The organism is Halopseudomonas maritima, assembly GCF_021545785.1.
In the GTDB taxonomy this organism is placed as follows: Bacteria; Pseudomonadota; Gammaproteobacteria; order Pseudomonadales; family Pseudomonadaceae; genus Halopseudomonas; species Halopseudomonas maritima.
Window position 1 is genome coordinate 2,512,744 of sequence record NZ_CP079801.1, and the last position, 56,302, is coordinate 2,569,045.

General features: G+C 61.6%; 53 protein-coding genes and 2 tRNA genes (2 of these 55 running past the window's edge). 33 read left to right on the plus strand and 22 right to left on the minus strand.

The features are described from left to right. On the minus strand, positions 1-233 hold the beginning of the coding sequence (locus tag HV822_RS11545; protein ID WP_238870154.1) for a hypothetical protein. It extends 544 nt beyond the left edge of the window; the window shows 233 of its 777 coding nt (coding positions 1-233); its start codon is at positions 231-233; its stop codon lies beyond the left edge, outside the window. A gap of 351 nt (positions 234-584) precedes the next feature. Between HV822_RS11545 and carA the strand changes: the two genes are divergently transcribed. Genes carA through HV822_RS11565 form a run of 4 tightly spaced genes read left to right on the plus strand, consistent with a single transcriptional unit; the run spans position 585 to position 5,868 of the window. Further along, positions 585-1,721 (plus strand): glutamine-hydrolyzing carbamoyl-phosphate synthase small subunit, encoded by a 1,137-nt coding sequence (gene carA / locus HV822_RS11550; protein WP_238870156.1) that lies wholly within the window; start codon positions 585-587, stop codon positions 1,719-1,721. Between the two features lie 32 nt (positions 1,722-1,753). After that, on the plus strand, positions 1,754-4,969 hold the full coding sequence (carB, locus tag HV822_RS11555; RefSeq protein WP_238870158.1) for a carbamoyl-phosphate synthase large subunit: 3,216 nt from the start codon (positions 1,754-1,756) through the stop codon (positions 4,967-4,969). Between the two features lie 3 nt (positions 4,970-4,972). After that, positions 4,973-5,446 (plus strand): transcription elongation factor GreA, encoded by a 474-nt coding sequence (greA, locus tag HV822_RS11560; protein ID WP_238870159.1) that lies wholly within the window; start codon positions 4,973-4,975, stop codon positions 5,444-5,446. Next, positions 5,443-5,868: a DUF4149 domain-containing protein gene (locus HV822_RS11565; protein ID WP_238870161.1), complete on the plus strand. Its 426-nt coding sequence runs from the start codon at positions 5,443-5,445 to the stop codon at positions 5,866-5,868. The genes greA and HV822_RS11565 overlap by 4 nt, the downstream gene beginning before the upstream one ends. Before the next feature lie 8 nt (positions 5,869-5,876). On the opposite strand, the gene yhbY is transcribed toward HV822_RS11565, so the two are convergent. Beyond that, positions 5,877-6,191 carry a ribosome assembly RNA-binding protein YhbY gene (gene yhbY, locus HV822_RS11570; protein WP_238870163.1) on the minus strand — a complete coding sequence of 105 codons (315 nt, stop codon included), beginning with the start codon at positions 6,189-6,191 and terminating at the stop codon, positions 5,877-5,879. Between the two features lie 78 nt (positions 6,192-6,269). Between yhbY and rlmE the strand changes: the two genes are divergently transcribed. The 16 genes from rlmE (at position 6,270) to HV822_RS11650 (ending at position 23,154) form a co-directional block, all read left to right on the plus strand. Beyond that, a complete protein-coding gene (rlmE, locus tag HV822_RS11575) occupies positions 6,270-6,899 on the plus strand; it encodes a 23S rRNA (uridine(2552)-2'-O)-methyltransferase RlmE (protein ID WP_238870165.1) in 630 nt (209 codons plus the stop codon). Between the two features lie 183 nt (positions 6,900-7,082). Further along, complete coding sequence (gene ftsH / locus HV822_RS11580; protein ID WP_238870167.1) at positions 7,083-9,023, plus strand: ATP-dependent zinc metalloprotease FtsH; 1,941 nt, start codon at positions 7,083-7,085, stop codon at positions 9,021-9,023. Positions 9,024-9,030: 7 nt separating this feature from the next. Continuing rightward, positions 9,031-9,897 (plus strand): dihydropteroate synthase, encoded by an 867-nt coding sequence (gene folP, locus HV822_RS11585; protein ID WP_238870168.1) that lies wholly within the window; start codon positions 9,031-9,033, stop codon positions 9,895-9,897. 15 nt (positions 9,898-9,912) lie between these two features. Next, entirely contained in the window at positions 9,913-11,253 is a 1,341-nt protein-coding gene (glmM, locus tag HV822_RS11590; RefSeq protein WP_238870170.1) for a phosphoglucosamine mutase, read from the plus strand. A gap of 225 nt (positions 11,254-11,478) precedes the next feature. Continuing rightward, a complete protein-coding gene (gene tpiA / locus HV822_RS11595; RefSeq protein WP_238870172.1) occupies positions 11,479-12,237 on the plus strand; it encodes a triose-phosphate isomerase in 759 nt (252 codons plus the stop codon). Beyond that, positions 12,237-12,635, plus strand: a complete 399-nt coding sequence (gene secG / locus HV822_RS11600; protein ID WP_238870173.1) for a preprotein translocase subunit SecG — start codon at positions 12,237-12,239, stop codon at positions 12,633-12,635. Before tpiA ends, secG begins: the two co-directional genes overlap by 1 nt. 27 nt (positions 12,636-12,662) lie before the next feature. Further along, positions 12,663-12,747, plus strand: a tRNA-Leu gene (locus HV822_RS11605). Between the two features lie 104 nt (positions 12,748-12,851). Continuing rightward, positions 12,852-12,928: transfer RNA gene (locus HV822_RS11610), tRNA-Met, on the plus strand. A gap of 145 nt (positions 12,929-13,073) precedes the next feature. Further along, positions 13,074-13,529, plus strand: a complete 456-nt coding sequence (rimP, locus tag HV822_RS11615) for a ribosome maturation factor RimP (protein ID WP_083726858.1) — start codon at positions 13,074-13,076, stop codon at positions 13,527-13,529. A 50-nt stretch (positions 13,530-13,579) separates the two neighbouring features. Then, positions 13,580-15,061, plus strand: a complete 1,482-nt coding sequence (gene nusA, locus HV822_RS11620; protein ID WP_238870175.1) for a transcription termination factor NusA — start codon at positions 13,580-13,582, stop codon at positions 15,059-15,061. Between the two features lie 63 nt (positions 15,062-15,124). Next, positions 15,125-17,638, plus strand: a complete 2,514-nt coding sequence (infB, locus tag HV822_RS11625) for a translation initiation factor IF-2 (RefSeq protein ID WP_238870176.1) — start codon at positions 15,125-15,127, stop codon at positions 17,636-17,638. 94 nt (positions 17,639-17,732) lie between these two features. Next, on the plus strand, positions 17,733-18,119 hold the full coding sequence (gene rbfA / locus HV822_RS11630; RefSeq protein WP_238870178.1) for a 30S ribosome-binding factor RbfA: 387 nt from the start codon (positions 17,733-17,735) through the stop codon (positions 18,117-18,119). 3 nt (positions 18,120-18,122) lie between these two features. Then, the gene (gene truB / locus HV822_RS11635) at positions 18,123-19,043 is read left to right on the plus strand and encodes a tRNA pseudouridine(55) synthase TruB (protein WP_238870179.1); all 921 of its coding nucleotides are present in this window, start codon (positions 18,123-18,125) and stop codon (positions 19,041-19,043) included. A gap of 192 nt (positions 19,044-19,235) precedes the next feature. Then, on the plus strand, positions 19,236-19,505 hold the full coding sequence (rpsO, locus tag HV822_RS11640) for a 30S ribosomal protein S15 (protein ID WP_083726848.1): 270 nt from the start codon (positions 19,236-19,238) through the stop codon (positions 19,503-19,505). 87 nt (positions 19,506-19,592) lie between these two features. Next, entirely contained in the window at positions 19,593-21,701 is a 2,109-nt protein-coding gene (pnp, locus tag HV822_RS11645; RefSeq protein WP_238870181.1) for a polyribonucleotide nucleotidyltransferase, read from the plus strand. Positions 21,702-21,822: 121 nt separating this feature from the next. Continuing rightward, positions 21,823-23,154: an IS4 family transposase gene (locus HV822_RS11650; RefSeq protein WP_396264818.1), complete on the plus strand. Its 1,332-nt coding sequence runs from the start codon at positions 21,823-21,825 to the stop codon at positions 23,152-23,154. Positions 23,155-23,198: 44 nt separating this feature from the next. Here the strand turns inward: HV822_RS11650 and HV822_RS11655 are convergent, their stop codons facing one another. Further along, complete coding sequence (locus HV822_RS11655; RefSeq protein WP_238870183.1) at positions 23,199-24,173, minus strand: HAD family hydrolase; 975 nt, start codon at positions 24,171-24,173, stop codon at positions 23,199-23,201. Between the two features lie 143 nt (positions 24,174-24,316). Here HV822_RS11655 and HV822_RS11660 point away from each other — a divergent pair, with 143 nt between their 5' ends. After that, a complete protein-coding gene (locus tag HV822_RS11660) occupies positions 24,317-26,014 on the plus strand; it encodes a hypothetical protein (RefSeq protein ID WP_238870185.1) in 1,698 nt (565 codons plus the stop codon). 187 nt (positions 26,015-26,201) lie between these two features. Beyond that, positions 26,202-26,690 carry a DsbA family protein gene (locus HV822_RS11665; protein ID WP_238870187.1) on the plus strand — a complete coding sequence of 163 codons (489 nt, stop codon included), beginning with the start codon at positions 26,202-26,204 and terminating at the stop codon, positions 26,688-26,690. Positions 26,691-26,731: 41 nt separating this feature from the next. Here the strand turns inward: HV822_RS11665 and HV822_RS11670 are convergent, their stop codons facing one another. Next, positions 26,732-26,926 carry a hypothetical protein gene (locus HV822_RS11670; protein ID WP_238870189.1) on the minus strand — a complete coding sequence of 65 codons (195 nt, stop codon included), beginning with the start codon at positions 26,924-26,926 and terminating at the stop codon, positions 26,732-26,734. A gap of 524 nt (positions 26,927-27,450) precedes the next feature. On the opposite strand from HV822_RS11670, the gene HV822_RS11675 reads away from it, so the two are divergent. After that, positions 27,451-28,362: a LysR family transcriptional regulator gene (locus tag HV822_RS11675; protein ID WP_238870190.1), complete on the plus strand. Its 912-nt coding sequence runs from the start codon at positions 27,451-27,453 to the stop codon at positions 28,360-28,362. Continuing rightward, positions 28,359-28,961 carry a GNAT family N-acetyltransferase gene (locus HV822_RS11680; protein WP_238870191.1) on the plus strand — a complete coding sequence of 201 codons (603 nt, stop codon included), beginning with the start codon at positions 28,359-28,361 and terminating at the stop codon, positions 28,959-28,961. Before HV822_RS11675 ends, HV822_RS11680 begins: the two co-directional genes overlap by 4 nt. Here the strand turns inward: HV822_RS11680 and HV822_RS11685 are convergent. From HV822_RS11685 to HV822_RS11695, 3 genes are all read right to left on the minus strand, one after another. Continuing rightward, entirely contained in the window at positions 28,946-29,701 is a 756-nt protein-coding gene (locus HV822_RS11685) for a siderophore-interacting protein (RefSeq protein WP_238870192.1), read from the minus strand. The genes HV822_RS11680 and HV822_RS11685 overlap by 16 nt on opposite strands. Before the next feature lie 14 nt (positions 29,702-29,715). Next, positions 29,716-30,159, minus strand: a complete 444-nt coding sequence (locus tag HV822_RS11690; protein ID WP_238870193.1) for a MarR family winged helix-turn-helix transcriptional regulator — start codon at positions 30,157-30,159, stop codon at positions 29,716-29,718. A gap of 82 nt (positions 30,160-30,241) precedes the next feature. Further along, positions 30,242-30,703: a carboxymuconolactone decarboxylase family protein gene (locus tag HV822_RS11695; RefSeq protein WP_238870195.1), complete on the minus strand. Its 462-nt coding sequence runs from the start codon at positions 30,701-30,703 to the stop codon at positions 30,242-30,244. Positions 30,704-30,808: 105 nt separating this feature from the next. Between HV822_RS11695 and HV822_RS11700 the strand changes: the two genes are divergently transcribed. Beyond that, positions 30,809-31,702 carry an AraC family transcriptional regulator gene (locus HV822_RS11700; RefSeq protein WP_238870197.1) on the plus strand — a complete coding sequence of 298 codons (894 nt, stop codon included), beginning with the start codon at positions 30,809-30,811 and terminating at the stop codon, positions 31,700-31,702. Between the two features lie 17 nt (positions 31,703-31,719). After that, a complete protein-coding gene (locus HV822_RS11705) occupies positions 31,720-31,926 on the plus strand; it encodes a cupin domain-containing protein (RefSeq protein ID WP_238870199.1) in 207 nt (68 codons plus the stop codon). Here the strand turns inward: HV822_RS11705 and HV822_RS11710 are convergent. Next, positions 31,905-32,615, minus strand: coding sequence for a pseudouridine synthase (locus tag HV822_RS11710; protein ID WP_238870201.1), 711 nt, complete (start codon positions 32,613-32,615; stop codon positions 31,905-31,907). The two genes, HV822_RS11705 and HV822_RS11710, sit on opposite strands and share 22 nt — an antisense overlap. A 26-nt stretch (positions 32,616-32,641) precedes the next feature. After that, positions 32,642-33,574, minus strand: a complete 933-nt coding sequence (locus HV822_RS11715; protein WP_238870203.1) for a sterol desaturase family protein — start codon at positions 33,572-33,574, stop codon at positions 32,642-32,644. Between the two features lie 107 nt (positions 33,575-33,681). Here HV822_RS11715 and HV822_RS11720 point away from each other — a divergent pair, with 107 nt between their 5' ends. The 7 genes from HV822_RS11720 (at position 33,682) to HV822_RS11750 (ending at position 39,105) form a co-directional block, all read left to right on the plus strand. Beyond that, positions 33,682-34,677: a helix-turn-helix transcriptional regulator gene (locus tag HV822_RS11720; protein ID WP_238870205.1), complete on the plus strand. Its 996-nt coding sequence runs from the start codon at positions 33,682-33,684 to the stop codon at positions 34,675-34,677. A gap of 95 nt (positions 34,678-34,772) precedes the next feature. After that, positions 34,773-36,338, plus strand: a complete 1,566-nt coding sequence (locus tag HV822_RS11725; protein ID WP_238870207.1) for a sensor histidine kinase — start codon at positions 34,773-34,775, stop codon at positions 36,336-36,338. Position 36,339: 1 nt separating this feature from the next. Further along, on the plus strand, positions 36,340-36,720 hold the full coding sequence (locus HV822_RS11730; protein ID WP_238870209.1) for an MmcQ/YjbR family DNA-binding protein: 381 nt from the start codon (positions 36,340-36,342) through the stop codon (positions 36,718-36,720). Further along, positions 36,717-37,187 carry a GNAT family N-acetyltransferase gene (locus HV822_RS11735; protein WP_238870211.1) on the plus strand — a complete coding sequence of 157 codons (471 nt, stop codon included), beginning with the start codon at positions 36,717-36,719 and terminating at the stop codon, positions 37,185-37,187. Before HV822_RS11730 ends, HV822_RS11735 begins: the two co-directional genes overlap by 4 nt. A gap of 182 nt (positions 37,188-37,369) precedes the next feature. Beyond that, entirely contained in the window at positions 37,370-37,861 is a 492-nt protein-coding gene (locus tag HV822_RS11740) for a CPCC family cysteine-rich protein (protein ID WP_238870213.1), read from the plus strand. 78 nt (positions 37,862-37,939) lie between these two features. Next, the gene (locus HV822_RS11745; protein ID WP_238870214.1) at positions 37,940-38,368 is read left to right on the plus strand and encodes a hypothetical protein; all 429 of its coding nucleotides are present in this window, start codon (positions 37,940-37,942) and stop codon (positions 38,366-38,368) included. A gap of 56 nt (positions 38,369-38,424) precedes the next feature. Continuing rightward, positions 38,425-39,105, plus strand: coding sequence for an MOSC domain-containing protein (locus tag HV822_RS11750; RefSeq protein WP_238870216.1), 681 nt, complete (start codon positions 38,425-38,427; stop codon positions 39,103-39,105). Here the strand turns inward: HV822_RS11750 and HV822_RS11755 are convergent. From HV822_RS11755 to dksA, 13 genes are all read right to left on the minus strand, one after another. Continuing rightward, entirely contained in the window at positions 39,085-41,163 is a 2,079-nt protein-coding gene (locus HV822_RS11755) for an enoyl-CoA hydratase-related protein (protein ID WP_238870218.1), read from the minus strand. The two genes, HV822_RS11750 and HV822_RS11755, sit on opposite strands and share 21 nt — an antisense overlap. After that, positions 41,160-42,224 carry an acetyl-CoA C-acetyltransferase gene (locus HV822_RS11760; protein ID WP_238870220.1) on the minus strand — a complete coding sequence of 355 codons (1,065 nt, stop codon included), beginning with the start codon at positions 42,222-42,224 and terminating at the stop codon, positions 41,160-41,162. Before HV822_RS11760 ends, HV822_RS11755 begins: the two co-directional genes overlap by 4 nt. A 175-nt stretch (positions 42,225-42,399) precedes the next feature. Then, positions 42,400-43,581, minus strand: a complete 1,182-nt coding sequence (locus HV822_RS11765; RefSeq protein WP_238870222.1) for an acetyl-CoA C-acetyltransferase — start codon at positions 43,579-43,581, stop codon at positions 42,400-42,402. Positions 43,582-43,698: 117 nt separating this feature from the next. Beyond that, the gene (acs, locus tag HV822_RS11770; RefSeq protein ID WP_238870224.1) at positions 43,699-45,639 is read right to left on the minus strand and encodes an acetate--CoA ligase; all 1,941 of its coding nucleotides are present in this window, start codon (positions 45,637-45,639) and stop codon (positions 43,699-43,701) included. 216 nt (positions 45,640-45,855) lie between these two features. After that, a complete protein-coding gene (gene panC, locus HV822_RS11775) occupies positions 45,856-46,707 on the minus strand; it encodes a pantoate--beta-alanine ligase (protein ID WP_238870226.1) in 852 nt (283 codons plus the stop codon). A gap of 4 nt (positions 46,708-46,711) precedes the next feature. After that, a complete protein-coding gene (panB, locus tag HV822_RS11780; protein ID WP_238870229.1) occupies positions 46,712-47,506 on the minus strand; it encodes a 3-methyl-2-oxobutanoate hydroxymethyltransferase in 795 nt (264 codons plus the stop codon). A gap of 163 nt (positions 47,507-47,669) precedes the next feature. After that, positions 47,670-48,200, minus strand: coding sequence for a 2-amino-4-hydroxy-6-hydroxymethyldihydropteridine diphosphokinase (gene folK, locus HV822_RS11785; protein WP_238870230.1), 531 nt, complete (start codon positions 48,198-48,200; stop codon positions 47,670-47,672). Beyond that, on the minus strand, positions 48,200-49,570 hold the full coding sequence (locus tag HV822_RS11790) for a polynucleotide adenylyltransferase PcnB (RefSeq protein ID WP_238870232.1): 1,371 nt from the start codon (positions 49,568-49,570) through the stop codon (positions 48,200-48,202). The genes folK and HV822_RS11790 overlap by 1 nt, the downstream gene beginning before the upstream one ends. Positions 49,571-50,383: 813 nt before the next feature. Continuing rightward, positions 50,384-51,811, minus strand: coding sequence for a sigma-54-dependent transcriptional regulator (locus HV822_RS11795; RefSeq protein WP_238870234.1), 1,428 nt, complete (start codon positions 51,809-51,811; stop codon positions 50,384-50,386). Between the two features lie 34 nt (positions 51,812-51,845). Then, on the minus strand, positions 51,846-54,797 hold the full coding sequence (locus HV822_RS11800; protein WP_238870236.1) for a sensor histidine kinase: 2,952 nt from the start codon (positions 54,795-54,797) through the stop codon (positions 51,846-51,848). Further along, positions 54,781-54,957: a hypothetical protein gene (locus tag HV822_RS11805; RefSeq protein WP_090475058.1), complete on the minus strand. Its 177-nt coding sequence runs from the start codon at positions 54,955-54,957 to the stop codon at positions 54,781-54,783. Before HV822_RS11805 ends, HV822_RS11800 begins: the two co-directional genes overlap by 17 nt. Before the next feature lie 86 nt (positions 54,958-55,043). Then, complete coding sequence (gluQRS, locus tag HV822_RS11810; RefSeq protein ID WP_238870238.1) at positions 55,044-55,934, minus strand: tRNA glutamyl-Q(34) synthetase GluQRS; 891 nt, start codon at positions 55,932-55,934, stop codon at positions 55,044-55,046. Positions 55,935-55,988: 54 nt separating this feature from the next. Then, positions 55,989-56,302, minus strand: partial view of an RNA polymerase-binding protein DksA gene (gene dksA, locus HV822_RS11815; protein WP_238870240.1) — the 3' portion only. It continues 130 nt past the right edge of the window; 314 of the gene's 444 nt are visible here — the last part of the coding sequence; the start codon falls outside the window, past its right edge; it ends in the stop codon at positions 55,989-55,991.

The following is a 56,302-nucleotide window of genomic DNA, read 5'->3' on the forward strand; positions in this document are numbered from 1 at the left end:
TCCATCTGCCGCAGCAGAGCGTCCATGCGGCGCAGGGCGCTGTTGTAGCTTTCCCGGTTGCCCGGCTCGCGCACGCGCTCGAAGAGGTTGTTGTCGATCAGCAGGTAGGTGCCTGCTTCAAAGCTCTCGCTGCGAAATTCGTGCAGTGCCTGCAGGCGCAGCGGGTCGGCGTGAGTGAGCGAGGCGATGAGCAGCAACGGCAGCACAAGGATGTGTTTCAAGTGCATTTGCATGTTAGGTGTCCCCAGGTCCTGTGTTGTTCTTGTTGTGTTTTCCAGGCGTCTGAAGCGCTCTGGTAACGGTCTTTGCCGTTTGTTCTGGGCTCCTGCCCGGTGGTCAACAACCCGTGTTTTAACACAGACGGCGGGGATAATGAAGATGCGCGGCGGGTGCGGCGACGGCCTGCAGGGCTCGTCTGCGGTGTGGATATTTCGGCCTCAAGCCGTTAAACTATTGCGCTAATCTGTCTATTCAGCGCGTATCTGACAATGCCTATTGCGAGCGGGATGTTGTGTTTACCACTTCATTCCCGCTTTTGTGCAGCCCGCGTTTGGTGAAACGTGTCAGTTCTTTCGGAGGTTTTCTTGTCCAAGCCAGCCATTCTCGCACTCGCCGACGGCAGTATTTTCCGTGGTGAGTCCATCGGCGCCGACGGTTCCAGCGTTGGCGAGGTCGTCTTCAATACGGCCATGACCGGTTACCAGGAGATCCTCACCGATCCTTCCTATGCGCGTCAAATCGTCACTCTTACCTACCCGCACATCGGCAACACCGGCGTTACGCCTGAGGACGTTGAGTCCGATAAGGTGCAGGCTGCCGGTCTGGTGATTCGCGACCTGCCTTTGCTGGCCAGCAACTGGCGCTGCAAGCAGACCCTTGATGATTACCTGCGTGAAAACGGCATTGTTGCCATCGCGGGTATCGATACGCGCCGCCTGACGCGCATTCTTCGCGAGAAAGGCTCCCAGAACGGCTGTCTGCTGGCAGGTGATGACATTTCCGAAGACAAGGCGCTGGAGCTGGCGCGCGGCTTCCCGGGCCTGAAAGGCATGGACCTGGCCAAGGAAGTGTCGGTCAAGCAGAGCTATGAGTGGCGCTCCAGTGTCTGGAACCTGGAAACCGACAGCCACCCTGAGCTGGCCGATGCCGAGCTGCCGCACCACGTTGTCGCTTTCGACTACGGCGTTAAGCACAACATTCTGCGCATGCTGGTCGCACGTGGCTGCCGCCTGACGGTGGTGCCGGCGCAGACGCCTGCTTCCGAGGTGCTGGCCCTGAACCCGGACGGCGTATTCCTGTCCAACGGCCCGGGCGACCCGGAGCCCTGCGACTACGCGATTGCCGCGATCAAGGAGATTCTGGAAACCGATATTCCGGTCTTCGGGATCTGTCTGGGCCACCAACTGCTGGCGCTGGCCTCCGGTGCCAAGACCGTGAAAATGGGTCACGGCCATCATGGTGCCAACCACCCGGTTCAGGATCTGGATACCGGTGTTGTGATGATCACCAGTCAGAACCACGGTTTTGCGGTTGACGAAACCAGTCTGCCGGCCACTCTGCGTCCGACTCACAAGTCGCTGTTCGACGGCACCCTGCAAGGTATCGAACGCACCGACAAGGCGGCCTTCAGCTTCCAGGGTCACCCTGAGGCGAGCCCTGGTCCGCACGACGTGGCACCGCTGTTCGACCGTTTCATCGACGCCATGAAAAAACGCGCCTGAACCCCGGTACACCCTAGGATTTGTAAACGACTATGCCAAAACGTACAGACATTAAAAGCATTCTGATCCTCGGCGCCGGCCCTATCGTCATCGGTCAGGCCTGTGAGTTCGACTACTCCGGCGCTCAGGCCTGTAAGGCCCTGAAAGAAGAAGGCTTCCGCGTCATCTTGGTCAACTCCAACCCGGCGACCATCATGACCGATCCGGCCATGGCCGACGCCACCTACATCGAACCGATCAAGTGGCAGACTGTTGCCAAGATTATCGAGAAGGAGCGTCCGGACGCGCTGCTGCCAACCATGGGCGGTCAAACTGCGCTGAACTGCGCGCTGGATCTGGAGAAGCACGGCGTACTGGAGCAGTACGGCGTGGAAATGATCGGCGCGAACGCCGATACCATCGACAAGGCCGAAGATCGCTCGCGCTTCGACAAGGCGATGAAGGCTATCGGTCTGGAGTGCCCGCGCTCCGGTATCGCGCACAGTATGGCCGAGGCGTATGGCGTCCTTGATCAGGTTGGCTTCCCGTGCATCATCCGTCCGTCCTTCACCATGGGTGGCACCGGTGGTGGTATTGCCTACAACCGTGAAGAGTTTGAAGAGATCTGCACCCGTGGTCTGGACCTGTCGCCGACCAACGAGCTGCTGATCGACGAGTCGCTGATCGGCTGGAAAGAGTATGAGATGGAAGTGGTCCGCGATAAAAAGGACAACTGCATCATCGTCTGCTCGATCGAAAACTTCGACCCGATGGGCGTGCACACGGGTGACTCCATCACCGTGGCGCCGGCCCAGACGCTGACCGACAAGGAATACCAGATCATGCGTAACGCCTCGCTGGCGGTGCTGCGTGAGATCGGCGTCGAGACAGGTGGCTCCAACGTGCAGTTCGGTATTTGCCCGAACACCGGCCGCATGGTGGTGATCGAGATGAACCCGCGGGTGTCCCGTTCCTCGGCGCTGGCCTCCAAGGCGACTGGTTTCCCGATCGCCAAGATCGCCGCCAAGCTGGCTGTTGGTTACACCCTGGACGAGCTGCAGAACGACATTACCGGTGGTCGCACCCCGGCGTCCTTCGAGCCGTCCATCGATTACGTGGTTACCAAGATTCCGCGTTTCGCCTTTGAAAAATTCCCCAACGCCGATGCGCGCCTGACGACTCAGATGAAGTCGGTGGGCGAGGTCATGGCGATCGGTCGCACCTTCCAGGAGTCCATGCAGAAGGCGCTGCGTGGTCTGGAAGTGGGTGTTTGCGGCTTTGACCCCAAGGTCGATCCGGCGGCAAGCGACGTTATGACCGAGCTGACGCGTGAACTGACGGTGCCCGGTGCGGACCGCATCTGGTACGTGGCCGATGCCTTCCGCGCCGGTATGACCCTGCAGCAAGTGTTTGACCTGACCAAGATCGACACCTGGTTCCTGGTGCAGATCGAAGATCTGATCAAGGAAGAAGAGAAGGTCAAAACCCTGGGTCTGGCCGATATCGACTACAGCCTGATGTTCCGTCTCAAGCGCAAGGGCTTCTCCGACCTGCGCCTGTCCCAGTTGCTGGCCGTGAGCGAGAAAAACCTGCGTCGTCATCGTCACAAGCTGAACGTGCTGCCGGTCTACAAGCGCGTTGATACCTGTGCTGCCGAATTTGCGACCGATACGGCCTATATGTACTCGACCTACGAGGAGGAGTGCGAGGCCAGCCCGTCGGGCCGCGACAAGATTATGGTGTTGGGCGGTGGCCCGAACCGCATTGGCCAGGGTATCGAGTTCGATTACTGCTGCGTACACGCCGCGCTGGCGATGCGTGAAGATGGTTATGAAACCATCATGGTCAACTGCAACCCGGAAACCGTATCGACCGACTACGACACCTCCGATCGCCTGTACTTCGAGCCGGTCACCCTGGAAGACGTGCTGGAAATCGTGCGCGTTGAGCAGCCCAAGGGTGTGATCGTGCAATACGGCGGTCAGACCCCGCTGAAACTGGCGCGCGCGCTGGAAGAGGCCGGTGTGCCGATCATTGGTACCAGCCCGGAAGCCATTGACCGCGCCGAAGACCGTGAGCGCTTCCAGCAGATGGTCGAGCGCCTGAACCTGCGTCAGCCGCCGAACGCGACCGCGCGCAGTGAAGACGAAGCGCTGGCGCTGTCCAAGCGCATCGGGTACCCGCTGGTTGTGCGTCCGTCCTACGTACTGGGCGGTCGCGCGATGGAAATTGTCTATCAGGAAGAAGAACTCAAGCGCTACATGCGCGAAGCGGTGAAGGTGTCGAATGACAGCCCGGTACTGCTGGATCACTTCCTGAACTGCGCCATCGAGGTCGATATCGACGCGGTTTCCGATGGCAAGGACGTGGTGATCGGCGCGATCATGCAGCACATTGAGCAGGCCGGTGTTCACTCCGGTGACTCCGCCTGTTCGCTGCCGCCGTACTCGCTGCCTGCACAGATTCAGGATGACATTCGCGAGCAGGTGCGCAAGATGGCGCTGGAGCTGGGTGTGGTCGGCCTGATGAACGTCCAGATGGCGGTGCAAGGCGAGACCATCTACGTGATTGAGGTCAACCCGCGCGCCTCGCGTACCGTGCCTTTCGTGTCCAAGTGCATCGGTCAGTCGCTGGCCAAGATCGCTGCTCGCGTGATGGCTGGTAAGACACTGCAGGAGCTGGGCTTCACTGAAGAAGTGGTGCCGCCTTACTTCAGCGTCAAGGAGGCGGTATTCCCGTTTGCCAAGTTCCCGGGTGTTGACCCGATCCTTGGCCCCGAGATGAAGTCCACCGGTGAGGTGATGGGCGTTGGCGACAGCTTCGGTGAGGCCTTTGCCAAGTCGCAGCTGGGCTCGGGCGAAGTGCTGCCGACCAGCGGTACTGCGTTTATCAGCGTGCGTGAAGACGACAAGCCGTTTGCGGTAGATGTTGTTCGCGATCTGATCGAGCTGGGCTTTGAAGTGGTTGCCACCGCCGGTACCGCCAAAGTGCTGGAGACGGCTGGCCTGGCGGTGCGCCGCGTCAACAAGGTGACCGAGGGGCGTCCGCACATCGTGGATATGATCAAGAACGATGAGATCGATCTGGTGATCAATACCACTGAAGGTCGTCAGTCGATTGCCGATTCCTACTCAATTCGCCGCAACGCGTTGCAGCACAAGGTCTACTCCACCACCACACTGGCCGGTGGCGAAGCTGTCTGCACTGCACTGAAATTCGGTCCGGAGCGCGCCGTACGTCGCCTCCAGGATCTGCACAAAGGTATCTGATCCATGAAGTACCCGATGACCAAACAGGGCGCTGAAGCCCTCGAAGTCGAACTTAAGCACCTCAAGACCGAGCTGCGCCCGCAGATCACCCAGGCGATTGCCGAGGCGCGCGAGCTGGGGGATCTGAAAGAAAATGCTGAGTACCACGCCGCCCGCGAGCAGCAGGGTATGGTCGAGGCGCGCATTCGTGACATCGAAGGCCGCCTGTCCAATGCCCAGGTGATTGATGTCACCGCAATCGCGCATACCGGCAAGGTCATCTTCGGCACCACTGTGACTATCGCCAACGTCGATACTGACGAGGAGGTGGTCTATCAGATCGTCGGTGACGATGAAGCTGACATCAAGCAGCGCAAGCTGTCGGTCAGCTCGCCTATCGCCCGTGCTCTGATCGGCAAGGAAGAAGGCGAGATCGTCGCAGTGAAAACCCCGGGCGGCGTCGTCGAATACGAAATCGTCGAGGTTCAGCACCTGTGACGGAGCGGGCTGCCAGTTCGGGTGGTTCGGCGCGTCAGGGTGCTGGACGTATTGCCTGGCAGCTGCTGCTGACCTTGTGGGTGGGGGCGGTGTGGAGTTTGCACTTCATTCTGCTGCCCGGGCTTGAGCAAATGGGGTTGGCTCCGCTACTGATTGAAGAGGCGGCTTCGGTGCTGCGCCCCTCGGTCATGCTGATTACCGTGGCTGCGGCCAGCGTGCAGCTTTTTCAGCTGGCTGTGCGGCGTGTCGGCTGGAGTGATCTGCGCGTGCAGATGCTGATATTGGTGTTGATGGCGGGGGGCGCGTTTTTCGCCCTGCGTCTGCAGGATAATCCCTTGTACGGGATTTTCTGCTATCTGGTCGTTGCTTTCGCTGGCCTGGTATTGGCGGTGCAGCCCCGCCCCGATGAGGAGCGGGACTGACGCCCGGCTCAGAAGCCCTGAAAGCGCTTGAGGTTGGACAGGTTGGCGTTGGGCTTTTTGGCCCGACGCAGCAGGATGGCCATTTTGCCGATGACCTGCACCAGCTCGGCGCCACTTTGCTGGCAGGCCTCGTTGATCAGGGCCTGCTTGGCGTCGCGGTCACTGACGGTGACGCGAATCTTGATCAGTTCGTGATCGTTCAGCGCACGGTCCAGTTCGGTCAGTACGCCTTCGCTGATACCCTGTTCACTGATAATGACGATCGGCTTGAGATGATGGCCGATGCGCTTGAGATCTTTTTTCTGTGCGGAGCTGAGCGCCATAATGTTCCGTATGAAAATTCATTAAGTGTGTGATGCACTAGTTTAACCGGCGGCGTGGCCCGCTGCACGAGGTATTCCGTGGCACAGTCCAAGACAAGCAAGCGTTGGCTCAAAGAGCATTTTGACGACCCCTTCGTGAAGCAGGCGCAAAAGGATGGGTATCGCTCGCGTGCCAGTTACAAGTTGCTGGCCATTCAGGAGCGCGATCGCATTCTCAAGCCCGGCATGACTGTGCTTGATCTGGGCGCTGCACCCGGTGGCTGGTCCCAGGTCGCTGCGCGACTGATTGGCGAGAAGGGGCGCATCATCGCCTCGGATATTCTGGCCATGGACAGCATTCCGGATGTCACCTTCATTCAGGGTGACTTCACCGAGGAGAGTGTGTTCGAGGCGATCCTTGCCGCCATCGGCGATACGCAGGTAGACCTTGTTATTTCCGATATGGCCCCCAATATGAGTGGAACCCCGGCGGTTGATCAGCCGCGGGCCATGTATTTGTGCGAACTGGCGCTGGACATGGCGGCGCGGGTGTTGCGCCCGGGTGGTGATTTTTTGATCAAGGTGTTCCACGGTGAAGGTTTTGATGAGTATTTCCGCGAAATGCGCGGGCAATACGACAAGCTGGTAACGCGCAAGCCCGACGCCTCGCGCGGTCGCTCGCGTGAAACTTACCTGCTGGCCCGCGGCTTCAAAGGGGCGGATCAGTAGTTTGGCTGCAATGCCGGAACCATGGTGCCGTCGATACAGTCTGTGATGTCTGGCGACACAGGGCGTTACACAGCGTCGACTGCCGAGTTGGCCTAAACTGGTGTAATGTGGGCAGCGTGGACAACAGACTCAGCAAGGCTCCCGCAATGGTGTTGGGGGCAAGAGGGTAGTGAATTGAACGATATGGCGAAGAACCTCATCCTGTGGCTGATCATTGCCGCCGTACTGGTCACGGTGATGAACAACTTCAGTGGTACCAAGGAACCGGATGCGCTGACTTACTCCCAGTTCCTTGAGCTGGTAGAGAATCGCCAGGTCGAGCGCGTGACGGTGGATGGCTACATCATCACCGGGCGTGAACGTAGTGGTGAGTCCTTCAAGACCGTGCGTCCGGCGATTCAGGACAATGGCCTGATTGGCGACCTGCTCGACAACGACGTTATCATCGAAGGCAAGCAGCCTGAGCAGCAGAGTATCTGGACTCAGTTGCTGATTGCCAGCTTCCCGATTCTGATCATTATCGCCATTTTCATGTTCTTCATGCGCCAGATGCAGGGCGGCGGCGGTGGCCGTGGTGGCCCGATGAGCTTCGGTAAGAGCAAGGCGCGCATGCTGACCGAAGATCAGGTCAAAACCACCTTTGCTGATGTTGCCGGCTGTGATGAGGCGAAGGAAGACGTGCAGGAACTGGTCGAGTTTCTGCGTGACCCGGGCAAGTTTCAGCGTCTGGGTGGCCATATTCCCCGTGGCGTGCTGATGGTGGGCCAGCCGGGTACCGGTAAGACCCTGCTCGCCAAGGCGGTGGCCGGCGAAGCCAAGGTGCCGTTCTTCACCATCTCCGGTTCCGACTTTGTTGAAATGTTCGTGGGTGTCGGTGCCTCCCGTGTGCGCGATATGTTCGAGCAGGCCAAGAAACACGCGCCGTGCATCATCTTTATCGACGAGATCGATGCGGTCGGTCGTCATCGTGGTTCGGGAATGGGCGGCGGTCACGACGAGCGTGAGCAGACCCTGAACCAGCTGCTGGTTGAGATGGATGGCTTTGAACCGAACGACGGCATCATTGTAATTGCTGCGACTAACCGCCCCGACGTGCTGGACCCGGCGCTGCTGCGCCCTGGTCGCTTCGACCGTCAGGTAGTGGTTGGCTTGCCGGACATTCGTGGTCGTGAACAGATTCTCAAGGTGCACATGCGTAAGGTGCCGCTGGGTGATGACGTCAAACCATCGCTGATTGCACGCGGTACGCCGGGCTTCTCCGGCGCTGATCTGGCTAACCTGGTGAACGAAGCTTCTCTGTTTGCTGCGCGTGCCAACAAGCGTCTGGTGGAGATGGGCGAGTTCGAGATGGCCAAGGACAAGATCATGATGGGCGCCGAGCGCAAGTCCATGGTCATGTCCGAGAAGGAAAAGCTCAACACCGCTTACCATGAGTCCGGCCATGCGATTGTTGGTCGCTTGGTGCCCGAGCATGACCCGGTCTACAAGGTCACTATTATTCCGCGCGGCCGTGCGCTGGGCGTGACCATGTTCCTGCCGGAGGAGGATCGTTACAGCCTCTCCAAGCGCGCGCTGACCAGTCAGATCTGCTCGCTGTTCGGCGGCCGTATCGCCGAGGAGATGACCCTCGGCTTTGATGGCGTGACCACGGGTGCGTCTAACGACATCATGCGCGCCACCCAGCTTGCCAAGAATATGGTGACCAAATGGGGGCTGTCCGAGAAGCTTGGTCCGCTGCAGTACGCCGAAGAGGATGATCAGGGCTACCTTGGGCGTCCTGGTGGAGGCGGGATGTCCGGTGTCTCTGGTGAGACCGCCAAGCAGATCGATGAGGAAGTGCGCCGCATTATTGATGATTGCTACGCCACGGCGCGTCGTCTGCTAGATGAGAATCGCGACAAGCTGGACATGATGGCGGAAGCGCTGATGAAGTACGAAACCATCGACACCCAGCAGATCGACGACATTATGGCTGGTCGAGTGCCCCGCGAGCCGAAAGACTGGCAGGGTGATGGCAAGTCCGGCCCGGGCGCCATTGTCACGCCTGACGAGGGCGGTGACAGCACGTCAGATGAGGCTTCCAAGGGTGCCGGCCCGATCGGTGGGCCGGCCGGGGAGCACTGATTTAGCAATGAGCTCCTGCTCCAATAGCTCCCGGTTGCTGTGTGGCAGCCGGGAGCTTGATCTTTCCCGCGCCCATGTCATGGGCATTCTCAATGTAACGCCTGACTCCTTCTCCGATGGCGGTCGCTTCAATCAGCGCGATGCAGCGTTGCGTCACGTCGAGCAGATGCTGGCAGAGGGTGCGACCCTGATTGATGTGGGTGGCGAGTCCACGCGCCCAGGCGCCTCGCCCGTGCCGGTCGCCCAGGAGCTAGAGCGCGTCGTGCCGATGGTTGAGGCCATAGCGTCGCGTTTTGATGTGGTTATTTCGGTCGATACCAGTGCGCCTGAGGTCATGTCCGCTGCGGCAGCAGCGGGAGCCGGACTGATCAACGATGTGCGTGCGTTGGAGCGTGAGGGCGCGCTGGAGGCAGCCCGTGCGAGCGGGCTGCCCGTCTGTCTGATGCATCGCCAGGGCGAGCCCGATTCCATGCAGCTGGCGCCGCGCTATGCCAGTGTGCTGGATGAAGTGAACGCTTACCTGCAGTCGCGGGTCGAAGCCTGTGAGGCTGCGGGTCTAGCGCGTGATCGCCTGCTGCTTGACCCTGGCTTCGGCTTTGGCAAGTCGCTGGAGCACAATCTGCAGCTATTTGCGCGTCTCGCAGATTTACGCCCCGCCGGATTACCGGTGCTGGTGGGTGTGTCGCGTAAAAGCATGATCGGTCAGGCGCTGGATCGTCCGGTGGATCAGCGTCTGTTTGGCGGGCTGGCGTTGGCGGCGCTTGCTGTTGATGCCGGCGCTTGCATTATTCGGGTGCACGACGTGGCTGCCACTTGTGACGCTGTTCGCATGGCTGAGGCGGTGCGGTTGGCGCGTTCTCCTTCAATTATCTAGTAAGAGTCTCCGTTTATGGAAAAACGTTATTTTGGAACCGATGGCATTCGCGGTCGGGTTGGTAGTGCTCCCATTACTCCTGAATTCATGCTCAAGCTTGGTTGGGCAGTGGGTACCGCTTTTCGCAATCATGGGGCCTGCCGGGTCGTAATTGGCAAGGACACTCGGATTTCCGGCTACATGTTCGAGTCGTCACTGGAGGCGGGGCTGTCCGCGGCCGGTGCGCAGGTTCAGTTGCTTGGCCCCATGCCGACACCTGCCATTGCCTATCTCACGCGCACCTTTATGGCTGATGTGGGTATTGTGATCAGCGCATCGCATAACCCGTTTTATGACAACGGCATCAAGTTCTTTTCTGCCGCTGGCAGCAAGCTACCCGACAGTCTTGAGCTGGAGATCGAGCGGTTGGTCGATGGCCCTATGGGGGTTGTGGATTCTGCCGAGCTGGGCAAGGTGTCGCGGGTAGAGGATGCGCCCGGCCGGTATATCGAGTTTTGTAAAAGCAGCGTGCCGACCAGCACCAGCTTCAAGGGGCTCAAGCTGGTGCTTGATTGCGCGCACGGTGCTACTTACAAGGTGGCGCCCAGCGTGTTTCGTGAGCTGGGGGCTGAGGTGTCGGTAATTGGTGCCAGTCCGGATGGTCTGAACATCAATGCCGGGCATGGCTCAACCGATATGGCTGCGCTGAGCGCTGCCGTGGTTCGCGAGGGTGCTGACCTGGGAATCGCCTTTGACGGTGATGGTGATCGCGTGTTGATGGTCGATCACCAAGGGGGTGAGGTTGATGGTGACGAGCTGCTGTGCATCATCGCGCTCGACCTCCAGGCGCGCGGGTTGTTGAATGGCGGTGTTGCCGGCACGCTGATGAGCAATCTCGGGCTTGAGTTGGCGCTCAAGGAGCGAGATGTTCCCTTTGTGCGCGCCAAGGTCGGTGATCGCTACGTCATGGCTGAGTTGAGTGAACGCGGCTGGCTGGTCGGTGGTGAGTCATCCGGTCATATCCTGTGTTTGCAGCACACGTCAACCGGTGACGGCATCATTGCCGCACTGCAAGTGCTTAAGGCGCTGCAGCGTAATGATCAGAGCCTGGCTGAAGCGCGACGGTGCATGCAGAAGTGTCCGCAGAAGCTCATCAATGTTCGTTATGCAGCGGGGCAGTCGGCGCCGCTGGAAAATCCCGCAGTGAAGCAGGCTGTGCTCGATGCCGAGGCGCGGCTGGCTGATGCCGGGCGTGTGTTGTTGCGGTTGTCCGGTACCGAGCCGCTGGTTCGAGTCATGGTGGAAGGGCAGGATGCAACGCAGGTGCAGCGCGAGGCCGAAGCCTTGGCTGCCGTTGTGACCGAGGCGTGCGGCTAAAGCAAGGGCTGGCGGGCTTTGCAGGCGCCTGAGGTGTAGCTTGGGCCTGATGGCTTTCGGTGCCGTCAGTTGCAGGTACGTCGGGCCTAGCTGTGGCGTGCCTTGGGTGCGGGCCGGTCCGAACGCAGGCGGTGTGAGGAATTGATCGGCGCGGCCTAAAAAGTCGGTTGTGTCGCTGATGCAACTTGGTTAAGATTGGCGCCCGCTTGGGTAGAGAGGTTTGGCATGCGACGTCCGCTAGTTGCCGGCAACTGGAAAATGCACGGTTCACGGCAGTCTGTAGACGCGCTGTTGCAGGGCCTTGCTGCTCAGGAATGGCCTGAAGGGGTTGAGCTGATGATCGCTCCCCCTGCGTTGTACGTCGAGCGCTGTCGTGAGCTGCTTCAGGGTACTCCGATTCAGTTGGGTGGCCAGGTTTGTGCGACACAGGCCGAGCCTGGCGCGTTGACCGGTGAGGTGTCACCTGCTCAATTGCGTGACGCTGGTTGTGGTTATGTACTGGTTGGTCATTCTGAGCGCCGCGCGCTGTTTGGCGAGACGGACGAGGTGGTGTGCAAGAAGTTTGCTGCTGCCCTGGCGTGTGGTTTGCGTCCGGTGCTCTGTGTTGGTGAAACACAGGCCGAACGGGATGCCGGGCAGACTGCCGACGTAGTCGGGCGTCAGTTGCAGGCAGTGCTGGATGTGTTTGGTGTGGGTGGCTTGGCAGAGGGCGTGGTGGCGTACGAGCCTGTTTGGGCTATCGGCACTGGCTTGACGGCAACACCTGATCAGGCCCAGGATGTGCACGCCATGATCCGGGCGCGGCTGGCGATGCTCGATGACGAGCAGGCGCGCAAGGTACAGATTGTTTATGGCGGTAGCGTTAAGGCGGACAACGCGGAGGCGCTGTTTGCTATGCCGGATATCGATGGGGGGCTGATTGGTGGAGCCTCTCTCAATGCAGACGAGTTTGGTGCGATCGCTCGCGCCGCTGGACGAGTGTAATGATTGAGACCGTGATTGTAGTACTGCATCTGCTGGTGGCAATTGCCCTGGTAGGTCTGGTTCTGATGCAGCAGGGCAAGGGTGCTGAGGCTGGCGCATCCTTTGGAGCTGGCGCGTCGGGCACCGTCTTTGGCAGTCAGGGTTCTGGCAACTTTCTGAGTCGCATTACCGCGATTCTTGCCACTGTGTTTTTTGTCACCTCGCTGGGCCTGGCGTACTACGCCAGCCACAAGGCGGACGCGGCTATCGAGGCGGGTCTTCCGTCCCCGGCGCTCCAGGTGGAGCAGGCTGCGCCGGCACCTGTACTGGACGAGGATGTGCCGGTGCTGGAGCAGGATGTGGTGCCGAGCGATGTGCCTGAGACGCTGGGTGAAGAAGTGCCGCCGGCAGTCGAGTAAGTAGCGGCTGCGGCAGTAAACAGTTTTGCGGAAGTGGTGGAATTGGTAGACACGCTATCTTGAGGGGGTAGTGCCTTAGGGTGTATGGGTTCGAGTCCCATCTTCCGCACCAATCAAAATAAGGGCCTGGTTCGACAGGCCCTGTTCTTTTCAGGGGTGGTTTACGCCGGTTGTCTTGCGAGGCTACTGCGCGTATAATTCACGCCCTAGATTCGACGCGGGGTGGAGCAGTCTGGTAGCTCGTCGGGCTCATAACCCGAAGGTCGTAGGTTCAAATCCTGCCCCCGCAACCAGTCTCAAAAGGCCCCTTTTCAGGGGCTTTTTGTTAGCTATATGTCGGTTCGGCATTGGTATCTGGGCTTCGCGTGAGCGAGGTGGCCAGACTCAACGATGGGCTTTAGGCCCATTTTTTATTCATGCAACAAATAGGCGGTGAGTGTGTCCGGCAAAGTGACTGAGTTGGAGGCCCTGCTGGTCCCGGTCGTCGAGGCATTGGGATACAGCTGCTGGGGTATCGAGTATCTCTCCCAGGGTAAGCACACCCTGTTGCGTGTCTATATAGACCACCCGGAAGGGGTGAGCGTTGAGGCTTGTGCTGCTGTCAGCCGGCAGGCCAGTGCCGTACTGGACGTGGAAGACCCGATTTCAGGTGATTACACCCTGGAAGTCTCGTCTCCGGGTATGGATCGGCCGCTGTTCCGTCTGGAACAGTACGCAGCCTATGTAGGAGAACAGGCAAAAATCAGGCTGCGCTCGCCCTATGAAGGGCGGCGCAACTTTCAGGGTGTGATTCGCGGCGTGGAAGGTGATGAAGTCGTCCTGCAGGTAGACGATCACGAGTACCTGCTGCCTGTCGACTGGATCGACAAGGGCAATATCATTCCGCGTTTTTGAGCAAATTTCGGGCTGCACGGCCCAATGGATGGCGTTAGGCGAGGCATACGATGAGCAAAGAAGTGTTGCTGGTTGTGGAATCCGTTTCCAACGAGAAGGGTGTTCCACCCGGAGTTATCTTCGAGGCACTGGAGCTGGCGTTGGCGACAGCGACCAAGAAGCGCTACGAAGACGAAGTAGACGTGCGTGTGTCGATCAACCGACACACCGGCGATTACGACACCTTCCGTCGCTGGACCGTTGTGGCTGACGAGGACTTTGATGATCCGGACATGCAGCTGACGCTGGACCAGGCCCAGGAGCGCGATGACGCCCTTGCCATCGGCGACGTCACCGAAGAGAAGATCGAGTCGGTCGAGTTTGGTCGTATCGCTGCCCAGATCGCCAAGCAGGTCATCGTACAGAAGGTACGCGAGGCCGAGCGGGCGCAGGTGGTCGATGCCTACCGTGATCGGCTGGGCGACATTATCAGCGGCACCGTGAAGAAGGTGACCCGTGACAGCGTGATCGTTGACTTGGGTAATAACGCCGAAGCTGTGCTGCCGCGTGAAGAAATGATTCCGCGTGAAACCTTCCGCTCCGGCACCCGTATCCGTGCTCTGCTCAAGGATATCCGCACCGAGAATCGTGGCCCGCAGCTGGTGCTGTCGCGTGCCTGTCCGGAAATGATTATTGAGCTGTTCCGCATCGAAGTGCCGGAAATCGCCGAAGAGCTGATCGAAGTCATGGGCGCGGCCCGCGACCCGGGGTCGCGCGCCAAGATCGCGGTGCGCTCCAAGGACAAGCGCATCGACCCGCAGGGTGCCTGTATCGGTATGCGTGGTTCGCGCGTCCAGGCGGTGTCCGGTGAGCTGTGCGGTGAGCGCGTTGATATTGTGCTGTGGGACGACAACCTGGCGCAGTTCGTGATCAACGCGATGGCACCGGCGGAAATTGCCTCGATCATTCTGGATGAAGACACCCAGACTATCGACCTGGCGGTGGCTGAAGACAACCTGGCCCAGGCCATTGGTCGTAGCGGTCAGAACGTTCGTCTGGCCAGCCAGCTGACCGGCTGGACCCTGAACGTGATGACCGAGGACGATATCCGTGCCAAGCAGGAAGCCGAGACCGGCGATATCCTGCGCAACTTCGTCGACGAGCTGGATGTAGATGAAGAAGTGGCCCAGATGCTGGTTGAAGAGGGTTTCACCACGCTGGAAGAAATTGCCTACGTGCCGATGGAAGAGCTGCTGGAGATCGACGGTTTTGACGAAGATATCGTCAATGAGCTGCGTGCTCGCGCCAAAGATCGCCTGCTGACCAAGGCCATCGCCAACGAAGAAAAGCTGGAAGATGCGCAACCGGCCGATGACCTGCTGAACATGGACGGTATGGACCGAGCGCTGGCCTTCCAGCTGGCTGCTGGCGGCATCCTGACAATGGAAGATCTGGCCGAGCAGTCTGTTGACGATCTGCTCGACATCGACGGTATCGATGAAGAGCGTGCTGCGGCTCTGATCATGGCAGCCCGCGCCCCCTGGTTTGAATAACCGGTCGGACTCGATGAGATTCCCCCTGCGGTGACGCACGGACCCGACTGAGGAGAGAAGTGAATGGCGGAAGTGACGGTCAAACAATTGGCTGATGAGGTAGGTACTCCGGTAGAGCGCCTGCTGCAACAGATGCAGGAAGCGGGCTTGTCGCAGACTGGCCCTACACAGGCAGTCAGTGATGATGAAAAGCAGGCGCTGCTGGCGTATCTGAAGAACGCCCATGGTGATTCCGGCTCCGAGCCGCGCAAGATCACCCTCAAGCGCAAGACGGTCAGCACCCTGAAGGTTGCTGGCAGCAAAACCGTCAATGTCGAGGTGCGCAAGAAGCGCACTTACGTCAAGCGCGAGCCGGCGGACCTGGAAGCCGAGCGTCAGCGCGAGCTGGAGCAGCTGCGTGCCGCAGAAGAAGCGCGTCAGCAGGCTGCCGAAGCAGAAGCCAAGCGCAAGGCTGAGGAAGCTGCGCAGCGTGAGGCCGAAGCCGCTGAAGCGGAAGCCAAGCGCCAGGCTGACGCTGCGGCTGTTGCCGCGGCCAAGCAGGCTGAAGCAGCCGTTGCCGCAGCTGCTCCGGCGACTGCCGAGGCTGCTCCGGCACCTGCAGCCGTTGAGCACCACAAGAAGAAGGACGAAGCGCGTCGCAAGTCCCGTGACGAAGAAGACGAGCGCAGCCGCAAGCGTGCCGGTGGCCACACTGGCAACAAGGCTCGTCACGCGCCGCGCATCTCCGTTGACGACGAGGGCGATAATCGCCGTCGCGGCGGTGGCGGTAAGCTGAAGGCCAAGAAACGCAATCAACATGGCTTCGAGAAGCCCTCTGGCCCGATCGTGCGTGAAGTGGTGATTGGTGAAACCATCACGGTTGCCGAGCTGGCGCAGAAGATGTCGGTCAAGGCGGCCGAGGTCATCAAGTACATGTTCAAGAACGGCACCATGGTTACCATCAACCAGGTGCTGGATCAGGATACGGCTGCGATTGTTGCCGAAGACATGGGCCACAAGGTCAAGCAGGTTCGCGAGAGCGACCTGGAAGACAAGCTGGTCGAGTCCATGCACCACGAAGGTGAAGAGCTGAGCCGCGCACCGGTTGTTACCGTTATGGGTCACGTTGACCACGGTAAGACCTCGCTGCTCGACTACATTCGCCGTGCCAAGGTGGCTTCCGGTGAGGCAGGTGGTATTACCCAGCACATTGGTGCCTACCACGTCGAAACCGATCGCGGCATGGTCACCTTCCTGGATACCCCCGGCCACGCGGCCTTTACCGCCATGCGTGCCCGTGGTGCCAAGGCAACCGATATCGTGATTCTGGTGGTTGCTGCCGACGATGGTGTGATGCCGCAAACCGAAGAGGCTATCCAGCACGCCAAGGCGGCCGGTGTGCCGGTCGTGGTTGCGATCAACAAGATCGATAAGGAAGAAGCTGATCCGGACCGTATCAAGAACGATCTGGCAGCCCGTGACGTGATTCCGGAAGAGTGGGGCGGCGACACCATGTTCGTGCCCGTCTCGGCCAAGGCCGGTACCGGTATCGAAGAACTGCTCGAAGCGGTTCTGCTGCAGGCTGAAGTCCTTGAACTCAAGGCGCAGCCGTCTGCTCCGGGTCGCGGTGTGGTGGTTGAGTCTCGTCTGGACAAGGGCCGCGGCCCCGTCGCTACTGTGCTGGTACAGAACGGTACCCTGCGTCAGGGTGACGTTGTGCTGGCTGGTGTCAACTACGGCCGTGTGCGCGCCATGCTGGATGAGAACGGTCAGCCGATCAAAGAAGCAGGCCCGTCCATTCCGGTCGAGATCCTTGGCCTGGACGGCACGCCTGACGCCGGTGACGAGCTGAATGTCGTTGCTGACGAGAAGAAGGCCCGTGAAGTGGCGCTGTTCCGTCAGGGCAAGTTCCGCGAGATCAAGCTGGCCCGTCAGCAGTCCGCCAAGCTGGAAAACATGTTCGAGAACATGGGCCAGGACGAGAAGAAGACCCTCAACATCGTTATCAAGGCCGACGTGCGCGGCTCTCTGGAAGCGCTGCAGGGCTCGCTGTCCGAGCTGGGCAACGACGAAGTGCAGGTCAAGATCGTCTCCGGCGGCGTGGGTGGTATCACCGAGACTGACGCCAACCTGGCGCTGGCTTCCAACGCTGTGGTCTTCGGCTTCAACGTCCGTGCTGACGCGGCTGCTCGCAAGATTATCGAGACTGAAGGTCTGGACCTGCGCTACTACAGCGTCATCTACGAAATCATTGATGATGTGAAGAAGGCCCTGTCCGGCATGCTCGGCAGCGACGTTCGCGAGCAGATCTTGGGTGTTGCCGAAGTGCGTGACGTGTTCCGTTCGCCGAAGTTCGGCGCGGTGGCCGGCTGTATGGTCATCGAAGGTACTGTGCACCGCAACCGCCCGATTCGCGTACTGCGCGAAGACGTTGTTATCTACGAAGGCGAGCTGGAGTCCCTGCGCCGCTTCAAGGACGACGTTGGCGAAGTCCGTAACGGTATGGAGTGTGGTATCGGCGTCAAGAACTACAACGACGTACGTGCCGGCGACCGTATCGAGGTCTTCGAGCGTGTTCAGGTACAGCGCAGTCTGTAATGTGACAGCGGAAGCCCACCCGGGCTCCGCCTGATATATGCGACAAACTCCGGTCTGCCTGGCAGCCCGGAGTTTGTTGCTTGAGATGGTTACTATGGCAAAAGAATACAGTCGTACCCAGCGGGTGGCAGATCAGATGCAGCGCGAACTGGCGCAGCTGATCCAGCGTGAGGTGCGTGACCCGCGTTTGGGCATGGTTACCGTGACGGCGGTTGAAGTCAGTCGCGACATGTCCCATGCCAAGGTGTTTATCACCTTGATGAACCGCGATAGCGCGGAAGACATCGCGCTCAATCTGGATATCCTCAAGGACGCGTCGGGCTACCTGCGCATGCTGCTGGGCCGTACCATGAAGTTGCGGACCATTCCGAGCCTGCACTTTCAGTACGACGAGAGCATTCGCCGCGGTGCGCACCTGTCCTCGTTGATCGAGCGCGCGGTAGCGGAAGATCGCCAGCACGGCGACGGCGACAAGGAGTAACGGGTGGCCGGAGCGAAGAGCAAGCGCCGTGCGATTGACGGCATCCTGATTTTCGACAAGCCCCTGGGCATGAGCTCCAACGCGGCCCTGCAAAAGGTGCGCTGGTTGTTCAATGCCGCCAAAGGTGGGCACACCGGTAGTCTTGACCCCCTGGCCACCGGCGTGCTGCCGCTGTGCCTGGGCGAGGCAACCAAGTTCTCCCAATACCTGCTCGATGCCGACAAGGCCTACATCACCGAAGCGCGCCTGGGTATGACCACGGCGACCGGTGATGCCGAGGGCGACGTGCTGGAGATGAAGCCGGTCAGCGTGACGCTAGCCGACGTCGAGGCGCTGTTGCCGCGCTTTACCGGCGAGATCGAGCAGGTGCCGCCGATGTACTCGGCGCTCAAGCACGAAGGTCAGCCGCTGTACAAGCTGGCCCGTGCCGGTGAAACCATCGAGCGCAAGGCACGTACCATCACCATCAGCGATCTGAAGGTGCTTGGGCTTGAAGGCGATCGCCTGCAGCTGGAAGTGCATTGCAGCAAAGGCACCTATATTCGCAGCCTGGTTGAGGATATCGGCGCAGCGCTGGGCTGCGGCGCCCACGTTGCGGCGCTGCGCCGCATCAAGGCCGGGCCCTTTGATCTGACCCAATCGGTTACCCTTGAAGCCCTGGAGACGTTGCACGCCGAGGGCGGCGCCGAAGCGCTGGATCACCTGCTGCTGCCGATGGACAGCGGGCTGGAAGACTGGCCGGTGCTGGATCTTACCGAGCAGACTGCCTACTACCTGAATCACGGCCAGGCCGTACGGGTGCCGGGCAGTCCGGCCTTTGGCAAGGTGCGTTTGCGCGATGCCAGCGGCCGTTTTCTGGGTATTGGCGAGATGACGGATGATGCACGCGTGGCACCGAAGCGCCTGCTGCGTTTCGAGCCCTGACGAGTGGTCGCCTGCAGCGCAGGCGACAATGCAGAATTGGGCTGAATCCCCGGTCATTCGGGAGTATGATTCGGCGTTGGAGTTGACCCGATAACGGGTCACCACGAGGGTGGCTGTCAACAGGCACGGTCATGCCTCGATTTAAAACACGGGAGAACTGCTCCCGGCCTGTTACCTCAGAGGAAATACGAGATGTCACTGAGTGTTGAAGAAAAAGCTGCAATCGTTGCCGAGTACAAGCGCGGTGAGGGTGATACCGGTTCTCCGGAAGTCCAGGTAGCTCTGTTGACTGCAAACATCAACAAGCTGCAAGGCCACTTCAAGGACAACAAGAAGGATCACCACTCCCGTCGTGGTCTGATTCGCATGGTTAACCAGCGCCGCAAGCTGCTGGACTACCTGAAGTCGAAAGACCTGTCTCGTTACAGCGCTTTGATCAGCAGTCTGGGTCTGCGTCGCTAAGACCAGCTCCGTTTGGACATGGCCGGGTCCGATTCCCGGCCATGCCCAGAGTTTCCCCCAAAGGCAAAAGAAGAGAGAGAAGACACCGTGAAACCGGTAATCAAGCAATTCAAGTTAGGCAACAGCACCGTTACCATGGAAACAGGCCGCATTGCTCGCCAGGCTTCCGGTGCCGTTCTGGTCAGCATCGACAACGCTGTCAGCGTTCTGGTCACCGTCGTGGCCGCCAAGCAGCCCGAAGCTGGTCGTGATTTCTTCCCTCTGTCTGTGCACTACATCGAGAAGACCTACGCCGCTGGCCGTATCCCCGGTGGTTTCTTCAAGCGTGAAGGCCGTCCCTCCGAGAAAGAGACCCTGACCTCGCGCCTGATCGACCGTCCGATCCGCCCGCTGTTCGCTGAAGGCTTCATGAACGAAGTGCAGGTTGTCTGCACCGTAGTGTCCACCGACAAGACCACCGACCCGGACATCGCTGCGATGATCGGTACCTCCGCTGCTCTGGCTATCTCCGGCGTGCCGTTTGGCGGCCCGATTGGCGCAGCCCGTGTTGCCTTCGACGATCAGCGCGGTTACGTGCTGAATCCGAACTACGAAGAGCTGGCCACCTCCCGTCTGGACATGGTTGTTGCTGGTACCGAAGAAGCGGTACTGATGGTTGAGTCCGAGGCACAGGAACTGACCGAAGACCAGATGCTGGGCGCCGTACTGTTTGCTCACATGGAGTTCCAGGGCGCGATCGCTGCCATCAAGGAATTCGCTGCCGAAGCTGGCAAGCCGGCTTGGGACTGGCAGGCACCTGCTGAAAACACCGCACTGATCAATGCCATCAAGGGCGAGTTTGGTGCTGGCATCGCTGACGCCTACACCATCGTCAACAAGCAGGAGCGTTACACTCGCCTGGGCGAGCTGCGTGACCAGGCTGTTGCTGCGCTGTCCGGCGAAGAAGAAGGCAAGTTCGCTGCCGGTGAAGTCAAAGACGTATTCGGCGAGATCGAATACCGCACCGTTCGCGAGAGCATTGTTAACGGCAACCCGCGTATCGACGGTCGTGACACCAAGACTGTCCGCCCGCTGAACATCGAAGTTGGCGTGCTGGACCGCACTCACGGTTCCGCCCTGTTCACCCGTGGTGAAACACAGGCGCTGGTTGTTACTACCCTGGGTACTGCCCGTGACTCTCAGCTGCTGGACATGCTGGAAGGCGAGCGCAAAGAGCCCTTCATGTTCCACTACAACTTCCCTCCCTACTCGGTAGGTGAGTGTGGTCGTATGGGCGGTACTGGCCGTCGCGAAATCGGTCACGGCCGTCTTGCCCGTCGCGGTGTGCAGGCTGTTATGCCCGACATGGAGCAGTTCCCTTACTCCATCCGCGTGGTGTCTGAAATCACCGAATCCAACGGTTCCAGCTCCATGGCTTCGGTCTGCGGCGCCTCTCTGGCGCTGATGGATGCTGGTGTACCGCTGAAGGCACCGGTTGCCGGTATCGCCATGGGTCTGGTTAAAGAAGGCGAGAAATTCGCCGTACTGACCGACATCCTGGGTGACGAAGATCACCTGGGCGACATGGACTTCAAGGTTGCCGGTACCGAGAAGGGTGTTACTGCACTGCAGATGGACATCAAGATCAACGGCATCACCGAAGAGATCATGGAAATCGCTCTGGGTCAGGCGCACGAAGCGCGTCTGCACATCCTCAAGCAGATGAACGAAGTGCTGCCTGAGTCGCGCAAGGAAATCTCTTCCAATGCGCCGACCATGCTGAGCATGAAGATCGACCCCGAGAAGATCCGCGACGTGATCGGCAAGGGCGGCGCGACCATCCGTGGCATCTGCGACGAGACTGGCGCGTCCATCGACATCACCGACGACGGCATGGTCAAGATCTTCGCTGCCAGCAAAGATGCCGCCAACGCTGCCAAGGCGCGCGTTGACGCTATCACTGCAGAGGCGGAGATCGGCAAGGTCTACACCGGTAAGGTCGAGCGTATTGTCGACTTCGGTGCCTTCGTCAACATCCTGCCGGGCAAGGACGGTCTGGTGCACATCTCGCAGATCGCCAACGAGCGCATCGAGAAAGTGACCGACGTGCTGCAGGAAGGTCAGGAAGTGAAGGTGCTGGTGCTGGACGTGGATAACCGCGGCCGTATCAAGCTGTCCATGAAGGACGTTGAAGCTGCCGAGACCAGCGGGGTTTGATATCCCGCTGTGCAGGCATAGAAAACCCGCCAAACGGCGTAATGCTGTTCACTTAAGCATTTGAGTCCATGGCGGGGTTTCTAGAAAATCCGATATCAGTCCTCTGGTATCGGATTTTTTTATGCCCATTCAGCAGCAATTGCTCGACCTCGGCGAGCTCTTCAACTTCTCTGACCTCAGCACCTTCACTCAGAACATCCCTGTTGAATGGGTTGCGAGCGCGCTCAATTTATCGGCGCAAGCCACCATCAGGCGTCGGCGCCTACCCAGTGACCAAGTACTTTGGCTGGTGCTGGGTATGGCCCTGTTTCGCGACGAGCCAGTGCATGAGGTTGCTAGGCGACTGAACATTTGCGCCCAAGGTTTGGCCTCTGATCAGTTGCTGGCTCGAAGCGGCGTAACTGAAGCACGTAAGCGCTTGGGGGCAGATCCGGTTGAGCACCTGTTCCGCCAGACCGCCAAGCAATGGGGATGCGAGCGATACGAAGGCGATGACTGGAAAGGGTTGCAGGTATTCGCGGTGGATGGCGCACTGCTGCGAACCCCCGACTCGCCCGAGTTGAGGGAGCACTTTGGCTCTGGCAACACAGGTACTGAACGCCAAACGCCTTTTCCGATGCTACGGCTCGTTGCCTTGATGAACGTACGCTCACACGTGATCCTGGATGCCCAACTCAGCCCGTATCGCGGCAGCGAAATGCGCTTGGCCGAGACCTTCCTGAGTCAGATTCCGGACAACTCAGTCACATTGTTCGATAAAGGCTTCTGGGGCGCTGATCTGCTGCTAAGCGTGGTGGATGGAGGCAACAATCGGCATTGGCTGACGCCAGCCCGCAAGAACGTCGTGATGGAGGAAGTCGAGCGTTATAGCGAATACGATCGCCGTGTTCGGATGAAAGTCTCACCTCAGGCCCGCAAGCGGAACCCTAGTCTACCTACGCATTGGGAGGTACGAGAGGTCAGCTATAAAAGCCATGGGAACATCAGGTCACTGCTCACCTCGTTGCCAGTCGAGGGCTACAGCGCAAAGGCCGTCGCTGAGCTGTACTTGGAGCGCTGGGAGATTGAACTCGGCTTTCGCGACATCAAAAGCTCGATGCAGCAGAACGCGGTAACACTGCGAAGCAAGAAGGTTGAGCTGGTTTACCAGGAGGTCTGGGGGCTGTTGCTGGCATACAACATCATTCGGCGAGAGGCTAGTCAAGCGGCTGTGGCCTTTGGTCGAGCACCCTCGGACATACGCTTCAAACCGGCCTGTCAGTACATCGCCGTCCAGCTCATCGTCATGGCTGCAGCGAATCCGGTATCGGCAACAGGTAGAAGGCTATCGGAGCTGCGCGGCGGGGTCGGAGGGTTATTTTTGGATCACCGCCCAAGGCCAGCAAGACCAAGGACGGTGAAGATTTCCAAAACCCGCTACCCGGTAAATCGCAAGGCTGCTCCGCTTAAGTGAACAGCATTACGGCTTAGGCCGGGTTTTTTTATGTCCGTGACGGGCTATTCGGGGAAGACGCGCTGCCAGTCCTGCTTCATATCGACCACGACCCAGCCGCGCTGCGGCGCCTGGTCCAGTGCCTCGCTCAGTTTGCCAACACTGGACTCGCGGTCATACGCCCATTCGCGCTCGGCGTCGGTGTGATGGATGATCACGCCAAGACGCGGGCCAGCACCTGCGGTGGTCCATTGCAGCATCTGCAGGTCGCCATCGGAATTGCCGAAGGCGGCAATCGGCCGGCGACCGATGTGCTGGCTGATGCCGATCGGCTTGCCTTCCTTGTCGTCGTTGAACTCCAGGGTGCCTTCGTGGACTACCCGGGCGCTATCGTCGCTCAGCTCAAAACGCTTGGCGACGCGGCTGCCAACCACGCGCTCGGGCGGGATGCCGTACACCGCCTCGGTCCAGGGGCGCATGAAATCGATGCCGCCGCCGGAGACGATAAAGTTCTTGAAGCCGTTGCTCTCCAGATAAGTCAGCAACTCCCGCATCGGCTGGTAGGTCATCTTGCTGTAGGGCTTGTTGGTCGCCGGGTGGCGCGCCGTCTGCATCCAGTCTCGCACCACCTGGTCGAAGGTGTCGGTGTCCAGCTCGGCCTGGCTGGCGCGGACCAGCTTGATGGCGGCATCGTGACTTGAGCCGAAGGCGCTGGCGATATCGCCCTTGAGCATTGAGGCAAAGGGTTCTTCGGTTTGCCATTCGGGGTGCTCTGACGCCAGGGCGCGGATGCGGTCGGCAACAAAGAACAGCTGCGGGTAGATTGGCTGTTCCGCCCAAAGTGTGCCGTCGTTGTCGAATACCGCGATGCGTTCGCTGGCGGGCACATGATTGGCTGATGCGGGATCGGTCACCTCGGTCACGAAGGCGATGATCCGCTGGCGTGCGGCAGTATCCTGCCAGGAGGGGAGCACCTCGCTGCTCTCGGCCATGCAGCCCATGCTGATTAGCAGCGTCAGCAGCGTAACTAGTCCTTTCATCTTGTTCTCTCGTCTGTGGGGCCGGTCTTGCTGCCGGCGTGTCACCACTCTAGCCGAGACGGTTGCACCGGCAAAGTAGCGGTTTGCCTTTGCTGCATCTGTGGTGGATGCTGTTGACTGAGTCTGCGAGCTAGGGAGCTGGAATGGACAGGAAGTCGCGTTTTGCCGCGTTGCTCGTCGTGCTGTGCACGGCGCTGTTTTTGCTGGGTTATCTGTGGGCAAACCAGCAGCGTCTGCAGGTGCCGGGTTATGGTTTTTTGCGTTCGCACGATGGCCTGCTTTCCGTGCGCTTTGATCGTCAGTTGCTGTGGCTGGATGCGGCAGGCAGCGTGCAGCAACAGCTTGACCTGAGCCGGGCAGGGCTGGTGCCGACGGGGGATCACGCCTTCTTCGCCAATGGTGATCTGCTGGTCTACCACCGCCCCAAAGAGGCTGGGGTCGGCTATTGGCTCGCGCGTTATCTGCGCTTGCAGAAACAGCAGCCGCGTCCGCAGCGGGAGCAGGAAGGGTTTTATCGCTGTGAGTTAGCGCAGCTGGCGTGTGCGCCGTATGGTCGTGCTTTGCCGGCGCTGGACAGTGCATTTCGCCTGGCAGTCGCCGCGGACGATACGGTATTTGTCGCGGATACCCCCGGCTTCGTGATTTACCGCCTGGCCGCCGGTGCTGCTACCCCTGAGCGGACAGCCGATGGATTGCTGCGTTTTCCCAACCAGCTCCGCCTGAGCGATGAGGGTTTGTGGGTTGCCGACACCAATAATCAGCGCTTACTGCTGCTGGGTGTTGAGGCGCCGTTTGGTGCGGTGCTGCGAGAGGTTGTCCTGAGCCCGCAGCAAGGCCGCAGCTGGCCCCATCAATTTGCCGTGCGTGGCAGTGAGTGGTTGGTGAATATGGCCGATGACAGCATGCGCGACGGGCTGCTGGTTCGCTTCAGTACGACCGGTGCGGCGATCGGTGTGCTGGCTGCTGATGCGCTTGTCGATCCGCTCGCAATTGAGCCGCTGGCGGATCAGCTCTGGGTCGTCGACGCTGAAGCCGGGCGCCTGCTGCGGCTGGACCAGGAGGGCGCACTGATGCCGCAGCCTGTCAGTGGCGTGCTGGCTGAGCTGGAACAGCAAGCCGCGTATTCGCGCGAGGGTTATCTGTGGGCAGGGAGGGTGTCACTGGCAGGCATGGTGCTGTCATTGCTCGCAGGGTTCCTGGCCGCGTGGTTGCTGGAGCGCGAGCAAACCCGCGCCCAGTTTGCTGGTTGGTCGGGGCGCGGGTTGGCTGCGCTGGTGGCTGCGGAGCCAACGCCGATTCCGGGTGGCGGCGTGTATTGGTTGACCAATCGCTTGCAGCGACGGGTGCGCTGGCTGATGCCGGCCATGGCGTTGGTGGCGATCGCGCTGGTCTATGTGCTGATACAGGTTCTGCTGTTGGGCGGCGCCTGGCAGGTGCAGCTGCAGATGTTGGCGCTCACGCTGTACGCGATGCTGGCGTTGGGGTTGGTGACGAGAGATTTTCTTGCTGCGGCTCGGCAGCGCCTTGGGGTCTCTGATGAGGCGTTGCTGCTGGAGGTGCAGGGTCGGCTGAGCCGAGTGCCGCTGAGTCAGATTCGCTACAGCCGCAGCCACTTGCTCGCGCCTGATCAGGTGTTGTTTGTCGGTCAGCAGGGGCATACCGTTTTTGACCGCAAGGAGCTGGAGCAGCTGCTGTTTCCTCGTCTGCGCTTAGCCTCGCCGTGCGCTCCCTGGGTTGTCTGGAAGGCACTTTGGCACACTCGGCATTCGCAGGCTGTGGTGTTGGCCGTTCTGCTCCCTGTTACAGTCGGGCTGATGCTGTCCTTGCGTCTGCTTGACTGAGCAGGCTGCCGATAAAACAACAAAAAGCAGGTGTCGATGATGGAAACGGTTGACGTGTACTGGTCGTTCAGAAGCCCCTATTCCTACCTGGCTACGCCGGACATGCTCGCGCTGCAGCGCGACTATCCGCTAAAGGTCAATTTGCGAGTGGTCTTGCCGATTGCGCTGCGCAGTCCGGAGCTCCTGTTTGGCGAGCAGAGCGCCAAGCGCGCGCTATATCGTGCTCGATTGGGCCCGTCGCGCGCAGTTTCTCGGTTTGCCACATGCTTGGCCGTCGCCCGATCCAATCGTGCAGGATCGTCAGACCCTGCGCGTGGCTGAGGAGCAGCCCTACATCTATCGGCTCAGCGCGCTTGGTGTCGAGGCGCAGCGGCGCGGGCGTGGCTGCGAGTTTGCTGCGCAGGTTGCGCGCCTGATCTGGGGCGGTACCGCGGGCTGGGACCAGGGCGGGCTGCTGGCGGATGCGGTGGCGCGTGCCGGCCTGGATCTTGCTGAGTTGGACGCGGCCATTGCCGACGGTGATCAGCTGGCAGAGATCGAGGCCAATCAGCAGGCCCTTGAGCGTGCCGGCCACTGGGGCGTACCAACCTTCGTCTTTCGCAATGAGCCGTTCTTCGGGCAGGACAGGGTTGAGACCTTGCGCTGGCGGCTGGATAGCGCCGGGCTCAAGGCGTGAGTGCGGCAGCCTGCTCCGTTGGGCAGGCTGCGCGACCCTGGTTACGCCTTGGTCTGGTCTTCGGCGGGCAGGTTGGCCTGCGCTTGCGCCTCAATCAGATCCTGAAAGTAGTCGGCGGTGCTTTGGCTGGTGGTGCGGTCGTTCGCGCTGAGCGCGCGCTGGCGGCTGTCGTCTGCCTGTGCGAGCGGGGTGGAGGCAAGGAATGAGGCAACAATCAGTGCAGAAAGATTCTTCATGGTGACGTCTCCAAATGGTGAGCTTGGCCCTGGTAGCAGCGTATACTCGGGAAATATTTTGAAACTGTTTCCGTCGTGTCTGGCTTTCTGATCCTTGGGGGTAACGCTTATCCCTGATAACAAGGCCGTTGAACGTACTATATGGGAGCGTCAGAGTGTCGCAGTAGCTCGGATTTCGATGACACATAATTTCCATATTGGAAACGAATGTGCCTTGCGTTGGGCTCAGCCGGCGCCGTCTTCGGCGTGCGCTGCTGCGCTGGCCAGAAGCAGGCCGGCAAGGGACAGGCAGGGAACGCTTTTCATGCGGCTTGCGCCGGTTGATTGAAGCGCGGATGAGTGATGTGCTGTCGCCGGTACCAGTGTCTCTACTGTTGCACTTCTGCGCTTAAAGTAAATTCCGTGCGTTCGCTCTGTTGCGCTGGTGTCAGGTGTTTTTGGGTGAATTGTGAGTCGGCGGTAGTCCGTGACCGCCTGATTAACTGTTTCTATTTTGGGAGCTATTGGCGGGTGCAATGCAGGATATGAACGATCTGTTGTGCTTCGCCCGAGTGGTTCGCTTCGGTGGCTTTGCTGCCGCCGAACGGGCGACCGGCGAGCGCAAGTCCAAACTCAGCAAGCGTGTGGCCCGGCTGGAGCTGCACTTCGGCGCTCGGCTGATCGAACGCTCCACCCGCAGCTTTCGGGTGACGGATCTTGGCCGCGAGTTGTATCGCGAGTGTGAGGTAATCCTGCAGCGGCTGGAGGCGACCGAGGCGCTGGCGATGAGTGCGCGCGGTGAGGTGTCTGGTACGGTACGGGTGAGCATGCCCTCCGGCATGTTGGAGTATCTGGGCCGCGACACCCTGGTTGACTTCATGGCCCGCTACCCGGAGGTGCGTCTGCAGGTGCGGTTGTCCAGCCAGCGGGTTGATCTGATCAATGAGCGGATTGATGTCGCCTTTCGGGTGGCGACCCGCTTCGATACCGATCAGTCGCTGGCCATGCGCTCGCTTGGGGTCGGTGCGCGGATTCTCGCCGCTAGCCCCAGGTTGCTGCAGCGCATGGGTGGCGCTCCCGTGCAGTTGGAGGATTTAAGCCGCTTTCCGACCCTGTCGGTTGGCGAGATGCTGGAGCGGGATCGCTGGGAGTTTGCCAACGACGCGGGAGAGACCTGCGATCACCATCACGCCCCGCACTTCAGTTGCGGTGACCTGCAGCTGATCTGTGAGGCGGCGGTAGCCGGGCAAGGGGTGGTACTGCTGCCGCAGCGTATCTGCGAGCCAGAGATCAGGGCCGGGCGGCTGGTGCATATCCTGCCCCAATGGCACGCCCTTGAAGGCCAGATTCATATGGTCTTTACCACGCCGCGTGGCATGTTGCCGCCAGTGCGTGCTTTTATTGATCACTGCGTCGAGACCTTGGCGCAGCGAGGCGGACGGGGGAGTCAGGCATGACGCAGTGGTTACAGGAACTTACGCTCGAGACAGATCTGGCATTGCTGCGGCCCTTGCGCCGCGAGGACGCGGCAGCATTGGTGGCAGCGGCCAGTGACGGACGGCTCTGGGAGTTGTGGTTCACTCAAGTGCCGGATGCTGACAGTGTTACTGGCTACATTGAGTATGCGCTGAGTGAGCAGGCCGCTGGCAGAGCATTGCCCTTTGTGGTGGTGGAGCGCGCCAGCGGCGAAATTCTGGGTACCACGCGCATGTGTAACGCCGATAGCGTGAACCGTCGGCTGGAAATTGGTTACACCTGGTACGCGTCGCGTTGCCAGCGCTCGGCGCTCAACACCCAGTGCAAACTGGCGCTGATGCAACACGCCTTTGATGCGTTGGGCTGTATCGCGGTTGAGCTGCGTACCCACTGGCATAACCATCGCTCGCGCGCGGCGATTGCGCGGCTGGGCGCCAAGCAAGACGGGGTGTTGCGCAATCACCGTATCGAGGCGGACGGGGCACGGCGCGACACGGTGGTCTTTTCCATTCTCGACAGCGAATGGCCCTCGGTGCGCAAGGCGTTACTGCATCGCCTGGCCCGTCACGCCGAGCGCTGATCGGCCTGCTCGGCGTCGGCACGTTTGGCCAGTTTGTGCTGGTCTTCGCTGACGCCGTGTTTCCAGTAGCTGGAAATGTAGGTGTCGCTGCGCGCCACCTCTCGCTCTTCGCGCAGAAATTGGCGCAGCGCGCGCATGCTGCCAAACTCGCAGGCGGCCCATACCTGAACCCTGCCCGGTGACCAGTCAAGCTGACGAATGCGCTCGACCAGCGGGTGGGTCTCGTTAGCAGGGTGACTGTTGACCAGCCAGATCAGCTCTATACCCGCTGGCACCTGCAGTGGCTGGATGTCGGCTTCATCGAGTATCTCCAGTACTGCCACACCGCGGGCGTCTTGCGGCAGGCTTTCCAGGTTGACGCTGATGGCCGGCAGCGCGGTCATGTCGCCGGCAATAAGGTACCAGTCCGGCCCCTCATGCAGCGGCTTGCGCGGGCCCGGGCCGCCGACCAGGATGCTGTCGCCCGGCTGGCAATCGCTGGCCCAGCGCGATGCCGGGCCGCCGTCGTCATGCAGGACAAAGTCGACATCAATCTCGTGCTCGCGCTGCGCGCGCACGGTGTAGGTGCGCATCCGTTGCGGGCGCTCGGCGGTGGCGGGGAAGATCAGTTTGATATAGGCGCCGGGCTGGTCGTCCGGGAAAGCCTGCATGCCGTCGCCGCCCAGGGTAACGCGCAGCATGTTGCGGCTGACCGGCTGTTTGCCAATGACGTGCAGGGTGCGTGGAGTGGGTCTGGCCATGGTGGAGTCTCCAATCAGTTGTCTGGTGGCAGGTCGCCTTCCAGGTTCTGGGTCATATGCCAGGCAATGCGGATAAAGTGCTCGACCTCTTCTTGGGTCAGGTCACGGGTCATGCGTGTCAGCGTTTGCTGCTCAAGCTCTTGAACGCGCTGCATCATTGCCTCCCCTGCCGGGGTTGCTTGCAGCAACTGGCTGCGTTTGTCGGCGGGGTTGCGCAGCCTGAGGATCAGGCCGCTGTCGAACAGGTCGTTCAATACGCGGGTGATCTGCGCCTTGTCGCGGCGCATGCGCTGGGCGATGCGTTGAGCGGTGCAGCCATCGATGTAGCAGACCGCCTTGAGTGCGCGAACATGGGTAACAGGTAATGGCAGTTCGGCTTGGCGAATGGTTTGTGCCATATGGCCACGGTAGGCATGGGCGACCTGCTGAAGGGCATGGCTGAGTGATGGGCGCTGCATTCGTATGGGCTCTAATACGTTGACAGTGTCAACCATATTCTATTTTGGTTGACACTGTCAATTAGCTCGTATGCATTGCTGGTCAAGCGGGAGAGTAGCTGCCCACCTTTGGCTCGAAGGCGACGCCAAAGCGGTTCCAGGCATTGATCGCGCAGATGGCCAACGTGAGATCGCTGAGTTCGCGATCATTGAACTGGGCGTGCACCTGCTCGAACAGCGTTTGAGTCACCGAGCCCGGCGTCAGGCGGGTTAGCGCCTCGGTCCAGCTCAGGGCGGCGCGTTCACGCGGGTCAAAGAACGGGGTTTCGTGCCAGGCGCTGAGGGCGTAGATGCGCTGCTCCGTTTCACCAAGCGCTCGCGCGTCCTTGCTGTGCATGTCCAGGCAGTAGGCGCATTGATTGAGTTGTGAGGCGCGGATCTTGACCAGTTCAAGCAAGCGCTTGGGCAGCTTGTTTTCTCCTGTGGCCTCCTTGTTCAGGTAGCCCTCCAGCTCGATCATGGCGCGTGCTGCGCCTGGTGCTGCAGTGAAGTAGTCGACTCGCATGGTGGTTCTCCAACGGTTGAATGAGAGCCGAATCTATCCGTGCCTGCACCGACGGTATTGTAGATTTCCGACCTGTGCTGCGCGGTGCTTTGCTATTCTGCGGCCATGACCTCGCCCCTTGCTCATCAGTTGAACCCGCCCGCCTGGCAGCGCAGCCTGGCCGGTTTCGGCTATCGCCAGATGGTGCCGACCAAGGTGCTCGCGCCCTATGTGCAGCACTATTGGGAGCTGTTGTTGCCAGCCGGCCAGGGGATGGAACATCGGGAGTTGTTGCACCCCGATGGTGGCTCCTCGTTGTTGTTTCAGTTGCAGGGGCATTTGAGCGTTGATGCCCAGGCGGCGCAGCAAGGCGTTATCTTCAACCCTGCTGCTGCGCGGTCTGGCGAGCTGGTGCTGGAGCCGGGCGTGCAGGTGTTTGCTGTGCGCTTTCATCCGGGCATGGGCGCCGTGTTCTGGCGCGCTGCTGCCAGTGACTTTGCCAGCGAACTGATGGGGCGCGACTGCGCTCAATACCTGCGTTTTGACTTGCCTGCAGTGACTGAACAACTGCACATGGCGGCGGATATGCAGGCCCGCGTCGCCTTGCTTGAAACGGCGCTGTGCGGCGCGCTGGCGCAGGGAGCTCGCGTGAGCAGCGCGTTGCCGCAGGCACTGGAGCGTTTGCGCGAGGGCCGAGGTCAGCAGCCACTGCTACAAACCTTGGCCAGCAGCGGGTTGGGCCAGCGTCAGCTGGAGCGGCTGTGCAAGCGCTATCTGGGACTGACGGCCAAGCAGTACAGCCGCTTGCATCGCGTCGCCTACAGCCGCGAGCTGTTGAAGCGATGCAACCCTGACCCGCTGGCGGAGGTGGCTTACCAGGCGGGCTATGCCGATCAGGCGCACTTCAGCCATGATTTTAAAGCCGTGGTTGGCGTGACGCCGGGTCAGTACCTGCGCCGCGTGCAGGCGCGCTATCACGATGTTGAGGGTGGCGATGCCCAGATTGTTCATCGGGCTTGAACTGCCGGCTGCACAGTGTGGCCGAGCGCTATGTGACCGAGGCGGGCGAGGGTATGGTCGAATTGGGCGAAGAGGCACTACAGCGATTATCAGCGGGAGATGTGGTGGTGATTCCGGCTGGCTGCCCGCAGCGTATCCGCTGTGTTGGTGAGCAGCAGCTGGTGTTTCTGGCGATCTGCACGCCGCGCTTTGAGCCCGGCTGCTATGAGGATCTGGAGGCCTGATCGACCGAGGCAATCTCGGTAACCGTCAGCGCGCGGTATTGCCCTGGCCGCAACGCAGGGTCCAGGCGAATTGCGCCCATGCTCTCGCGATGCAGTGACACCACCTGGTTGCCGACAGCGTGGAACATGCGCTTGATCTGATGATAGCGACCTTCATAGATGGTCAGCCGGCACGCGTATTCGCCCAACTGCTCAAGCTGCGCGGGCGAGGTGGTCAACTGCTCGGTGGTCATGTAAATCCCGGCGGCGAAACGCTCAGCCGTTGCGCTGCTGATGGGGCGCAGGGTGGTGACCCGGTAAGTCTTTGGCAGTTTCACCTTTGGCTCGGTCAGGCGCCGCGACCAGCTGCCGTCGTTGGTCAGAATCAGCAAGCCGCTGGAGCCGCGATCCAGCCGCCCGCCGATGTGCAATTCAGTGCGTAGTTCCGGTGCAAACAGCTCCAGCACGGTAGCGTGCTGCGGGTCGCTGGTTGCGCTCAGGTAACCAACTGGCTTGTGCAGCATGAAGAACAGCGCCGGGCGGTCCTGCAGCTGCTCCCCATCAAGATGGATCGCAACAAACTGATCGACCTCAAAGCGCGGGTCGCAGACACGCACACCGGCGACCGTCACCCGCCCACTGGCGATCAGCAGGCGTGCGGCCTGTCGACTGTGCGGGGTGTTGTTGCTGATAAAGCGGTCGAGTTTCATGGCCGCGGAGTATACCGCGTCTGCGGTCAGTCCTTGTGTTCAGGCCGCTCCCATTCTGGCGGTCGCCACAGGTGCTGCAGGCGTTGGCCGAGCGGTCCCGGCTTGCGGATGTCACGGGCAATGTCGCGGTACTCGTGCAACCAGTTCACCAGCAGACTGTTGCTGTAGACCGGCCGGGTGATGCCGTACTCGATTGGCTGATCGGCGCGCTCGCTGGTAAAGGTGTCGAACAGTCGATCAAAGACGATAAACACGCCGCCGTAGTTGGTGTCGATGTAACCCGGATTGCGGGCGTGATGCACCCGGTGGTGGTTGGGCGTGTTGAACAGGTACTCGATCGCCGGGTGCAGCTTGCCAACCAGTGTGGTGTGGATGAAAAACTGATACACCAGTGACAGCGCATAGCACACGCCAATCCACACCGGGTTGAAGCCCAGCAGCGACAGCGGCACATAGAACAGCCAGCCACCATTGAAGATGTTGGTTGCGTTCTGGCGCATGGCGGTGGAGAAATTCATGCGCTCGCTGGAGTGATGTGTCACATGCGCGGCCCAGAACCAGCGTACCCGGTGCGAGCTGCGATGCATCCAGTAGAAGCAGAGGTCGGTCAGCACCCAGAGCGCCAGTGCGCTGGTCAGCGTCAGCGGAATATCGAACAGCCGGTGTTGATAGGCCAGCGCGTGCACCGGAAAGGCGATCAGCCCGGCAAACAGCAGTTCGGTGGTTTGGTAGCCTGCGCCCAGCATGAAATTGCGGACGGACTCGCGAGCGTCGACCAGTCGAGGATCATGGCGGATACGCAGATACTCCCAGGCAAACAGACCAATGAACAGCGGCGTAGCGAGGACAAAAATCAATTGCCTGGCATCCAGCGCCAGCCAGGCCGGCATAGCCTGTAGCAGCGTTGGCAGGCCGCTGGCGTCGTAGGTGTGTTGCAGGGCGTCGAACAGGGCATTCATGGGCGCAGGGTTCTGGCTGAGTTTTTCTTAGCTTGCCGTGCTTTGGTACTTGCATATTGACCATTTCTGCCGCACTTTTGACTTAATACGCCAAGTTGAGAGGATGCATGGCCGTACCTGCACGAGTGACCGGGGCCTGGATGCAACTGCTCAGTGACTGGCTCGATGCCGAGCAGCTGGCCGCGCCCAGCTTGCGTCTGGTTCTGGACAGCCGGCGTCCTGCCGAGCCTGTGCCGCTTGCCCTTTGGCAACAACTGCTGGCGCAGGCCGTCAAGCTGGCACCCCGGCAGGTGGCGCCCGCGCTGCACATTGGCGCCGGCGCCCAGCCCCGGCATGCGGGCCTGCTGGGCTACCTCAGCCTGGCTTGCGCCACCTTGGCCGAGGCGCTGCTGGCTTATCAGCGCTATGAGCAATTGCTGTACGGCGAGCGCTTGGTTGTAGTGCGGCAGCATGATGAGCAGCTGTGGTTGACCTGGCCTGCCAGCGCCTCGACCGGCTGTTTGGCCGATACCGTGGCTATCTCTGCATTGTGGCGGATGCTGCAGCGGCTGTTGCCTGAAGCTCGCCTGTCGCAGGTCAGTTTTGTACATGCCGCGCCCGCGGCAGCTGAAATCCAGGCGGCCGAGGATTACTTTGGGTGCCCGGTTGGTTACGCTGCGCAGGAAACGGCGGTCGTATTACCCTTGGCTTTGTTGCATCGACAATTACCGCATAGCGACCCTGCCATGCGGCAAATGCTGGACCGCCAGGCCAAAACCTTGTTGCTGGCGCTGCCGGGCGGCGATGCCTTCGACCGCGCCCTGCAGCAGGGCATGCTACGCCGACTGCCGGACGGAGATCTGACCCTGGCGCTATTGGCTGAAGACTTGCACCTGTCAGTGCGCAGCCTGCAGCGTCGGTTGCAGGCGCGGGGACTAAACTGGCGGCAGTTGCTGGATCGCACCCGGCAACAGTTGGCGCGCCAATATCTGGCCGATCCGACCTTGCAGCTGGGAGAGATTGCCCTGCTGCTCGGATTTTCCGAGCAGAGTGCTTTTAATCGCGCCTGTCGGCGCTGGACCGGAACGACGCCGGCGCGACTGCGCCGCAACGATGCAGAGTAATCGATGGAGCAGGAGAATCTGAAGATGCCGCAGCCTTTACTACAGCCGGTCGGGCCGCTGGTTTGGCAGCGATTGCGCCGTTTGGACCCAAGCCAATGCGCATGACGGTGCCGTCTGCCTATCGCGGACTGGTGGTCATCCTGCTGCTGGTGCTACTGCTGGGCAGCCTGCTGATCGAGCTGGGGGTTCGGGAGTCGGCAAGGCTTGATTACGAGCGCAGCGAGCATGCTTTGCTCAGTCGGGCAGCCGATGTGCGCAGTAGTTTGGAAACCCGCTTGTACGACGGTATCTATCTGAGCCGTGGCTTGGTGTACTACCTGCAGAGCCAGGAGGGTATAACTGACCCGCAGCGCATCCGCCAGTGGATGAGCAGCATGCTGGCCGACACCGACTACGTGCGCAATATCGGGGTGGCTCCAGATAATCGCATTGCGCTGATCTATCCGCTAGCCGGCAACGAAGCGGCCCTCGGTTTTGACTATGCGCGCTCCCCCGAGCAGTGGGAGGAGGTGTTGCGCATGATGGAGCGGCGCGAAGCCGTTCTGGCGGGGCCCCTGCCGCTGGTGCAGGGCGGTACTGGCTTGATACACCGCGCCCCGGTCTACCTGGAGGGCAGCTACTGGGGGCTGGTGAGCTCGGTGATGGATGCCGATGTGCTGCTGGGGGTGCTGGACGAGGAGCCGCGCTGGCGTGATTTGCGCCTGCAGTTGCAAACCCGGGAGCCTGACGGCCAGGTGCGGGTTATCTGGGGCCCCGCCTTGGTGGAGGGGCAGCCAAGTGCGCGCCTGGATATCGAATTGCCAGGGGTTGTCTGGCAGTTGGTGGTGCAGAGTCAGACGCTTGATTCCAGTGCTGGCGTCTCGCGCTGGCTGCTGTATGGCGGCCTGTTGCTGGTATTGGCGTTGCTGGGGTTTACCCTCGGAAATGCCATCCGTCAGCAGCGCGAGCGCGAGGCGGCGCGGCGTGAGAACGAGCGCATCAAGAACGAATTCGTGTCCACTGTCAGCCACGAGCTGCGCACCCCGCTGACCAGCATTCTCGGCACCCTCGGCCTGCTCGATGGCGGCGCGCTGGGTACCTTACCGGCCAACGGTCAGCAACTGGTGGCTGTGGCGCGGCGCAACGGTGAGCACCTGTTGCGCCTGATCAATGACCTGCTGGATATCGACAAGATCGCGGCCGGACAACTGCGACTGAATATGCAGACTGCGCAGCTGGAAGATCTGCTGCAGGCCGCATTGCATGAGCATCAGGGCTATGCGGCGCAGCGTCAGGTGCGTTGGCGCTACCAAAATCCGTATCCGCAGGCGCAGATTGTGGCTGACGCGACCCGCTTCAAGCAGGTCATGGATAACCTGCTGTCCAACGCGGTGAAGTTTTCGCCGCAGGGCAGCGAGGTGAGCGTCAGTGTGACACTGGACGAGCGTGCTGACTGCTGGTGTATCAGTGTGGCCGATCAGGGTGAGGGTATCCCGCCGGCGTTCCAGAACAAGGTGTTCGATCGTTTTACCCAAGCCGACAGCTCCAGTCAGCGGCGCAGCGGCGGTACCGGGCTGGGGCTGGCGATCAGCCGGGGCCTGGTCGAACGGATGGGCGGGCAGATTGGCTTTGTTTCCTCTGCCGCCGGCACCCGTTTCTATCTCCTTATGCCCAGAGGGTGAGATGCAGATACAGCAATGGCTGATGGCCAAACCTGAAGCGCAGCTGGACTATCCGTTCGGGCCTGACCCGGCGGTATTCAAGGTGCAGGGCAAGATATTTGCGCTGTTGTTTCGCCAGGGCGATACCGACTGCGTGAATTTGAAATGCGACCCGCAGCAGGCCATCGGTTTGCGAGACCTGTTTGCGGCGGTCACGCCCGGTTATCACATGAACAAGCGTCACTGGAACACGGTGAAACTGGACGGCTCGGTGCCCGACGGCGAGCTGCAGCGGATGCTGGATCATTCCTACACGCTGGTGGTGCGCGGCCTGCGGCTTGCCCAGCGTCGTGGCCTGGAGGCGCGTTACGGGCGCAGCGCCTTGTATGGCAGCGAGGCGTGACAAGCCTGCGACCTGCCTGCTCTGCGGACTTTGATGCGTGCATTGCGGTATTCCAACAAGCTGTTGAGCAACTCACGGAGGCGCACTACGACGCTGCCCAGCGCCGCGCCTGGGCTCCGCCGACGCCTGATCGCGCCGCTTGGCACACGCGGTTGGCAGGTTTGCAGCTGTGGCTAGTGGAGGGCGAGCAGCAGGTATTGGGGTTTATCGGCTATGAACTGAGCGGCCACATCGATTTGCTGTATTGCGCACCGCAGGCTGCCCGCCAGGGTGTTGCCACTGAGTTGTACAGGCATGCCGAGCAGTTGCTGAGCCAAGCCGGTGTGCGCCGCGTATGGACCGAGGCCAGCCTGGTTGCTGTGCCGTTCTTCGAGTGTCAGGGGTTTGTCCTGCGGGCTCGTCAGCTGGTGCAGCGTGATGGTGTCGGCCTGCTACGCTGTGACATGGACAAGGTGCTCGCCGGGTAGAAGACACCCACCGCTGTTGGCTGATCAGGGCAATGCGGCCTGACGGTGGCTCTCTGGTACCTGTCTTGTGAACCATGAATCGATAGCACAGGGGAGGGCGCGCGGTGCACAGGGAGCAAGCAAAACAGCAATTGGCCAGGTTACAGCTGGCCTCACTAGGTACGCAGGAACGCAGCGAGCGCGTGGCCTTCTGGTTTTTTTGTGGTTTCAACGAGGCTGATCCGCAGTTGGCGGACGTGCCCCCGGCGCTGCGCCAACAGGTGTGCCGGGGCGTGGAGCCGCCCGACCCGCAGGCCAGCAGCCTGGACCCGCTGGTGCTGGTGAGTCTGGTCGAGGACCTCTACGGTGTGACCAACAGCTACCTGCAGCAGGCTCTGGAGCAACACGGTGCTGAGGCAGAGGAGGTGACCGGCGAGCCGGAAACCATGTACCCCTGCCCCTGCTGCGGTTATCTGAGCCTGAGCAGCAGTTGCAGCTATGAAATCTGCCCGGTGTGCTTTTGGGAGGATTGTGGCGTGCGAGACCCCAACACGCTGAGTGGCCCCAACCAACTGACCCTGGCTGTTGCGCGGCAAAACGTACTGGATTTCGGCGCCTGTGACCTGGTGTCGGTAGAACGGGTCGACAGGCGTGCGCGTGAGCGCTACCTTGCTCCGCAGACCGGCGCCGAGTGAGGCGTCACCAGATGCCAGGTGAACCATGGCCAGCACGTTGAGCTTTCTCCCCCTGTTGTTTCTGTTGGTGCCGGGCCTGTGAGCGAGAGCCCGCTGCGCCGTTTGCTGCGCTCGCCGCGCCGGGTCTTTCTGCTGGAGGCGGTGGTGTGCTTTGGGCCGCTGGTGATTCTGCTTGGGTTGGGCCTGCTGCAGCTGCCACTGGTATTTGCCGAGGATCAGCCGCAGGGCGCTGCGTGGCTGTTCAGCGGGCTGCTGCTGGGCGGCTTTTGCGGTTTGTGGGGCGTCAGTCAGTTGGTGCTGCGTGTTGTTCAGCCGCAGCGGCAGGTGGGGCCACCGCGCGCCATCGTGCTGATGCTGCTGGTGGGAATCGGCTGCCTGCTGGGTTTTTACTGGCGCTGGCAATTGAGCCCCTCGGCCACCCTGATGCTGGTCGTGCTGCCGTTGCTGGGTAGTGCGCACTTTCTGTTTCTGGCGCGTGATTATCTGGTGCGGCGCCCGCGTGCTTGACAGTCAGCGAGTAAATCCGGTCGACTGCAGTATCGCCGTCACCTTTGAGCCATGCCATGAATCAGCCCCGCTCTGTCAGCCTGTTGTCCATTAATGCCGCCGAAGCCCAACCACTGAAAATCGGTGATCGCAGCGCCCGTACCGGGCATTTCAAGCAGCCGCTGGCCGGTCCGGTATTTATCGACCAGACGGGGGTGCCCGGCGATTTTATTGGCGACCTCAAGCACCACGGCGGGCCTGATCAGGCTGTGTATCTGTATAGCCAGGAGGATATCGACTGGTGGAGTGCTGAGCTGCAGCGCCCGCTGGCGCCAGGCTTCTTTGGCGAAAACCTGACCCTGTCCCATTGGTGGCCGGCGCTGCGCGTTGGTGATCGGTTGCGCATTGGTGAGCTGCTGCTGGAAATCACCGCGCCGCGTATTCCTTGCTCCACGCTGGCGGCGCGGGTGGGCGACAACCGCTTTGCCAAGGCCTTTGTGCGGGCTGAGCGTTGTGGCGCCTATGCGCGCGTGTTGTCCGCAGCTGAGGTCAGCGTTGGTCAGGAGGTAACCGTACTGGCGGGTGACGCGGTGTTCCCGACGATCAACGAGGTCTTTCGTTACTGCCACAGCAAGGGCCTGAATCCGACCTTTCTGCGGCAACTGCTGGCCGCGCCGCTGGCCGAGAAGATGCGCACTGAAATGCAGGCCAAACTGGCCAAGGCCGAGCAGCAGACCTCACCCTTGCCCGGCTTCTGAGTCCTCGACTGGCATCCAGCCTGGGTCGGGCGCAAAGCGCGGGCCCTGGCTTTCGCTCAAGTCTTGCAGGCGGGTCATCAGCGCGGCGTGCCCGCAGCTTCGGGCATAGCGCAGCGGGCCGCCGCGAAAGGCCGGGAAGTGACCTGACAGCGTTAGGGCCGCATCCAGCAGCTCGTCGTCGGCTACGATGCCCTGGCGACAGGCGCGCACTGCGCTGTTGAGCAGTACCAGCAACATGCGATCTCCCTCTTCGGCCGGCAGGCGTGCAGGCTTGCGTCCCGGCAGTGGCCAGCGTCTCGGCTGGCGCGGGCGGATGCGCTCGCGCCCTTGCGCCACCCAGTTGCGCAGCAGGGCCGGCGGCTCTGCCAGCGGGGTGTCACGTTCCGCGTGCAACTGGTTGAACAGGTGCAGGCTGTCCGCCAACCCCCAGTCATCCAGCAATGCCAGCGGTCCTTTGCTGAAACCAAAATCCAGCGCGGCCTGATCAATGGCACTGGCCTCATGGCCTTCTTCCAGCAGCAGCAGGGCTTCCAGCAGCATGGGGGCCAGTACCCGGCGCAGCAGCAAGCCGGGTTGGCTGCTTACCGGCACCGGCAGGCAGGCCAGTTGGCCCAGCAGTTGCCGCGCGTGCTGCTGGCTGATAGTGCGCCCGGTGCTGTGACTGGCCAGCTCGACCAGTGCGCCGCGCTGCACCGGCCCGGCAAAACGCACACCCAGCAGGCGGCCTGCGTCGCCAAGGGCGCTACGCAACGGCTCTAAAGCGTCGTGCAGGCTGAGCAGCAGGGCTTGCGGCCGCATGCGCGCCTCCAGCCGAGCCAGTGTGGCGCGGCGTGTTTCAAGGTCTCCGGTTTGCGCGTCGATCAGCGCGTCGGCCTGGGCGGCGCCGTGATGGTCGGGGTCAAAGATCAATTGATCCAGCGCGGCCTGCAGGTCAGTGGTACCCGCCAAGTGGCGGATACAGCGGCTCATCGCCTGCTGATCGCCGATGCTTACGCGTAACCCGCGCTGGGCTGCCAGTGCCGCCAGTTCGACACCCACCTGGCTGTCGCCGAGCAGGTGCACATGGCTGGCCCGGCGCCTCGGGTCGGTTGCCCCCTGTGCTTTCAGGCGCTGGCGCAGGAAGAATAGCTGAATCAGGTTGCCGGTGGTGCTGCTGGCCAGTAGGCGAGCAAAGGAGTAAATCTCACGATGCAGCATCAGGTCCGGCTTGCCGCCGTGACGGCGCCAGAGGTCGATGAGGGCGCTCGGGGCGGGGTAGTGGGCCGGGTCAACCAGTGCGTCGGCGCGTCGCTGCAGGCCCATGGCGGCCAGGCGGCGCACCCAGTCCAGGCGATAGGGGCGAGCGCGCAGGTTGCGACGCTGCAGCGTCAGGCGACCGTTGACGGCATCGTCGATCAGCGCGGGCAGGGCATGTTCCGCCGCCACGCTGTCCAGCAGCCCGGCCTGCATCGCCGCATCGGCCTTGAGTGGCTTGCCGCTGAGCATCATGCGCATGGCCAGTAGCGGATCAACCAGATCCGGCAGGCGGGCGGTGGCACCGAGGCCCGGATGCAGGCCGACCAGAATCTCTGGCAGGCCAAGACGTGCGTCCGGTGCGGCCAGGCGCATGTCGCAGCACAGGGCCAGCTCCAGGCCGCCGCCAAGGGTGTCGCCATGTACCACGGCCAACGTCGGGCAGGGCAGGTCAATCAGTTGCTGGGCCAACAGGTGCGCGTCGACCAATTGGCGCACGGCGTCGGCCTCGTTGTCGACTGCGGCAAAGTCGTGCAGGTCGGCGCCCAGGCAAAAGCTCGCAGGCTTGGCCGAACGCAGCACCAGGGCGCGGGGCATTTCACGCCGCAGGCTGGCAAGTACATCACCGAGTTCACGCAGTGCGGCGCTACCCAGCAGGTTGGCGGCTTGCCCTTGCTGGTCGAACAGCAACCAGGCGACATCGCTGTCGTCACGCCGCAGGCGCCAGTGCTGCCACTGTCCCTCGTTGGGCTGCTCCAGGTCTTGCTGGCGGAAGGGACCGTAGCAGCGTTCGCGCTGCAGCAGGTCGTCGAGTGCGTCCTTCATGCCTGCACCTCCTCTGCGCGGGTCAGCAGCCAGGCCTGGGCCTGATCAGTTGCTTGCTGTTCACACACCACCGCCAGGCCAAGGGCATGGCGCTGCAGTGTGTCGGCCTGTTGCAGCAGTTGCCGGCAGCCGCCGCTGACAGGCAGCGTGCCGAGTGCCAGGCTGCCGCCCAGCGGGTTCAGGCTGGTCGGGTCCAGGCGGCCTATGGGCTGTTCCAGCTCCAGCTGGCGCTGACAAAAACGCGCATCCTGCCAGGCCGCCAGATTGGCGAGTAGTGCTAGTGCTGGCGTGTCGGGCAGCTCCCACAGGTCGATATCATTCAGGCTAAGCTGCTGCGTCTGCAGCAGTCTGGTACTGGCCAGCAGGGGGGCCAGGCTGGGGTAGGCTGCCGGGGCCCTGGCTTGTGCCTGGCTGCTGAGCATGGCCAGCGGGCGCCGCTTGAGTCGCGCGCAGCCTTGGGCGGACGCCAGCAGCAGGGCGCAGGCGCCGCTGTCAGGCGCAGGCTGATCGGCGTCGTACACCTCGCCCTGACGGTCGAACAGGCTGATGCGGTAGGGGCTGAACAGGCCGCTTTGCTCCGCTTCGCTGTGACGCTGACGGCAGGCTTGGACGTAGGCTTGAGCGTCTTCCTCGGCCAGCTCAAACAGCGCGGCCAACCGCTTGGCTGATTCGGCAAGCGGGGTGTCGCTGCTTTTGCTGGCGGCGTCGCTGGCGACAACCAGCACCAGATCGGCATCGCCGCTGCGAATCTGCTGGCTGGCCCGGGTGACCGCTTCGAGCCCCTGTGAGCACTGCTGCAGCGGGGGGTGGCTGCTCAGGCGCAGGCGTTCGCGGACCGCACCTACTGGCTGGCTGGCGCTGGTGGCCAGCACTATGCCGTCCAATGCTCCCGTGCTCAGACCGCAGCGCAGCAGCAAGGCGCTGACGCTTTGCAGCGCCAGGTCCAGTGCACTGAAGCCGGCCTGCTCTCGGCTGGCGCTAGTGAGGCCGGGGCTGCGGGTGCCGGCTAGCAGGTAGGCGCCGGGCGACAGGGTGATGGGTGGGCTGTTCTGGCTGTCCATGCGAGGCTCGCAAATTGAAGTGGCACGGGAGCGCACCTGCGGCAGGTGCTGCGCAGGCTATGACCGGTGTGCGGGCGGTCAGTTCAACAGTGTAGGGTAGTGTAGGGCAGTGCAGGTGCTTGCGAGCAAGCAATGCAGCGACGCCGGGCGGCGCCGCTGCAGGGGAGGAGGGCGATCAGTCGCGGGCCAGCGCCAAGGCGACGCCCTGGCCGCCGCCAATGCACAGGGTCGCCAGCCCCTTCTTGGCGTCGCGGCGCAGCATTTCGTGCAGCAGGGTGACCAGTACGCGGCAGCCGGAAGCGCCGATGGGGTGGCCCAGGGCGATGGCACCGCCGTTGACGTTGACCTTGTCGGCATCCCACTTGAGCTCTTTGCCGACAGCCAGCGCTTGTGCGGCAAAGGCTTCGTTGGCTTCGATCAGATCCAGATCGGCAACCTGCCAGCCGGCCTTGGCCAGGCAGCGCTGGGTCGCCGAGACCGGGCCGATGCCCATGATGGCCGGGTCAACGCCTGCGTTGGCGTAGGACGCCACACGGGCCAGTACCGGAAGACCCAGTTCGGCGGCCTTGCTGGCGCTCATCATCAGCACTGCGGCGGCGCCGTCGTTCAGGCTGGAGGCGTTGCCCGCGGTGACGCTGCCGTCTTTCTTGAATGCAGGCTTGAGGCCGCCCAGGCTCTCGGCGGTGGTGCCGGCGCGTGGCTGCTCGTCCTGGGTGATCAGCACGGCATCACCCTTGCGCTGGGGAATACTGACCGGGGTGATTTCCTGGTCGAACACGCCGGCGTCACGGGCGGCGACCGCCTTCTGCTGGGAAGCCGCAGCAAAGGCGTCCTGTTGCTCACGAGTGATACCGTACTTGTCGACCAGGTTCTCGGCGGTGATGCCCATGTGGTAGTTGTTGAACGCGTCCCACAGGCCGTCCTGAATCATGGTGTCGATCATCTGGCCGTGGCCCATGCGTTGACCAGTGCGGGAGGTGGGGATGATGTGTGGCGACAGGCTCATGGACTCCTGGCCGCCGGCGATCATGACGTCGGCGTCGCCACAGCGAATGGCCTGGGCAGCCAGATGCAGTGCCTTTAGGCCAGAGCCACAAACCTTGTTCAGAGTGAGTGCCGGAACGCTGTGCGGCAGACCCGCGTGGATGGCAGCCTGGCGAGCGGGGTTTTGGCCGCAGCCAGCGGTGAGTACCTGGCCGAAGATGACCTCGTCGACCGATGCCGGGTCAATTTTGGTGTCGTCCAGCAAGCGGCGGATGACGGTGGCGCCCAATTCGTGGGCGGGCACCTTGGCAAACTGGCCCCCGAAACTGCCGATGGCGGTACGGGTGGCGGCGACAATCACGACCTCTTGCATGAACAGACTCCTCTACACAGGCACTATTTTTCGAGTGCACAAGCATAGAGGGGTGCTGTAGTCAGAACAAGCTGTCTCGACACTGGTACAGCCGGGCGGCTGTACCAGTGCCTGATCTCAGGCGTGAGCGATGCGGTTGCTGATCAAATCCTGCACGACGCTGGGGTCGGCCAGGGTCGAGGTATCGCCCAGGCTATCCAGCTCGTTGCAGGCGATCTTGCGCAGGATGCGGCGCATGATCTTGCCCGAGCGGGTTTTCGGCAGCCCCGGCGCCCATTGCATGAACTCGGGGCGGGCAAAGGCGCCGACCTGATCGGCGACAAAGGCTTTCAGTTCCTTGACCAGCTCCTCGCTCGGCTCGACACCGTTCATCGGCGTGACGTAGACGTAGATACACTGGCCCTTGATGTCGTGCGGGCAGCCCACCACGGCCGCTTCGGCCACGGCGTCGTGCAGCACCAGGGCGCTTTCTACCTCGGCGGTGCCGATGCGGTGGCCGGAGACGTTGAGTACGTCGTCCACGCGACCGGTGATCCAGTAGAAGCCGTCTTCATCGCGGCGTGCACCATCGCCGGTGAAGTAGACGTCCTTGTAGGTACTGAAGTAGGTGTCGACCAGGCGCTGGTGGTCGCCATAGACCGTGCGGATCTGGCTGGGCCAGGAGCGTTTGATAACCAGGTTGCCGCTGGTGGCGCCGTCCAGTTCGTTGCCTTCCGGATCGTACAGCGCTGGCTCCACACCAAAGAACGGGCGGGTTGCCGAGCCGGGCTTCAGGGTGGTGCTGCCCGGCAGCGGGGTGATCATGGCGGCGCCGGTTTCGGTTTGCCACCAGGTATCGACAATCGGGCAGCGCTGCTCACCAACCACGTGGTAGTACCATTCCCAGGCCTCCGGGTTGATCGGCTCGCCGACGGTGCCCAGCAGGCGCAGGCTGGCACGTGAGGACGACTCAACCGGCGCGTTGCCCTTGGCCATCAGCGCGCGCAGGGCGGTAGGGGCGGTGTAGAAGATGTTGACCTGGTGCTTGTCGATTACCTGCCAGCAACGCGAGGCGTCCGGGTAGGTCGGTACACCTTCGAACAGTACGGTGGTGGCACGGTTGCACAGCGGGCCGTAGACGATGTACGAGTGACCGGTGATCCAGCCGACATCGGCAGTACACCAGTAGACTTCACCCGGTACGTAGTCGAACACATAGTGGTGGGTCATCGCAGCCATCAGCAGGTAGCCGCCGGTGGTGTGCAGCACGCCCTTGGGCTTGCCGGTGGAGCCGGAGGTGTACAGGATGAACAGTGGGTCTTCGCTGTCCATGGGCTCCGGCGGGCAATCGGCGCTGACACCCGCGATGGCCTCGTCGTACCAGATGTCACGGCCTTCGCTCCAGGCTACCTCGGCGCCGGTGCGTCGGACGGTGATCACAGTGTGTACGTTGGGGCACTCCTGCAGCGCCTTCTCGACGTTTACCTTGAGTGGCACGCGCTTGCCACCGCGCACGCTTTCGTCAGCGGTGATCACGGTCTGGCAGTCGGCATCGAGAATGCGGTCGCGCACCGCGTCCGGAGAGAAACCACCAAAGACCACCGAATGCACCGCGCCAATGCGTGCGCAGGCCAGCATGGCGTAGGCGGCTTCTGGAATCATCGGCATGTAGAGGCACACCCGGTCGCCTTTCTTCACACCGCGCGCCTTGAGCACATTGGCCAGGCGGCTGACTTTCTCGTGCAGCTGGTTGTAGCTGATGCGCTGGTCTTCGCTCGGGTCGTCGCCTTCCCAGATGATCGCCGTCTCTTCGCCGTGCTCGGCCAGGTGACGGTCGATGCAGTTGACGCTGACATTCAGCTTGCCGTCGATAAACCAGGCGGCCTGACCCTTGCCAAGGTCGCTCTCGTGTACCTTGCTCCAGCGCTTGTCCCAGGTCAGGAAGCGTTCGGCCTGCTCGGCCCAGAACTGGTCCGGCTGCTCCAGTGACTGCTTGTACATGCGTTGATAGCCGGCGTCGTCCAGGTGCGTGTGCGCACGTGCGGACTCGGACACCTTATGGTTTTCGATTGCGTACATGGGAATTCCCCTCTTGTTATTGAATCAGGCAGTCTCTCGCCAGCCGGGTCTGGTGTGCTGCGGCAGAGTCCGGACCGGCAAGGGCGCAGGGCGTTGCCGGTCAGTTTAGGTCATTTAGCGTCGGCCATTGGAGGGGGGCAAGACAACCCTTCTTTGGTATGAGAGGGGGCTGTCAAAACGGCGGTAGCGCAGGCGGGGGCTGCTGCACTCAGCCGCTCAGGGGCGGCTGAATTCGAGGTTGTCGATCAGGCGGGTCGTGCCCAGATAGGCGGCTGCCAGCACCACCAGCTCGGTGCTGGCATCGTGCGCTGGTGCCAGGTCGGTAGCGTCGCGCAGGTCCAGGTAGTCCGGTCGCAGCCCCGCTTCGCTGAGGCGCTGGCTGGCTTCGTTGATGAGCTGGGCGTAGTCCGTACGGCCGCCCTGCACGGCGCTGGCGATCTGTTGCAGAGTCTGCTGCAGGCGCGGGGCAATGGCCCGCTGCTCTGCGCTCAGGTAGCCGTTGCGCGAGGACAGCGCCAGACCGTCTTCGGCGCGCACGGTGGGATGGCCCATGATCTGTACCGGCAGGCTGAGGTCCTGCGCCATCTTGCGAATCACAGCCAGCTGCTGGTAGTCCTTCTGGCCGAACACCGCGACATCTGGCCCAACAATGTTGAGCAGTTTGCCGACCACGGTTGCCACGCCTTCAAAATGACCCGGACGGCTGGCGCCGCACAGGCCTTCGGAGACCACGGGCACGCTGATGCGGGTGTGGCCGTCCATGCCGTCGGGGTACATTTCGTTGGCGTTGGGGGCAAATACCAGGTGGGCGCCGACTTCCAGCAGCTTTTTCTGGTCTTCAGCCAGGGTGCGCGGGTAGCTTTCCAGGTCTTCGCCGGGGCCGAATTGCATCGGGTTGACGAAGATGCTGACCACCACGTAATCGGTGCGCTGCAGAGCCTTTTCCACCAGCGCGACGTGACCAGCGTGCAGGTTGCCCATGGTGGGCACCAGACCAATGCGCTTGCCTTCCTGGCGGGCACGACCAACCGCAGCGCGCACTTGCGCAATGGTATGCAGGGTGTTCATGGGTTTAGAACTCGTGTTCGGCTGCTGGAAATTCGACCTTTTTGACCGCCTCGACATAGGCGCGGATTGCCGCCGGGATATCGGGCTGGCCGGCCATGAAGTTTTTCACGAAGCGCGGTACGCGTCCACTGAGCGAGAGCCCCAGCATGTCGTGTACCACCAGAACCTGACCGTCGGTGCCGCTGCCGGCACCAATGCCGATGACCGGCACCTTGACCGCTGCGGTGATGGCGTTGGCCAGCGCCGGCGGTACGCATTCGAGCAGCAGCATGGCGGCGCCGGCAGCTTCCAACGCCTTGGCGTCTTCGATCATCGCGCGGGCCTGAGCTTCGTCACGGCCTTGTACCTTGAAGCCACCCAGGACATTGACTGTCTGCGGCGTCAGGCCCATGTGGGCGCAGACCGGAATACCGTTACGGCTCAGCACCTCAATGCTCTCAGCCAGCCAGCGACCGCCCTCCAGTTTGACCATATGGGCACCGGCCTGCATCAGCGCGGTGCTGTTGGTCAGAGCCTGCTCCAGGGTGGCGTAGGCCATGAACGGCAGGTCGGCCATGATCAGCGCGCCCTTGTTGCCGCGTTTGACCGCAGCGGTGTGGTACGCCATGTCGGCAACACTGACCGGCAGGGTGCTGTCGTGCCCCTGCAGGACCATGCCGAGGGAATCGCCAATCAGCATTACCTCGACGCCGGCCTCACTTTCAACGTGGGCGAAGGTGGCGTCGTAGGCTGTCAGACAAACGATCTTTTCGCCGCTTTGCTTGAGCTTGTTCAGTGTGGTCAGAGTAACGTCAGGCATGGCTGTTTCCAGTGGGTGGCCTTTGCTGTGGGCGGCTGCAGCTGCAGCGGCGCCGTTGAATCCGCACTCTCGCGCTGGGTGGCTGCAGCGAGAGTATAGCCTTGGTAAGGCAACTGTCCGCCAGAGCTGGGGTAGAGCCCTGCCGGAATCGGCATCCTACGTGTCAGTCATGGGGTGTCAAGTCTGATCGCGCATCAGGCTGTTGTATAAAAAAGGGCAATGTCTGCAGATCACCGCGCGGGCAGTTCTCGAGCAAACTGACCAGCTGCACACCGTCCGGCATCTGCAACTGCGGAGCAATCTCGGCCAGCGGGTAGAGCACGAAGGCGCGGGCGTGCATGTGGTAATGCGGAATCTGCAGACGCGGGCTGTTTATCACCTGTTTGTCGTACAGCAGGATGTCCAGGTCCAGGGTGCGGGGCCCCCAGCGCTCGGCCTTGCGCACACGCCCGTGCTCCTGTTCGATGCGTTGCAGCTGATCGAGCAGTGCTTCGGGCTCAAGGCTGGTCTGCAGGGCGACCACGGCGTTGACGTAAGACGGCTGATCCTGCGGGCCCATGGGGGCGCTGCGGTACAGTGACGAGCACGCCAGCAGCTCGCTGTCGGCTAGCTCGTTCATGGCCTGGCAGGCAGCGCGCAACTGGGCAACCGGGTCGCCCTGATTGCTGCCCAGTGCGACGTAGACGAGTGGCATCAGGCGTTGGATTGCGGTTTGCGTGGTTTGCGGCGCGAGCGAGAGCGGTTGCGTTTGCCTCCGCTCTTGGGCGCGTCGCCCAGCTCACGAATCATCTGCCTGCGCTGATCGGCGTTGGCATCCTGATACTGGGTCCACCAGGCGCCCAGGCCGTCGGTTTGTTCGCCAGCTTCTTCACGCAACAGCAGGAAGTCGTAGGCGGCTCGGAAACGCGGGTGCTCCAGCAGCTGGTCCGCGCGTCGGCCACTGCGTCGTTCCAGTCGCGGCTGCATGTCCCAGATCTCGCGCATGGGGATGCTGAAACGCTTGGGTATGGCGGTGTGCAGGCATTGTTCGGCCAGCAGCTCGTGGGCCGCCTGCTGGTAAGCAGGAATTGGCGGAATGCCTTGCTCTTCCAGCGCGGCAACCCGCGCCGGCAGCGCCGGCCAGAGGAAGGCCGCGAACAGGAAGGCGGGGGTGACCGGCTTGTCCTGGGCAATACGCGCATCGGTGTTGTCGAGCGCCTTGCGTACCAGCCGCAATGTGTATTCGGGGTTGTCGAGAATGGCCTCGTCGGTATCCGGGAACAGTGGGGCCAGCAGGTCGTACTGGTACAGCAGATCAAAGGTGGCCTTGCCCTGGCCGCTCATCAGCAGTTTCAGTGACTCATCGAACAGGCGCGCAGCAGGAATGTCATGCAGCAGCGGCGCCAGTGTCTCGATGGGGGCGGCAGTGTGTTGCTCGATCTCGAAATCCAGCTTGGCAGCAAAGCGGATGGCCCGCAGCATGCGTACCGGGTCTTCCTGATAACGCTGCTCGGGGTGGCCGATCAGACGGATCAGGCGGTTGCGAATGTCGTGCACGCCGTGGGCAAAATCGTGAATCTGGCCGGTACTGACGTCGAAGTAGAGGGCATTAATGGTGAAGTCGCGACGCTGGGCATCTTGCTCAAAGGTGCCATAGACATTGTCGCGCAGCAGTCGGCCGGACTCGCTCTGGCGTGACTGTTCTTCCGATACTTGCGTTTCGTGATTGGCGCGGAAGGTGGCTACTTCGATGATCTCGCGGCCAAAATGCACGTGTACCAGCTTGAAACGGCGGCCGATCAGGCGCGCGTTGCGGAAGGTGGCTCGCACCTGTTCGGGGGTGGCGCTGGTGGCAACGTCAAAGTCCTTTGGCGTGATATCCAGCATCAGGTCGCGCACGCAGCCGCCGACCAGAAAGGCCTCAAAGCCTGCCTGCTGCAGTTTTTCCACAACGCTTACCGCGTGTCGACTCAGGCGTTCGCGCCGCACCTGATGCTGACTGGCGGGAATGACAGACGGGGTGGTGCGTCGGCGTTGGGGGAGGCCGAAGGGAGAGGGCATTTTCTGCAACAGCTTTCGAATCATAGATGGTGGCGGTTCCGGCGCCATGCGGTGATGCGGCCTGGGTGTCAGTTGGCAGGCGTGCTCACGGCGGCGCAAGGTGAGTGGGCCGGGTCGGCGATATGCCTGGCCTGGCGCGCAGGTGGCGAGAGGCCACGGTTGTCGAGCATTCTAGCTTGATTTGTTAACAAAGGTAAGAAAGGGGGGATGTTGCGTAGGTAAGGAAAGCTCAAGGGGAGTAGGGCACTCCCCCTAATGGTTTTTTATTTTTGTTTTTATGAGAGCTATTCTTTTTTTGTTCGAAGCGGCAAATGCCGCTTTCCGACTGACCCATCTCGGGTTGTCAAAACCAAACGGATTGCTTTGGAAGCTTAGGTTCAGAGCGGCCTGCGTATGGCTTTGGATGGCGGGTTGCTTGGGCAACTTTTATTCTTCTTCATCCAAGTGAGCGTCCTGCTCGCGATCTGACTGCTATTCTCCAAAAAAATCAGTTTGCTGCGTCTCTCACGTCTTGTTTTTATTGTGTGTGGAGTCGAATGTTATTTTTGTTATGTGTTTTGGTTTTTATTGTTGTTGTGCCAGATATAAAGCATTTGGCGTGCCAACTTTTTAAAAGCCTTTAAAAACAGTGACTTATGTTTTTTGGTGCGTTTGTGAGGGAGTGTTACCCCGGGATGTGTTACCCCAATTGGGGGTAAGTGTTACCTCGGTGGCTGGTTGGGGTAACAGTTTTGCGGGAACTTTAGCGGTAACAGGTAACACATGCTCAAGGATGGGGTGTTACAGGCTGGCAGGGGTGCCGGGTGTCGGCCGTCCCCTGCCGTTGCAAGGAGGGGATCAGGTACTGGCGGTTTTCTTGCGCGGGATGCCCAGGCGTTGACGGCGCTCCCACAGGCACTTGCGGCTGATGCCTAGCTTGTGCGCCAGCTGGGTTTCGGTCATGTGGTCCTGGTGCTCCAGCACAAAGTGCTGGAAGTAGTCCTCCAGCGACAGGTCTTCTGCCGGCTCCTGGCCTGGCGTGACGTCGTTCTGCATGGTCTGCAGGGCGTTGGCGGCTTCGGAGGCACGCTCTATCTCTGCATCCAGCTCAATGCCCAGCAGGTCGGCGGTGATTTCGTCGTGGTCACAGAGAATGGCCGAGCGCTCAATGGCGTTTTCCAGCTCACGCACGTTGCCGGGCCAGCTGTAGGCCAGAATCGCCTGCTCGGCATCCTTGCTGAAGTGCAAGCCTTCCATATTCATGTTGCCTGCGGCGCGTTGCAGCAAGGCCTCTGCGATCAGCATCACGTCGCGGCCACGCTCGCGCAGCGGTGGCAGGCGCAGCTCGATCACGTTCAGGCGGTAGTAAAGGTCTTCGCGGAACAGGCCCTGACGCGCCATGGTCTTGAGGTCGCGGTGGGTTGCCGCCACCAGACGCACATCGACCTTTTGCGATTGCACCGAGCCAACCCGGCGGATCTCGCCTTCCTGTAGCACGCGCAGCAGGCGCGCCTGCGCTTCGAGCGGCAGTTCGCCGATTTCGTCGAGGAACAGGGTGCCGCCGTCGGCGGCCTCAACCAGACCGGTGCGGTTGCTGGTGGCGCCGGTAAAGGATCCCTTCTCGTGACCAAATAGCTCGGACTCGATCAGGGTTTCCGGGATGGCGGCGCAGTTGACCGAAATCAGTGGTGCCTTGGCGCGCTGTGACTGTTCATGCATGGCCCGGGCTACCAGCTCCTTGCCGGTGCCAGATTCACCTTGAATCAGCACGGTGGAGTCGGTGGGGGCGACCTTGCGAATGCGCTTGAACAGCGTGAGCATGGTGTCGCAGCCGCCAATAATGCCCATCTGCTTGCGAATGTCTTCGTCCGCAGCGGCTTGCGGCGCCTGCTTGCCAGCGGGTTGTTCGGGCGCGGCAGCTTGCTGCTTGCGTTCGCTGCCGCTGGCAATGATGCGTTGCACGGTTTCGACCATTTCGTCGTGGTCGAAGGGCTTGGCAATGTAATCGACCGCGCCCAGCTTCATCGAGTCAACAGCCGAGCGCAGGCTGGCGTAGCTGGTCATGATCAGCACCGGCGTGTTGGCGGCGCGGCGTATCAGCTCGGTGCCGGGCTCGCCCGGCAGGCGCAGGTCGCTGATGATGAGATCAAAGCTGTCCAGGTTGTGACGCTCGCAGGCCTCGCTGACCGATCCGGCTTCCGCTACCTGGTAGTGGTGGCGCTCCAGCAGCCGCTTGAGTGCCGTGCGGATGATGGCTTCGTCTTCAACAACCAGAATGTCTGACATAGTTACCTCGTGCGTGACGGCGCCCTAATACAGCTCAGGCAGGGGCGCCGTTAGCGCTCATACTGTAGCGCGGCAATGTAATGGTGAAGCGGGTGCCGCGCTGGTTTGTCTGGTCGACCGGGCTGTCGATGGTAATCTGCCCATAATGCTCTTCGATGATGGAGTAGACCAGTGCCAATCCGAGCCCGGTGCCTGTCCCTGGTTCCTTGGTGGTGAAGAAGGGCTCGAACAGGCGATCCTTGATGTCCTTGTCGATGCCGCTGCCCTGATCTTCAACCTGCAGCAGCACCTGATGCTCGTTTTCCTGACTGGCGATGGTGATGCTGTCGCCGCTCTTGCTCGCGTCCCGCGCGTTGCCGAGCAGGTTGATCAGCACTTGTACCAAGCGTTGCGCGTCGCCGGCTACCAGGTGCTCGGGTCGGCACAGGTTAACATACTTGACCTCCGGCCCCTGGCGGTTGAGCGAGAGCAGGTGAATAGCCTCGTTGGTACAGGCCGCCAGGTCGACCGGCTCGTTGGGGTTGTGATGGCGGCTGCCCACATGGGCGAAGTTGACCAGCGACTGTACGATGCGCGAGACCCGACGGGTCTGGTCGAGAATCTGCTCGCTGGCTTCACGTGCCTCGGGCTGTTCCGACTCATCGCGCAGGTTTTGCGCCAGGCAGGCGATCCCGGTGATTGGGTTGCCGATCTCATGCGCGACCCCGGCGGCCAGGCGGCCAATGGAGGCCAGGCGCTCGGAGTGCATCAACTCCTCTTCCAGCATTTGGGTTTCGGTTTGATCCTCGATCAGCAGCACCAGGCCGCTGCTGCCGACGTAGCCGGGCTCGTCGATGGCGGCCTTGTGCAGGCTGAGCCACTGGGTGTGGCCGTTGATACTGAGCTTCTGTTTATGCAGGTGGGCGGACTGATCTTCGACAAAGCGCTCCAGCAACTCGCGCCAGGGTTCGGGCAGGCTGCCCAGGCGAGAGCCGATCACGCTGTCGGCTTCGATGCCGGTGAGTGCCTGCATGGCGCGGTTCCACATCAGGATTTCGCTGTCCTGCCCCAGTGAGCAAACGCCCATTGGCAGGTCCTGCAGGGTCTGGCGGTGGTAGCGCCGCAGGGCGTCCAGTTCAGCAGCCAGGCCGGTCAGGCGGCTGTGGTAATCCTCCAGCCGGTTTTCGATGAAGTGAATGTCTTCGGTCATGTAACCGTCGCGACCCATCTTGAACGGCAGGAAGGTCTCGATGATGTCCTGCGCGACCGAGGGGCCCATCAGGCCGGACAGGTTGGCCTCCAGACGGTCACGCAGGCGACGCAGGGCGTAAGGGCGGCGCTCGTCAAAGGGCAGCTTGAGATCACGTAGTGCCTGCTCGACTTCGTACTGTGCGGTCTTGTTACCGAGTGGTTTGGCCAGCTGTTGGGCGAACTCCTGTGGCGAGGACGCCATCAGCTGCATGCGTTGGGGGCGGCTGACGTTGTCGACCGAGCAGGCCTCGGCCGCGCTTTGCTCCTCGCTGGAGCGCTGGGTGAACAGGGAGATCACGGCCAGCACCAGCACGTTGGCAGCCAGCGAGCTGATCGCCGCCAGATGCCAGGTGTCTGCGTTGAAGGCCAGTGTCATGCCGAACAGTTGCAGGCCCGGCAGCTCGGTCACCAGCGGCAGCAGCAGGGTAATACTCCAGACCAGCATGCCGGCCATCACCCCGCCGATAAAGCCGCGCCGGTTGGCCTGCGGCCAGTAGAGTACCGACAGGGTGCCGGGCAAGAACTGCACCGTGGCAACGAAGGACGCGATACCCAGGTTGGCCAGATCCTGCTCGGCGCCGAGCAGCCGGTAAAAGCCATAGCCCGCCATGATGATGGCGGCAATCAGGGTACGCCGGGTCCATAGCAGCCAGCGGTAGATGTTGTTGTCGGCGCTGGGCTGATACAGCGGCAGCACCACATGGTTGAGCACCATGCCCGATAGCGCCAGGGTAATAACAATGATCAGGCCGCTGGCTGCCGATAAACCGCCAACAAAAGCCAATAGCGGCAGCCAGTCGGAGCCGGCTGCGACCCCAAGGCCGAGGGAGAAGTACTCCGGGTTGGTGCGCACGCCCAGGTGCAGGCCAGCCCAGAGAATCGGTGGCACCGCCAGACTCATCAGCAGCAGGAACAGCGGCAGCCCCCAGCTGGCTGTGCCCAGGGCGCGTGGGTTGAGGTTCTCGGTAAAGGCCATGTGATACATGTGCGGCATCACAAAGGCGGCGGAAAAGAACACCAGCAGCAGCGTCCGCCAGGGGCCTTCCTGCAGCGGGGTATGCAGGGTGATCAGCGCTTCCTGGTTGTTGTTCAGCCACAACTGCAAACCCTGCGGGCCGTCGAATACCACATACAAGGCATACAGTCCGATAGCGGCGATGGCGACCAGTTTGACCACCGATTCGAAGGCAATCGCCATCACCAGACCTTCATGCTTCTCCCGGGCCGAGATATGGCGTGCACCGAACAGAATGGCAAACAGGATAATCAGCACGCAGAAGCCAAGGGCTACGGTGCCCTGGCCGGATTCGTCGGTCAGGATTTGCACCGAGTCGGCCACTGCCTGGATCTGCAGGGCCAGCAGCGGCAGCACACCCACCAGCATGAACAGCGTGGTGAGCGTGCCCGCCCAGGTGCTGCGGAAGCGAAAGGCAAAGAGGTCGGCCAGAGACGATAGCTGGTAAGTGCGGGTAATGCGCAGGATCGGGTTCAGCAGCACAGGTGCTAGCAGAAAGGCGCCACACACGCCCAGGTAGTAGGTCAGAAACCCGTACCCGTACTGGTAGGCCAGCCCGACCGTGCCATAAAACGCCCAGGCGCTGGCGTACACGCCAAGCGAGAGGGTGTAGACCGCAGGGTGGCGCAGCAAGCGGCGTGGAACGTGCCCGTTCTCAGTGGCCCAGGCCACGCCGAACAGCAGGATCAGGTAGACAATGCTGATCAGCAGCAGCTGACTCAGCTCAAAGCTCATCGGCATCTTTCGGGCTCTGTAGCAGCATGCCGGCGATGATCAGAATCAGCCATAGCACGTAGGGGCGGTACCAGGCACCCTGGGGTTCTATCCACCAGTCCATGATGGCCGGGGAGAACAGGTAGATGCCGATGACCAGCAGCAATACCAGGCGATAGATATACATGGGTGTCCGTCATCTGGGTGACGCCGGTGTCGGCGCGTCAGGTTAAGAGCGTGATGGTAATCAGCCGTGCCTGGCTTGCCAAGCAATCAGCCAGGCAGGCTATGTTGCATGATTTGCAGGGCCGATGGCAGACGCTGTGGCTGCCAGTGCGGGGTGGCCCAGGCCAGTTGCTGCTGGACCGATGCGCCACGCAGCTCCTCGGGAACCGGTTGGGCCAATGCCCGCAGTGCGCGCCACATGGTCTGTGGCGCCTGTGCAGCCTGCAGGGGTTCGGAGGCCAGGCGCTTGCTGAGTTTCTCGCCGTCCTCGCGCATGATCAGCGGCACGTGCAGGTAGCGCGGTACCGACTGGTTCAGGAGATGATACAGCCACATTTGCCGGGGTGTGGAGTCGAGCAGGTCGGCGCCGCGCACTACATCGGTGATGCCTTGCTGGATGTCATCCAGCACCACTGCCAGCTGGTAGGCGTAGACGCCGTCGCGGCGGCGGACAATGAAATCGCCCAGCTCGTGGGCAAGGTTTTGGGTCAGTGGCAACTGCAGGCGATCGACACAGGTGATGGGGGTGTCGTTGACGCGGAGGCGCACGGCATGGTCGGCGGCAGGGGAGAGCTGGCGTGTGGAGCAGGTGCCAGGGTACACCGGCCCGTGCTGCAGCAGCGTGCGTCTTGGGCAATCACAATAGTAGGCCAGCCCTTGTGCCAGCCAGCGCTCGGTCTGTGCCCGGTATAGGTCAAGGCGTTCACTCTGGCGGACGATCTCGCCGTCGTGCTCCAGCCCGAAGTCTTCCAGTGCCTGCAGAATCTGACGCTCTGCGTCGGGCTGGCTACGGGTCTGGTCCAGGTCTTCGATGCGCAGCAGCCATTGCCCGCCTGCGTGGCGTGCATCCAGGTAACTGGCCAGTGCGGCGACCAGCGAGCCAAAGTGCAGCAGGCCGCTTGGGGTTGGCGCGAAGCGCCCGATATAGGGGGAGGTCATGCGGGAGAGACGGTAACAGCAAGCCCGGCTGGGCTTGCTGCAGAGCAGGGCGGCTTAGCTGCCGACCTGCTTTTCCTTGATTTCGGCCAGAGTCTTGCAATCGATACACAGAGTCGCCGTGGGGCGCGCTTCCAGGCGACGGATGCCGATCTCGACGCCACAGGAGTCGCAGAAACCGTAATCATCGTCCTCAATGCGTTGCAGCGTCTGGTCAATCTTCTTGATCAGCTTGCGCTCGCGGTCACGGGTGCGCAGTTCCAGGCTGAACTCTTCTTCCTGGCTGGCACGGTCGGCCGGATCGGGGAAGTTGGCCGCTTCATCCTGCATGTGATGCACAGTGCGGTCGACTTCTTCCATCAACTCCTTTT

What these genes read in the sequence shown, in the direction of transcription:
- HV822_RS11725 (WP_238870207.1), top strand. Translation starts at nt 34,773, where the DNA reads ATGCGCATGACGGTGCCGTCTGCCTATCGCGGACTGGTGGTCATCCTG.
- HV822_RS11690 (WP_238870193.1), bottom strand. Translation starts at nt 30,159, where the DNA reads ATGCAGCGCCCATCACTCAGCCATGCCCTTCAGCAGGTCGCCCATGCC.
- HV822_RS11795 (WP_238870234.1), bottom strand. Translation starts at nt 51,811, where the DNA reads ATGTCAGACATTCTGGTTGTTGAAGACGAAGCCATCATCCGCACGGCA.
- gluQRS (WP_238870238.1), bottom strand. Translation starts at nt 55,934, where the DNA reads ATGACCTCCCCCTATATCGGGCGCTTCGCGCCAACCCCAAGCGGCCTG.
- HV822_RS11710 (WP_238870201.1), bottom strand. Translation starts at nt 32,615, where the DNA reads ATGAAACTCGACCGCTTTATCAGCAACAACACCCCGCACAGTCGACAG.
- acs (WP_238870224.1), bottom strand. Translation starts at nt 45,639, where the DNA reads ATGTACGCAATCGAAAACCATAAGGTGTCCGAGTCCGCACGTGCGCAC.
- HV822_RS11715 (WP_238870203.1), bottom strand. Translation starts at nt 33,574, where the DNA reads ATGAATGCCCTGTTCGACGCCCTGCAACACACCTACGACGCCAGCGGC.
- tpiA (WP_238870172.1), top strand. Translation starts at nt 11,479, where the DNA reads ATGCGACGTCCGCTAGTTGCCGGCAACTGGAAAATGCACGGTTCACGG.
- rpsO (WP_083726848.1), top strand. Translation starts at nt 19,236, where the DNA reads ATGTCACTGAGTGTTGAAGAAAAAGCTGCAATCGTTGCCGAGTACAAG.
- infB (WP_238870176.1), top strand. Translation starts at nt 15,125, where the DNA reads ATGGCGGAAGTGACGGTCAAACAATTGGCTGATGAGGTAGGTACTCCG.
- rbfA (WP_238870178.1), top strand. Translation starts at nt 17,733, where the DNA reads ATGGCAAAAGAATACAGTCGTACCCAGCGGGTGGCAGATCAGATGCAG.
- glmM (WP_238870170.1), top strand. Translation starts at nt 9,913, where the DNA reads ATGGAAAAACGTTATTTTGGAACCGATGGCATTCGCGGTCGGGTTGGT.
- panC (WP_238870226.1), bottom strand. Translation starts at nt 46,707, where the DNA reads ATGAACACCCTGCATACCATTGCGCAAGTGCGCGCTGCGGTTGGTCGT.
- HV822_RS11675 (WP_238870190.1), top strand. Translation starts at nt 27,451, where the DNA reads ATGAACGATCTGTTGTGCTTCGCCCGAGTGGTTCGCTTCGGTGGCTTT.
- HV822_RS11680 (WP_238870191.1), top strand. Translation starts at nt 28,359, where the DNA reads ATGACGCAGTGGTTACAGGAACTTACGCTCGAGACAGATCTGGCATTG.
- HV822_RS11790 (WP_238870232.1), bottom strand. Translation starts at nt 49,570, where the DNA reads ATGATTCGAAAGCTGTTGCAGAAAATGCCCTCTCCCTTCGGCCTCCCC.
- nusA (WP_238870175.1), top strand. Translation starts at nt 13,580, where the DNA reads ATGAGCAAAGAAGTGTTGCTGGTTGTGGAATCCGTTTCCAACGAGAAG.
- HV822_RS11765 (WP_238870222.1), bottom strand. Translation starts at nt 43,581, where the DNA reads ATGCAAGAGGTCGTGATTGTCGCCGCCACCCGTACCGCCATCGGCAGT.
- HV822_RS11730 (WP_238870209.1), top strand. Translation starts at nt 36,340, where the DNA reads ATGCAGATACAGCAATGGCTGATGGCCAAACCTGAAGCGCAGCTGGAC.
- HV822_RS11700 (WP_238870197.1), top strand. Translation starts at nt 30,809, where the DNA reads ATGACCTCGCCCCTTGCTCATCAGTTGAACCCGCCCGCCTGGCAGCGC.
- HV822_RS11670 (WP_238870189.1), bottom strand. Translation starts at nt 26,926, where the DNA reads ATGAAGAATCTTTCTGCACTGATTGTTGCCTCATTCCTTGCCTCCACC.
- ftsH (WP_238870167.1), top strand. Translation starts at nt 7,083, where the DNA reads ATGGCGAAGAACCTCATCCTGTGGCTGATCATTGCCGCCGTACTGGTC.
- yhbY (WP_238870163.1), bottom strand. Translation starts at nt 6,191, where the DNA reads ATGGCGCTCAGCTCCGCACAGAAAAAAGATCTCAAGCGCATCGGCCAT.
- HV822_RS11720 (WP_238870205.1), top strand. Translation starts at nt 33,682, where the DNA reads ATGGCCGTACCTGCACGAGTGACCGGGGCCTGGATGCAACTGCTCAGT.
- HV822_RS11655 (WP_238870183.1), bottom strand. Translation starts at nt 24,173, where the DNA reads ATGAAAGGACTAGTTACGCTGCTGACGCTGCTAATCAGCATGGGCTGC.
- HV822_RS11755 (WP_238870218.1), bottom strand. Translation starts at nt 41,163, where the DNA reads ATGAAGGACGCACTCGACGACCTGCTGCAGCGCGAACGCTGCTACGGT.
- HV822_RS11805 (WP_090475058.1), bottom strand. Translation starts at nt 54,957, where the DNA reads ATGTATATCTATCGCCTGGTATTGCTGCTGGTCATCGGCATCTACCTG.
- HV822_RS11760 (WP_238870220.1), bottom strand. Translation starts at nt 42,224, where the DNA reads ATGGACAGCCAGAACAGCCCACCCATCACCCTGTCGCCCGGCGCCTAC.
- secG (WP_238870173.1), top strand. Translation starts at nt 12,237, where the DNA reads ATGATTGAGACCGTGATTGTAGTACTGCATCTGCTGGTGGCAATTGCC.
- carB (WP_238870158.1), top strand. Translation starts at nt 1,754, where the DNA reads ATGCCAAAACGTACAGACATTAAAAGCATTCTGATCCTCGGCGCCGGC.
- HV822_RS11800 (WP_238870236.1), bottom strand. Translation starts at nt 54,797, where the DNA reads ATGCCGATGAGCTTTGAGCTGAGTCAGCTGCTGCTGATCAGCATTGTC.
- greA (WP_238870159.1), top strand. Translation starts at nt 4,973, where the DNA reads ATGAAGTACCCGATGACCAAACAGGGCGCTGAAGCCCTCGAAGTCGAA.
- HV822_RS11695 (WP_238870195.1), bottom strand. Translation starts at nt 30,703, where the DNA reads ATGCGAGTCGACTACTTCACTGCAGCACCAGGCGCAGCACGCGCCATG.
- folK (WP_238870230.1), bottom strand. Translation starts at nt 48,200, where the DNA reads ATGCCACTCGTCTACGTCGCACTGGGCAGCAATCAGGGCGACCCGGTT.
- panB (WP_238870229.1), bottom strand. Translation starts at nt 47,506, where the DNA reads ATGCCTGACGTTACTCTGACCACACTGAACAAGCTCAAGCAAAGCGGC.
- folP (WP_238870168.1), top strand. Translation starts at nt 9,031, where the DNA reads ATGAGCTCCTGCTCCAATAGCTCCCGGTTGCTGTGTGGCAGCCGGGAG.
- HV822_RS11750 (WP_238870216.1), top strand. Translation starts at nt 38,425, where the DNA reads ATGAATCAGCCCCGCTCTGTCAGCCTGTTGTCCATTAATGCCGCCGAA.
- HV822_RS11660 (WP_238870185.1), top strand. Translation starts at nt 24,317, where the DNA reads ATGGACAGGAAGTCGCGTTTTGCCGCGTTGCTCGTCGTGCTGTGCACG.
- HV822_RS11650 (WP_396264818.1), top strand. Translation starts at nt 21,823, where the DNA reads ATGCCCATTCAGCAGCAATTGCTCGACCTCGGCGAGCTCTTCAACTTC.
- HV822_RS11685 (WP_238870192.1), bottom strand. Translation starts at nt 29,701, where the DNA reads ATGGCCAGACCCACTCCACGCACCCTGCACGTCATTGGCAAACAGCCG.